This is a genomic window from Xanthomonas sp. WCS2018Noco2-27, assembly GCF_031843525.1.
Lineage (GTDB): Bacteria > Pseudomonadota > Gammaproteobacteria > Xanthomonadales > Xanthomonadaceae > Xanthomonas.
Genome location: NZ_JAVTIK010000002.1, coordinates 1 through 57671, shown reverse-complemented (window position 1 = coordinate 57671; position 57671 = coordinate 1). Strand labels below are relative to the sequence as shown.

The 57671-nt window shown below is 64.7% G+C and carries 44 protein-coding genes, 1 other RNA gene and 1 pseudogene (1 of these 46 running past the window's edge); 29 read left to right on the top strand and 17 right to left on the bottom strand.

Features of this window, described 5'->3' with window-relative positions; translation table 11 throughout:
• The 3 genes from RQH86_RS05290 to RQH86_RS05280 all read left to right on the top strand — a co-directional run.
• Positions 1-918 carry the 3' portion of a helix-turn-helix transcriptional regulator gene (locus RQH86_RS05290; RefSeq protein WP_193552548.1) on the top strand. The gene continues 438 nt to the left of window position 1, outside the view, so only the last 918 of its 1356 coding nucleotides appear in the window; its start codon lies off the left edge, out of view; the stop codon is at positions 916-918.
• A 223-nt stretch (positions 919-1141) separates the two neighbouring features.
• Complete coding sequence (locus RQH86_RS05285; protein ID WP_311239487.1) at positions 1142-3010, top strand: ATP-binding protein; 1869 nt, start codon at positions 1142-1144, stop codon at positions 3008-3010.
• Positions 3011-3034: 24 nt separating this feature from the next.
• Complete coding sequence (locus tag RQH86_RS05280; protein ID WP_311239488.1) at positions 3035-5359, top strand: bacterial transcriptional activator domain-containing protein; 2325 nt, start codon at positions 3035-3037, stop codon at positions 5357-5359.
• Between the two features lie 375 nt (positions 5360-5734).
• Here RQH86_RS05280 and RQH86_RS05275 read toward each other — a convergent pair.
• Positions 5735-6817 (bottom strand): annotated as a pseudogene (locus RQH86_RS05275) (NADH:flavin oxidoreductase/NADH oxidase); the annotation flags it as partial.
• A 634-nt stretch (positions 6818-7451) separates the two neighbouring features.
• On the opposite strand from RQH86_RS05275, the gene RQH86_RS05270 reads away from it, so the two are divergent.
• Genes RQH86_RS05270 through RQH86_RS05245 form a run of 6 tightly spaced genes read left to right on the top strand, consistent with a single transcriptional unit; the run spans position 7452 to position 12874 of the window.
• On the top strand, positions 7452-8294 hold the full coding sequence (locus RQH86_RS05270; protein WP_115512252.1) for an STAS domain-containing protein: 843 nt from the start codon (positions 7452-7454) through the stop codon (positions 8292-8294).
• A 1-nt stretch (position 8295) separates the two neighbouring features.
• Complete coding sequence (locus RQH86_RS05265) at positions 8296-8658, top strand: STAS domain-containing protein (RefSeq protein ID WP_115527335.1); 363 nt, start codon at positions 8296-8298, stop codon at positions 8656-8658.
• Positions 8658-9056 (top strand): ATP-binding protein, encoded by a 399-nt coding sequence (locus RQH86_RS05260; protein ID WP_115527336.1) that lies wholly within the window; start codon positions 8658-8660, stop codon positions 9054-9056. The genes RQH86_RS05265 and RQH86_RS05260 overlap by 1 nt, the downstream gene beginning before the upstream one ends.
• Entirely contained in the window at positions 9047-10057 is a 1011-nt protein-coding gene (locus RQH86_RS05255; RefSeq protein WP_311239489.1) for an ATP-binding protein, read from the top strand. Before RQH86_RS05260 ends, RQH86_RS05255 begins: the two co-directional genes overlap by 10 nt.
• The gene (locus tag RQH86_RS05250; RefSeq protein WP_115553280.1) at positions 10054-10929 is read left to right on the top strand and encodes an ATP-binding protein; all 876 of its coding nucleotides are present in this window, start codon (positions 10054-10056) and stop codon (positions 10927-10929) included. Before RQH86_RS05255 ends, RQH86_RS05250 begins: the two co-directional genes overlap by 4 nt.
• A complete protein-coding gene (locus RQH86_RS05245; protein WP_115553281.1) occupies positions 10919-12874 on the top strand; it encodes a response regulator in 1956 nt (651 codons plus the stop codon). The genes RQH86_RS05250 and RQH86_RS05245 overlap by 11 nt, the downstream gene beginning before the upstream one ends.
• A 225-nt stretch (positions 12875-13099) precedes the next feature.
• Here RQH86_RS05245 and RQH86_RS05240 read toward each other — a convergent pair whose 3' ends face one another.
• Positions 13100-14749 carry a glycoside hydrolase family 43 protein gene (locus RQH86_RS05240; protein WP_311239499.1) on the bottom strand — a complete coding sequence of 550 codons (1650 nt, stop codon included), beginning with the start codon at positions 14747-14749 and terminating at the stop codon, positions 13100-13102.
• A 288-nt stretch (positions 14750-15037) separates the two neighbouring features.
• Between RQH86_RS05240 and RQH86_RS05235 the strand changes: the two genes are divergently transcribed.
• Positions 15038-17398 carry a TonB-dependent receptor gene (locus RQH86_RS05235; protein ID WP_115512246.1) on the top strand — a complete coding sequence of 787 codons (2361 nt, stop codon included), beginning with the start codon at positions 15038-15040 and terminating at the stop codon, positions 17396-17398.
• Positions 17399-17490: 92 nt separating this feature from the next.
• Here the strand turns inward: RQH86_RS05235 and trxC are convergent, their stop codons facing one another.
• The 6 genes from trxC to RQH86_RS05205 all read right to left on the bottom strand — a co-directional run bounded on the left by trxC (position 17491) and on the right by RQH86_RS05205 (position 24580).
• Positions 17491-17937, bottom strand: a complete 447-nt coding sequence (gene trxC / locus RQH86_RS05230; RefSeq protein WP_311239490.1) for a thioredoxin TrxC — start codon at positions 17935-17937, stop codon at positions 17491-17493.
• A gap of 181 nt (positions 17938-18118) precedes the next feature.
• Complete coding sequence (locus RQH86_RS05225) at positions 18119-18484, bottom strand: DUF1428 domain-containing protein (RefSeq protein ID WP_055845481.1); 366 nt, start codon at positions 18482-18484, stop codon at positions 18119-18121.
• Positions 18485-18880: 396 nt separating this feature from the next.
• Positions 18881-20005, bottom strand: a complete 1125-nt coding sequence (locus tag RQH86_RS05220; protein ID WP_311239491.1) for a hybrid sensor histidine kinase/response regulator — start codon at positions 20003-20005, stop codon at positions 18881-18883.
• On the bottom strand, positions 20002-20586 hold the full coding sequence (locus RQH86_RS05215) for a chemotaxis protein CheB (protein WP_311239492.1): 585 nt from the start codon (positions 20584-20586) through the stop codon (positions 20002-20004). Before RQH86_RS05215 ends, RQH86_RS05220 begins: the two co-directional genes overlap by 4 nt.
• Positions 20583-21431, bottom strand: a complete 849-nt coding sequence (locus tag RQH86_RS05210; protein ID WP_193552536.1) for a CheR family methyltransferase — start codon at positions 21429-21431, stop codon at positions 20583-20585. Before RQH86_RS05210 ends, RQH86_RS05215 begins: the two co-directional genes overlap by 4 nt.
• The gene (locus tag RQH86_RS05205) at positions 21404-24580 is read right to left on the bottom strand and encodes a response regulator (protein WP_311239493.1); all 3177 of its coding nucleotides are present in this window, start codon (positions 24578-24580) and stop codon (positions 21404-21406) included. Before RQH86_RS05205 ends, RQH86_RS05210 begins: the two co-directional genes overlap by 28 nt.
• 158 nt (positions 24581-24738) lie before the next feature.
• Here RQH86_RS05205 and RQH86_RS05200 point away from each other — a divergent pair, with 158 nt between their 5' ends.
• Both RQH86_RS05200 and RQH86_RS05195 read left to right on the top strand, forming a co-directional pair.
• The gene (locus RQH86_RS05200; protein ID WP_311239494.1) at positions 24739-25902 is read left to right on the top strand and encodes a PAS domain S-box protein; all 1164 of its coding nucleotides are present in this window, start codon (positions 24739-24741) and stop codon (positions 25900-25902) included.
• Positions 25895-26263 carry a response regulator gene (locus tag RQH86_RS05195; RefSeq protein WP_055845468.1) on the top strand — a complete coding sequence of 123 codons (369 nt, stop codon included), beginning with the start codon at positions 25895-25897 and terminating at the stop codon, positions 26261-26263. Before RQH86_RS05200 ends, RQH86_RS05195 begins: the two co-directional genes overlap by 8 nt.
• A 32-nt stretch (positions 26264-26295) precedes the next feature.
• On the opposite strand, the gene RQH86_RS05190 is transcribed toward RQH86_RS05195, so the two are convergent.
• Together RQH86_RS05190 and RQH86_RS05185 are read right to left on the bottom strand one after the other, a co-directional pair.
• The gene (locus RQH86_RS05190; RefSeq protein WP_311239495.1) at positions 26296-27645 is read right to left on the bottom strand and encodes a glycoside hydrolase family 16 protein; all 1350 of its coding nucleotides are present in this window, start codon (positions 27643-27645) and stop codon (positions 26296-26298) included.
• Positions 27646-28015: 370 nt separating this feature from the next.
• Positions 28016-28291 (bottom strand): DUF2798 domain-containing protein, encoded by a 276-nt coding sequence (locus tag RQH86_RS05185; RefSeq protein ID WP_055845463.1) that lies wholly within the window; start codon positions 28289-28291, stop codon positions 28016-28018.
• Between the two features lie 134 nt (positions 28292-28425).
• On the opposite strand from RQH86_RS05185, the gene RQH86_RS05180 reads away from it, so the two are divergent.
• On the top strand, positions 28426-29391 hold the full coding sequence (locus RQH86_RS05180; protein ID WP_115553290.1) for a LysR family transcriptional regulator: 966 nt from the start codon (positions 28426-28428) through the stop codon (positions 29389-29391).
• Between the two features lie 168 nt (positions 29392-29559).
• On the opposite strand, the gene RQH86_RS05175 is transcribed toward RQH86_RS05180, so the two are convergent.
• Positions 29560-31143 (bottom strand): alpha-L-arabinofuranosidase C-terminal domain-containing protein, encoded by a 1584-nt coding sequence (locus tag RQH86_RS05175; RefSeq protein WP_311239496.1) that lies wholly within the window; start codon positions 31141-31143, stop codon positions 29560-29562.
• 242 nt (positions 31144-31385) lie between these two features.
• Here RQH86_RS05175 and RQH86_RS05170 point away from each other — a divergent pair, with 242 nt between their 5' ends.
• Positions 31386-32435 carry an aldose epimerase family protein gene (locus tag RQH86_RS05170; protein WP_311239497.1) on the top strand — a complete coding sequence of 350 codons (1050 nt, stop codon included), beginning with the start codon at positions 31386-31388 and terminating at the stop codon, positions 32433-32435.
• 351 nt (positions 32436-32786) lie between these two features.
• Here the strand turns inward: RQH86_RS05170 and ccsA are convergent, their stop codons facing one another.
• Positions 32787-33578, bottom strand: a complete 792-nt coding sequence (ccsA, locus tag RQH86_RS05165) for a cytochrome c biogenesis protein CcsA (protein ID WP_055845453.1) — start codon at positions 33576-33578, stop codon at positions 32787-32789.
• Between the two features lie 366 nt (positions 33579-33944).
• On the opposite strand from ccsA, the gene ffh reads away from it, so the two are divergent.
• From ffh to rplS, 8 genes are all read left to right on the top strand, one after another.
• Complete coding sequence (ffh, locus tag RQH86_RS05160) at positions 33945-35321, top strand: signal recognition particle protein (RefSeq protein WP_055845447.1); 1377 nt, start codon at positions 33945-33947, stop codon at positions 35319-35321.
• Between the two features lie 484 nt (positions 35322-35805).
• Positions 35806-36633 (top strand): DUF2314 domain-containing protein, encoded by an 828-nt coding sequence (locus tag RQH86_RS05155; protein WP_311240425.1) that lies wholly within the window; start codon positions 35806-35808, stop codon positions 36631-36633.
• Between the two features lie 7 nt (positions 36634-36640).
• Positions 36641-37726, top strand: a complete 1086-nt coding sequence (locus RQH86_RS05150) for a nitronate monooxygenase (RefSeq protein ID WP_311240424.1) — start codon at positions 36641-36643, stop codon at positions 37724-37726.
• Positions 37723-38520, top strand: coding sequence for an aminotransferase class IV family protein (locus tag RQH86_RS05145; protein ID WP_311240423.1), 798 nt, complete (start codon positions 37723-37725; stop codon positions 38518-38520). The genes RQH86_RS05150 and RQH86_RS05145 overlap by 4 nt, the downstream gene beginning before the upstream one ends.
• A 109-nt stretch (positions 38521-38629) precedes the next feature.
• On the top strand, positions 38630-38890 hold the full coding sequence (rpsP, locus tag RQH86_RS05140; protein ID WP_005989876.1) for a 30S ribosomal protein S16: 261 nt from the start codon (positions 38630-38632) through the stop codon (positions 38888-38890).
• A 43-nt stretch (positions 38891-38933) separates the two neighbouring features.
• Entirely contained in the window at positions 38934-39446 is a 513-nt protein-coding gene (gene rimM / locus RQH86_RS05135) for a ribosome maturation factor RimM (protein WP_115512231.1), read from the top strand.
• A gap of 65 nt (positions 39447-39511) precedes the next feature.
• Positions 39512-40285 (top strand): tRNA (guanosine(37)-N1)-methyltransferase TrmD, encoded by a 774-nt coding sequence (trmD, locus tag RQH86_RS05130; protein ID WP_311240422.1) that lies wholly within the window; start codon positions 39512-39514, stop codon positions 40283-40285.
• A 145-nt stretch (positions 40286-40430) separates the two neighbouring features.
• Entirely contained in the window at positions 40431-40841 is a 411-nt protein-coding gene (gene rplS, locus RQH86_RS05125) for a 50S ribosomal protein L19 (RefSeq protein ID WP_311240421.1), read from the top strand.
• A 617-nt stretch (positions 40842-41458) separates the two neighbouring features.
• Here the strand turns inward: rplS and RQH86_RS05120 are convergent.
• A complete protein-coding gene (locus RQH86_RS05120) occupies positions 41459-42934 on the bottom strand; it encodes an MATE family efflux transporter (RefSeq protein ID WP_311240420.1) in 1476 nt (491 codons plus the stop codon).
• A gap of 440 nt (positions 42935-43374) precedes the next feature.
• On the opposite strand from RQH86_RS05120, the gene RQH86_RS05115 reads away from it, so the two are divergent.
• Positions 43375-43782, top strand: a complete 408-nt coding sequence (locus RQH86_RS05115; RefSeq protein ID WP_055845428.1) for an RNA-binding S4 domain-containing protein — start codon at positions 43375-43377, stop codon at positions 43780-43782.
• 267 nt (positions 43783-44049) lie between these two features.
• On the opposite strand, the gene RQH86_RS05110 is transcribed toward RQH86_RS05115, so the two are convergent.
• The 4 genes from RQH86_RS05110 to mutS all read right to left on the bottom strand — a co-directional run bounded on the left by RQH86_RS05110 (position 44050) and on the right by mutS (position 50268).
• A non-coding RNA gene (locus RQH86_RS05110) (sX9 sRNA) lies at positions 44050-44122 on the bottom strand.
• A gap of 62 nt (positions 44123-44184) precedes the next feature.
• Positions 44185-46431: a catalase/peroxidase HPI gene (gene katG, locus RQH86_RS05105; protein WP_311240419.1), complete on the bottom strand. Its 2247-nt coding sequence runs from the start codon at positions 46429-46431 to the stop codon at positions 44185-44187.
• Between the two features lie 355 nt (positions 46432-46786).
• On the bottom strand, positions 46787-47401 hold the full coding sequence (locus tag RQH86_RS05100; protein WP_311240418.1) for a DUF937 domain-containing protein: 615 nt from the start codon (positions 47399-47401) through the stop codon (positions 46787-46789).
• Positions 47402-47646: 245 nt separating this feature from the next.
• The gene (mutS, locus tag RQH86_RS05095; RefSeq protein ID WP_311240417.1) at positions 47647-50268 is read right to left on the bottom strand and encodes a DNA mismatch repair protein MutS; all 2622 of its coding nucleotides are present in this window, start codon (positions 50266-50268) and stop codon (positions 47647-47649) included.
• A 944-nt stretch (positions 50269-51212) separates the two neighbouring features.
• Between mutS and RQH86_RS05090 the strand changes: the two genes are divergently transcribed.
• The 6 genes from RQH86_RS05090 to RQH86_RS05065 all read left to right on the top strand — a co-directional run bounded on the left by RQH86_RS05090 (position 51213) and on the right by RQH86_RS05065 (position 57661).
• The gene (locus RQH86_RS05090; RefSeq protein ID WP_055845418.1) at positions 51213-51743 is read left to right on the top strand and encodes a VOC family protein; all 531 of its coding nucleotides are present in this window, start codon (positions 51213-51215) and stop codon (positions 51741-51743) included.
• The gene (locus RQH86_RS05085; RefSeq protein WP_311260580.1) at positions 51736-52908 is read left to right on the top strand and encodes a tryptophan 2,3-dioxygenase family protein; all 1173 of its coding nucleotides are present in this window, start codon (positions 51736-51738) and stop codon (positions 52906-52908) included. Before RQH86_RS05090 ends, RQH86_RS05085 begins: the two co-directional genes overlap by 8 nt.
• Before the next feature lie 85 nt (positions 52909-52993).
• The gene (locus RQH86_RS05080) at positions 52994-54451 is read left to right on the top strand and encodes an FAD-dependent oxidoreductase (RefSeq protein ID WP_311240415.1); all 1458 of its coding nucleotides are present in this window, start codon (positions 52994-52996) and stop codon (positions 54449-54451) included.
• Between the two features lie 27 nt (positions 54452-54478).
• Positions 54479-55735: an aminotransferase class V-fold PLP-dependent enzyme gene (locus RQH86_RS05075; protein WP_311240414.1), complete on the top strand. Its 1257-nt coding sequence runs from the start codon at positions 54479-54481 to the stop codon at positions 55733-55735.
• Entirely contained in the window at positions 55732-56523 is a 792-nt protein-coding gene (locus RQH86_RS05070) for an SDR family oxidoreductase (RefSeq protein ID WP_311240413.1), read from the top strand. Before RQH86_RS05075 ends, RQH86_RS05070 begins: the two co-directional genes overlap by 4 nt.
• A gap of 13 nt (positions 56524-56536) precedes the next feature.
• Positions 56537-57661, top strand: coding sequence for a pyridoxal phosphate-dependent aminotransferase (locus tag RQH86_RS05065; protein ID WP_311240412.1), 1125 nt, complete (start codon positions 56537-56539; stop codon positions 57659-57661).
• Positions 57662-57671: the final 10 nt, after the last annotated feature.

Below are 57671 nucleotides of genomic sequence, written 5' to 3'. Positions count from 1 at the left end.
TGGTTGCGCATTGCCACCGCGCTGCGCCTGGACATGATTGCGCAGCTGCGCATTCGTCGCGCCGACCGCATGAGCGACCACGTGTTCTGGCAGGCCACGCTGCGCCAGGAAGACGCTGCGCATGCCTTCGAGCCCAGCGAACTGCGCGCCTGTATCGCCGATCTGGCCGAGAGCATGCCGGTGCTGGCGCAGCGGATGCGCCACGTGCGCAACCTGCTGCGGATCGCTGGCGGCGACACCTTTGGGTTCGACGCGCAGATCGATGCGCTGCCGGCTGCGGCAACCGGTTGCCCGCCCTGCGCGCGGCAGGATGCGCAGGTGGAGCTGGCATTGGCTGCACTGGCGGTAGGCCGCGCCGATCTGGCCGAGCGTGCCCTGGCCGGGGCCGGCCGGCATCACGCGCCGCGCTGGAATCTGGAGTTCGAGTACTGCCAGGCCAAGATCAGCCAGGCGCTGGGCCGTACCGAACAGGCCTTGCTGCTGTACAACCGCTACGCGCTGGGTGCGGTGCAATGCCTGCGCAGCGAAGTGCAGGCACCGCGTCTGCTGGAAAGCGGCACCCCGGCGCACGTCAGCGACGATATCTCCGCGCGTCTGCCGGCCAAGTACCGCCGTGCCTACGGCTACATGATCACCAATGCCCACCGCTCGGACCTGTCGATCAATGAAGTGGCCGCGCAGATCGGTGTGACCGGGCGTGCCTTGCAGCAGGCGTTCAAGTCGGCCACCGGGCTGTCGCCGACCCAGGTGCTGCGGCGTTATCGCATGCAGAGCATCCGCGACGAGCTGCTGGCCGAAGGCGGCTGCGGCAGCGTGTTGCAGGCGGCCAGCCGCTGGGGCGTTGGCAGTCGTTCAGCGCTGGCCAAAGGCTATCGCCAGCACTTCAATGAAGCGCCGATGGAAACCCTGCAACGTTAGCCGACAGCGCCACGGCCCGGCATGTACGCCGGGCCGTGGCGCGTCGTTTCCGACGACTGGATACGGGCTGGTCGCGGGACGTACGCAGCTGTACGCACGCTGGCACAGAAGCCGAAGTGAGACGTGCGTCCAGGATGGCTTGCGGCTATCCTTGCCGGCTCGCACTGCCACCCAGGAGGCGCGTCCGAGGACGGGCGTGGCCGCCAAGGAAACGACGACGATCATGCAAGATCATATCTCCGAGGCGACGGACGCCTCACAGATCCGCCGCGCCGGCGTTGATCTCAATGGACTGATGTCCGTTCTCAGCAAGCATCTGTATTCCACGCCGGTGGTCGCGCTGCGCGAGCTAGTGCAGAACGCGCACGACTCGATCCTGCGGCGCCGCCTGGAACAGCCCGATTGGCAAGGCGAAGCGCGCATCCATGTGCATGCCGATCCGGCGCAGGGCATCGTGCGCATTACCGATACCGGGGCCGGGCTCACCCAGCAGGAAATTCACGATTATCTGGCCACCGTAGGCGTGGGTTACACCCGCGGGCTGCGCCAGGGAGGCCACGAAGACAGCGGCCTGATCGGGATGTTCGGGCTGGGTTTCTTGTCGGCCTTTGTTTTGGCACGGCGCGTCACCGTGCGCACCACCTCGTACCAGAGCCCGACGCTGGGGCATTGCTATATCTCCAGCAATGCCGAGCAATACACGGTCAGCCCGATCCCGGCGCGCGCGCAGGTGGGCACCGAGGTGGTGCTGGAATTGCACGACCAGTATCTGTCGTTGGCGCAGGACGCGCGCCTGCACGAGATTCTGTCGCGCTACTGCGCCTTGTTGCGCGAGCCGATCTGGGTCGGTGCCGATGCGCAGCCGATCAATCCGGAGCCGCCGCCGTGGCGCATGGACGACGCAGTGCCGCTGCATCCGGTGCAGGCATGGCGCCGGCAACGCGAGTTTGCCGCGCGCTTCGAACGCAATTTCGAACCGCTGTGCTGCATGCCGGTGCGTGCCGCCGACGGCAGCGATGCGGTCGGCCTGTTATGGGTGCAGGACGGGGCCACCTACGGCACCAGCGACAACCGCAATCTGTCGGTGTTTTTGCGCGGCATGTTGCTGGACGACAATGCGCGCGAATTGCTGCCGCCGTGGGCCGGTTTCATCGGCGGAGTGATCGAATCCAACCGTTTGACGCCGACCGCGAGCCGCGAGGATCTGCAGCGCGATACGGTCTATAGCTCGGTGCAGCACGCCTTGTCCGAAGCCCTGGTGCAGGGCCTGGCGGAGGTGGCGCGGCAACAGCCCGAAGCCTGGCGTCGCATTCTGTTGCGGCATAACGAGGCCTTGTTGGGTGCGGCGCTGTGCGATGAGCGTCTGTTCGACTTGCTGCTGGAACATGTGCGCGTGCCGACCTCGCAAGGCGATCTGCCGGCCCAGCAGCTACCGGCGCGTGGCGCGGTGCATGTGATTCTGGACAGCGACAGCGGTTTCGAAGAAATGTTGTTCCGCGCGATGGGCGTGCCGGTGGCGTACGGAAACCGCTACGCGGTAGTGCCGTTTCTGCGTCGGTGGGCGCAGGCCAAGGGCGTGCGCTTGGTCGAGCTGGGCACCGAGCATGGCAACCGCCAGTTGTTCCATCTCGATACGTTGCCGGCCGACGAACTGGCGTGGCTGGAGCAGCATCTGGGCGATGGCGAAGCGATGGTGCCGGCGCGCTTCAGCCCTGAAGAGCTACCGTTGGTGGTGGTGCCCGACCGCGAGGCGGAACTCAAACGCCGGCTGGAGCAGGACGAAAACGACAAGCGGGTGTCCACTGCAGCGCTGCGGCTGGCGCGGCAGTTCACTGCGCGGATCGAAGCGCGCCAGACCCAGCGGTTGTATCTCAATCTCGACAATCCTGCGCTGCAGGCATTGCTGGCCGCACAACGTGCCGGCAACCCGCAGGCCGCGGTCGCCGCGCGCTTGCTGCGCTCGCTCAAGGTGATTGTCTCTGCGCAAGGGCGCGCGCAGCCGCAGGCGGGTGGCGCGGAGTCGGGCGGTTCGGATCTCAACAAGGCCTTCGGCGATCTTGCCGAGGCTGTGACCCAATTGCTGGCGCGCTGAGCGCCGCATTCAAGGAACAACGCAATGGAAATCTGGAACTGGGTGGAGAAGCTGCAGGACGACCTGGGCGAAGCCGGGCAGCCGCAGAATGCGCAGCTGCTGACACGCCTGACCGACCATATCTGCGATCTGCAGATCGAGCGTGCCGAAGCGTTGTTGCCCGAGGCGCGTGCGCTGGGCAAGACGCTGGCCAACCCCTGGCTGGAGGTGTTCGTCGGCCATTGGGAAATGCGTAACCGGGTCGGCAATCTATGCGAAGGCGAGCGCGCGCTGGGCGATGCGGTGGCACTGTTCGAGCGTGCGCATCGCGCCGATGCGGTGGAGTGCCCGCAATCGGTGTGTGTCACCCAGGATCTGGCGGCGTGCTACGCCAACATCGATGGCCCGGGCTGGGTGGAAGAGCGCATCGAGGTCTGCGATGAAACCCTGGGCCGCATCGACCCGAGTTGGTCGTGCTACCAGTGCCTGAGCTGCGAAAAAGCCGACGCCTTGCTCGACGACGGCCGTGGCGACGCGGCGCTGAGCTATCTGGAGCAGCAGTCGCAGACCATCGTGGCGCACGGCGGCCAGATCTACGACGGCGTGCCGGACATGCGGATCTCGATCCTGCTGTCGTTGGGGCGTGCAGCCGATGCCCTGGCGCTGATCGAACAGCGCGAAGTCGAGGCCGCGCGCGAGGGCGCGGAGTGGGCCAACTGCAGTCAGCCGCGTCGCCTGCAAAAGGCACGCGCGCTGGCGCTGTTGCAGCGCGATGACGAAGCGATGGAGGCGTTGCTGCCGTGGCGCGAAGTGGCGCCGCGCTATCGCCTGCATTGGCTGCGCGCGGTGGCGGTGCTGACGTCGCGCGCATCCGAGCGCAATACCTGGGATCTGGGCAGCCGCCTGCAGGTCATGCTGGATCATTACGCGCAGGTCGGTGCGCATCGCATCCTGATCGAGGCCGCCGAGCTCGCGATGGATCTGGCGCTGCAGCGCGGTGCGGTGTGGACCGCACGCCGGCACCTGGCACTGGCGCGCGCGCATGCGCCCAAGTTGCGACAGGACCGTGGCGCCACGCAGGCGCTGGATGGGTGGGCTGCGCGCATCGCATCCGCATCGGCGGGCGAGGACGCGCCTGTACCTGCGGCGCAGTTGCTGGAATGGTTGAACGCGCAGGGCGAAGAGGCGGTGCGCAATCCCGAGCGCGAAGCGCAATGGTTGCTGCAGGCGGTGGCCGAGCGTCCGGACGATGCCGAGCTGGTCGATACCGCGGCGTCGGCATTGAGTGCCTGCGCGGCAGACGAGCAGGCGATCACGCTGTTGTGGGATTTCGTGCAGCGGCATGCCGACCGCGAAACCAGCCCCACCTTCCGCCTGATGAATCTGTTGCTTGGCCGCGGCGATGACGCTGGCGTGCGCCGACTGGCGTTGCTGTATCGCCCGCAGGTGCCGGTGGCGGCGCTGTGGTGCGAGGCCCAGCTTGCGCAACGGTTGGGCGATTGGCCGGCGCTGGAACAGGCTTGTACCGCGCTACTGGAGCTCTCGCCGGGCTCGCACGGCGCGCGCGGGCTGCTGGCGCGCATGTATCTCAACACCGGCCGCTTTGCCGAAGCGGCCGACGTCTACCGCCAACTGATCGCGCTGATGGACGAGCCGCGTTCGGCGCATTGGGACCATATGACCGCCGCCAGTGCCGCGCAGGACTGGGATGCGGTGCGGGTGTCGGCAGCCGCGATCGGCATGGAGCTGAGCAGCACCAGCGGGGTTGTCGAAGAAGATTGGGGCTGGGTGATCGTGCGGTGTGTGGACGACGGCGAAGTGGGCGAGTACTACGCGCGTCGCACTGGTCCGGTCACCGCGCGCATCATCGAAAACGCACCGGCCCACCGCCGTCAGCATGTCGGCGACTGGGTGGTGTTCGATGCGGAGCTGCTGTATCCGGCGCCGGAGGACGAGGCCGAGCGTGCGCGGTTCGTACCGACCTATGCGCAGGTGCATGTGCTGCAGACAGGTGGCTATGGCAGCAGCTGGCTGGTAGACGGCGTCCACCCTGGCGACGAGGTGATTGAGGCGTTGCGTGCAGATATGGAGACGCGCGGCTGGAAGGCGTGGCTGCATAGTCGCGACGACTATCGCGTGGTCGACCCGGAGCACCCGGATGCATTCGACCCGGAGGATGCGACGTCCGGGCTGCCAGGCGTGTTGTTCACCGTGGCGCTTCCGGAAAACGTCGCGCCGCAGGAACTGCATCGCGTACTGCGGTGCACGACCTCGCGCTGGTCGCATCCGATGTGCTGGCTGCGGTTGGCCGAAGCCTGCGAGCAGGACACGCGACCGCATCTGGAGGCGGTGGAGCGCTACGGGCTTTAGAGCTGCTGACGCCGCAGGGATTAGGAATTAGGGATTGGCCTGCTGCGTTGCACGCCGTCTATGCGGGCTGCGGTGACGTGCGAAGGTGCGGCGGTTCTCGCGCGTGCAACGCTCAATGCGCGTGGTGCTTTGCCACTGGCACACTTCGGTTCTTAGCGCGCCGTCCAATGCGTCGTGCGACCGGTGTGTCGCGGGTCGCCGCAGGGATTGGGAATTCGGGATTGGCGTGCTGTTCTGCGCGCCGTCCGTGCAGTCTGCGCGGAGGTGCGAGGTAACGGTCCCTCCCGTGCTTGCAGCGATCGTGGCGGGGTAGGGCACGCCTTCGCTTGAGCAAGACGTTGCCGCGTTGGCGGCAACGTCGCAGTCCGTGTGCGATCAGCTGCGGTTGCCGTAGCGCTCCAGCCAATGCGCGTATGACGGCGGCAGCACCCAGGACGGACGCGCTTCGCCCAGTGCCAGTGCCGCCTGGTACGGCCAATGCGGATTGGCCAGGTGCGCGCGTCCGACCATCACCAACTCCATCTGCCCATCGGCGACGACGCGGTTGGCTTCGATGGGGTCGTCGATGTTCCAGGACGAGGCGACCGGCAATTGCGCCTCGCGGCTGACGCGTTCGGCGATCGGTGCCAGCAGCGCCGGGCCCCATGGAATCTGCGCATTCGGCGTGCTGAAGCCCATGCTGACGTTCAACAGATCCAGGCCGCTGCGCTTGAACTCGCGGGTCAAGTCGATCGCCTCGGCCAAGGTTTGTTCGTCGCGGCCGTCGAACTCGATGACACCGAAGCGTGCGGTGAGCGGCAGATGTTCCGGCCACACCGCGCGCACGGCCTGCAGCGTTTCCAGCAGAAAGCGCGCGCGGCCTTCGGCGCTGCCACCGTAGCGATCCTCACGGTGGTTGGCGTGCACCGAGAAGAAACTCTGCGCCAGATAGCCGTGGGCGAAGTGCAGTTCCAGCCACTTGAAGCCTGCATCGCGTGCACGTTGCGCGGCGGCGACAAAATCGCCACGCACGCGGGCGATGTCGTCCAGCGTCATCGCCCGTGGCAGTTTGGACAGGCCGCCACCGAAGGCGACTGCGGACGGAGACAACGTGTCCCAGCCGCGCGCATCGCCGTCGGCGATATGGTCGTCGCCTTCCCACGGTGCGTTGGCGCTGGCCTTGCGACCGGCATGACCGATCTGGATGCCTGGCACCGCACCTGCTGCGGTGATCGAGGCGGCAATGCGTGCCAGTCCTTCGGCCTGCGCGTCGTTCCACAAGCCGAGACAGCCTGGGGTAATGCGACCTTCTGGCGATACGCCGGTCGCCTCGACGATGACCAGCCCGGCGCCACCGCGCGCCATGCTGGCGTAGTGGACCTGATGCCAGTCGTTGGTAAAGCCGTCGACGGCGGTGTATTGGCACATCGGCGGGATCGCGATGCGATTGCGTAGCGCGACATCCTTGAGTTGGTAAGGCGAAAAAAGCGACTACATTGCGGGGAGGGAACCTTGGAAAAAGCGGTTGGCGATCAGACCACGCCGACGGCCGGATCAAAACACTGCCAGTAGCACACCGCGTTGCAGCGGCTTGGGGGGCACCCCGCCGAGGCCGGTAGCGGTTGCTTGAGTGCCATGGCGTGGTGGGTGCAAAAGCAAAGGGCAGATGCGTGGCGCAATGGCGCCACGCGCGCGCTCCCGGCGCGTGCGCGCACACGCAAGATCCGCGCGAAAACGCGTAGCAACCGTAGCAACCCGGGACATGCAGCTTGCAAGAGACCGGTCTCGCCGTTGCTCAGTCACGTGTCTCAGCAGCCAATCAAGCAAATGCAGTCCGCGCCTGCGCACTCCCGACCAACACCAAGCACCCTAATGCCGATTCCCGATTCCCGATTCCCGATTCCAACGACGTGTCCCGGTGCACGTTCGGGGCTTGCGCTGCAATGTCAAACTGCCGCCAGTAGCGTCCTCTGACTGCTACAGGTTTGGTTGCTGGTTGCCGAATCTGAATTGCTTTACTCTGCTGCGCATCGGCGTGGGGGCGCCGCGTCAGTCATGGCGCCGGCCAGCCCGCATGCCCAGTATCTCCTTCTTAACTTTGGCGGGTGATCTCATGGTGGCATTGCAGCAGCGCTCAATCGACGCGATCCGTGACCAGGAAGCGGCGTTGTTGGCCGCATGGCTGGACGCAGGCCTCGGCAACGATGCGCGCATCTCCCGGCAGGATCTGCAGGCCCAGGGCGCGGACTTTCTTCGGCTGTTGGTCGCTTCCTTGAAGGACGACGGTAGTAGTCTGGACAGTGCCGAGTGGAGCGAAGTGCGTCGCTTCCTGGAAAATCTATCGCGCGACCGCGCCACCCGCGGCTTCGATTCGCAGGAAACCGCCAACTTCATCTTTTCGCTCAAGCGCGTGCTGTTCGAGCTGGTGCAGCGCGAATATGCCAGCACGCCGGAAGACCTCGCCCAGCAGCTGTGGGCGCTGTCCGAACTGCTGGACCGCCTGGGCCTGTACACCGTCAAGGCATTCCAGAAAACCCGCGAAGACATCATCGTGCGGCAGCAGGAAGAAATGCTGGAGCTGTCCACGCCGGTGGTGAAGTTGTGGGACGGCGTGCTGGCATTGCCGATGATCGGCACCCTCGATTCGCAGCGCACCCAGGTGGTGATGGAATCGCTGCTGCAGCGCATCGTCGACACCGGCTCGGAGATCGCCATCATCGACATCACCGGCGTGCCTACCGTGGACACGCTGGTGGCGCAGCATTTGCTCAAGACCGTCACCGCGATCCGGCTGATGGGCGCCGATGCCATCATCAGCGGCGTGCGCCCGCAGATTGCGCAGACCATCGTGCATCTGGGCCTGGATCTGCAGGGCATCGTAACCAAAGCCAACCTGTCCGATGCGCTGGCGCTGGCGCTCAAGCGCACCGGTGTGATCGTGAGCAAGGCGAGCTGACATGGAGCGCATCCCGATCCTGCGGATGGGCGATCTGTTGCTGGTCACCATCCAGGTGGACATGCACGATCAGCTCGCGCTGCAGCTGCAGGAAGACTTGTCGGAAAAGATCAGCGTCACCTCCGCGCGCGGCGTGCTGATCGACATCTCCGCACTGGACATCGTCGACTCGTTCATCGGCCGCATGATCAGCACCATCTCCGGGCTGGCGACGCTGATGGGAGCTCGCACTGTGGTGGTAGGCATGCAACCGGCGGTGGCGATCACCCTGGTGGAACTGGGACTGACCTTGCCAGCGGTGCGTACTGCGCTCAACGTCGAACGCGGCATGCGTCTGTTGCAGCAACCCGATCACGAGTCGTGATGGCGACCACGGGCTCGCAAACGGTACGCACCGAACAGGATGTGGTGCTGGCCCGGCAGACCGTGCGCAAGTTGGCGGTGCAGTGCGGCCTGCGGCTGGTGGACCAGACCAAGCTGATCACCGCGGCCAGCGAATTGGCGCGCAACACCGTGATCTACGGTCGCGGCGGCGACATGGACTGGGCGCTGCTGGAAAGCGGCATCCGCAAGGGCGTGCAGCTGACCTTCCGCGACGAAGGCCCGGGCATCCCCAATCTGGATCTTGCGCTGACTGACGGCTGGACCTCCGGCAGCGGGCTTGGGCTCGGTCTGTCGGGCAGCCGTCGCCTTGTGGATGATTTTGTGTTGGACACTGCCGCTGGCAAGGGCACGCGCGTCACCATCACCAAATGGAAGTGACCCTCGCCGGTGAGCTGACCCGCGCGTTTCGCGTCGACGAAACCAGCCAGGTCGGACAAGCGCGTCGCGAAGCAGCGGCGCTGGCGCAGACGCTGGCCTTCGATGAAGCCGCATGCGGGCGCGTCGCCCTGGTGGCTACCGAACTTGCCACCAATATGGTCAAACATGGGCGTGGCGGCTGCCTGCAGTTGTCGCGCGTGGCCACGGGCGAAGGCATGGGCGTGGAAATCTGCGCCATCGACGATGGCCCCGGGTTTGCGCTCGAAGACGGTCTGCGCGATGGCTATTCCACTGTCGGCACACCCGGCACAGGTCTGGGTGCGATCCAGCGTCAGGCGCAGGTGCTGGACGCATATTCGGATTCAAAAGGCGCCATCGTGATGGCGCGGTTGTTTGCGCAACAACGCGCCGAACTGGATCTGCCGTATGGCGCGGTGCGTGTGCCGCTGCACAACGAAACGGTCTGCGGCGATGCCTGGCAGTTGGCGATCCGCGAACAGCGGACGACGGTCGTGCTGATCGACGGCCTGGGCCACGGGCCGGATGCCGCCGATGCTGCCGATGTCGGCACGCGCGTTGCGGCGGCGGCCAGTGGCGAGCCTGGCGAACTCATCGCGCAGCTGCATGCCGGCATGTCAGGAACGCGCGGCGGTGCGGCGGCAGTGATGCAGTTCGACAGCCGTACCGGCCAGGTGCGCTTTGCCGGTGTGGGCAATATCGTTGCATCGCTCTGTGATGGCGATGGAATGCGCGGCATGCCTTCGCATCCAGGCATCGTCGGGGTGCAGTTTCGCAAGGCGCAGCCGTTCGACTTTCCGAATGCGGCCGGCAAACTGCTGGTGATGCATAGCGATGGCCTGCAAACGCGCTGGAATTTGCGCGATCACCCGGCGCTATTGGCGCGCCACCCGCGTATTGTTGCTGCGGTGCTGTTGCGCGATTACGCGCGCGGCCGCGACGATGCATGCGTGTTCGTCATGCGGTTGGGAGGCATGCAATGACTTCATCCGATGATGCATCGGCGATCGACCCGATGGCCGAACTGCACGCGTTGCGGCAGCAGAACCAGGCCTTGCGCGAAGAGTTGGAAGAAACCAACCAGGGCGTGCTGGCGTTGTACGCCGAGCTCGACCAGCAAGCCGAACAGCTGCGCGGCGTGTCCGAGCTCAAGAGCCGGTTTTTGTCGTACATGAGCCACGAGTTCCGCACGCCGCTCAGTTCGATCCTGAGCATCACCCGGTTGCTGGAAGACGGTATGGATGGGCCGCTCAATGCCGAACAGGTCAAGCAGGTGCGTTTTGTCAGCACTTCGGCACGCGAGCTCACCGATATGGTCGACGACCTGCTGGACCTGGCCAAGATCGAAGCCGGCCGCATCACCATCTCGCCAGGCTGGTTCTGTCTGATGGATCTGTTTTCGACATTGCGCGGCATGTTCGGTCCGCTCACTGGCGCCAGCGGTACCGACCTGATCTTCGAAGATCCGCCGGTGTTGCCGATGCTCTACACCGACGACAAGAAGCTGGCGCAGATCCTGCGCAACTTCATTTCCAATGCGCTCAAATTCACCCCGCAAGGCCAGGTGCGGGTGCTGGCGCAGTTGGAAGGCGACAGCCACGTGCGCTTCAGCGTGCAGGACACCGGCATCGGGATCGCGCCCGAGCTTCACGATGCTTTGTTCGAAGATTTTGTACAGGTGGACTCGCCGCTGCAGAAGCGCCTGACCGGCACCGGGCTGGGGTTGGCGATCTGCAAGCGGTTTGCCGAATTGCTTGGCGGACGGGTGGGTATCAACAGCGTGGTCGGGCAAGGCTCGGAATTTTTCGTGGTCCTGCCGGTGACGCTGGCAGCGGAGAAGGCACTTGAGCAGTAAGCAGCACATTCTGGTCGTCGACGACAACACGGTGACGCGCTATTCGGTGCGGCGCGTGCTCGAGCATCACCGTTTTGTGGTCGACGAAGCCGGCACCGGCGCCGAAGGCCTGAGCAAGCTGGCGACGCAGACCTTTGCCGGTGTGGTGCTGGACGTCAATCTGCCGGACATGAGCGGCTTCGACATCGTGCGCAGCTTGCGCGCCGAGCCGCGCACCGCATTGTTGCCGGTGGTACACGTGTCTGCCGCATCGATCGCCACCGGCGACATGATCACCGGCCTGGATGCCGGCGCCGATGCGTACCTGATCCATCCGGTCGACCCCAATGTGCTGGTCGCCACCTTGCGTACCCTGTTGCGCGCGCGCAATGCCGAAGAAGCATTGCGGGTCAGCGAGGCCCGCTTCCGCGAGATCTTCGAGCACATCAGCGCGCCGATCGCGGTGGTCGATGCCGCCCTGCACACGCATGAACTCAACGCGGCGTTTCAGCGCCTGATCGGCGACGCCACGCCGGGCGATGCGATCCACGCCGCCGGGCTGGATCAAACGGCCACCGTGCAGGCGCTGACCAGCGCACTGGCGCAGCGCGAGCGCTGGAGCGGCACGCTGTCGATCCTGCGCGATGGCAAGCTGTGCGAAACCGAATGGCGGGTGTCGCCGTACCGCGAGCCGGATCTGGGCCTGCTGATGGTGGAAGACGTCACCGAGCGGCGCGAGCGCGAGCGCGAGCAGCGCCAGGAGCTGGATACCGCCACCACCGAACTGGCGCACCAGATCGCCGAGCGTCAGCGCACCGAAATCCAGCTGCTGCAGGCGCAAAAAATGGAAGCGCTGGGCAAGCTCACCGGCGGCATTGCGCACGACTTCAACAATCTGTTGACCAGCATCATTTCCGGCCTGGACATGATCCAGCTGGCGGTGGAATCAAACCGTATCGAACGTGTGCCGCGCCTGGCCGAGATTGCCACCGGCTCTGCGCATCGTGCTGCAGCGCTGACGCAGCGCATGCTCGCCTTTGCGCGCAAGCAATCGTTGGATGCGCAGCCGTTCGACGTCAATCTGCGCGTGCGTTCGCTGGAAGACATGCTGCAACGCTCGATCGGCGAGAACATCGCCTTGGAGCTGGAGCTTGCCGATACCTCGCTGGTGGCCATTGCCGATGCCAACCAACTCGAGAACGTGGTGCTCAACCTGGTGATCAACGCCCGCGACGCCTTGCGCGGGCAGGGCACGATCTGTGTGCAGACCGCTGCCTACACCGCGCACAACGACCCGGAGCTGGATGATGGCGAGTACGTGGCGGTCAACGTCATCGACAATGGCAGCGGCATCGAACCTGCCGTTCTCAATCAGGTGTTCGAGCCGTTTTTCACCACCAAACCCATCGGCGAAGGGACCGGTCTTGGGTTGTCGATGACCTACGGCTTTGCGCGCCAATCCGGCGGTACTGCGCGTATCACCAGTGCGATCGGCAAGGGCACCACGGTGGCGTTGTTGTTGCCGCGCGGTTTGTCTGCGGGCGCGTTGCCGCCAGCACCGGCGCCGACAACGCCACGGGCGCGCAACGCGCGCATCCTGCTGGTGGACGACACCGATGTGGTGCGCATGATGGTGAGCGAGGTGCTCAGCGACGCCGGCTATGAGGTGATCGAAGCCGAAGATGCCATCGGCGCGTTGGAGCAGTTACGTACCGATGTGCAGATCGATCTGCTGGTGTCCGATGTCGGCCTGCCGGGCATGAACGGGCGCGACATGGCCGACGTGGCGCGTACGTTGCGTCCGGGGTTGCCGATTTTGTTCATCACCGGCTACGCCGAAAACGCGATCACGCGGCAGGAGTTCCTGGCCGACGGCATGGCCTTGCTGCCCAAGCCCTTCAGCCTCAACGATCTGCTCAATACGGTGGGGCAGATGCTCGACAGCAGCGTGCTGGCGCGCGCATAAGGCGCAGTGATTTGCATGTTGGTGTGGGTGGATGCGACGTCGGATACGACGACGCTGCGGCACGACGCTGCTGTTGTGGCACTGGATGTGATAAGTCGCATCCGCAGTAGCGCGTTCGATCAGGCCTGCGCCAGGCGCAGACACCGCAAGCAACAGAGCGCGCCAGTTTTCGCGTGCACTGCATGGAGCTGATTGCGCGGCAGGGCGGTGTACGCGTGCCGGCAGTCAACGCGAATACGCGTACGGCCCGAACGTGGCGCCCAGAAAGCCGCCGGCCGTCTCGGTGCTGAGCAGCGTGGCGTCGCCCTGTTCGAGCAGCGTCTGCCACTGGCCGCTGCCCACCGCGTAATCCACATGCACACGCGCGCCGTCCAGCGCAAAGCGCAGCTGTACCGGTTGCGTTGCATCGGGCAGCGGCGTACGTGCCAGCACGGTGCCGATGCTTGGGTCCTGCAGGCCGGCGCGGCGATATAGCACCACCGACACGCCAGCCTCATCGCGCACCAGCATGGCTGCCAGAAAGTGGCTCTCCTTGGCCACCAGCGCAAGACCGGCCTGTTCGCCGGCGGCCAGCGCGCTGCCATCGACACTGGCCGCCAGCGTGGCGTGGTGATGCTGCAGGCGATGGCCCAGATACGCGGGTTGGCCGCGGCCGATGTCGCCCAGCGCGACCTGCGATGGGGTGATGCGCAACCCCTGCGGGCCGGGCATGTACCACGGTTGGGTGGGCGGGTGGATGGTCATCCATTGCATCGGCACGCGCGCTTCCTGGAAGCGCTCGCTCCATTGCATCGGGCCGCTGGTGGGCAGGGTCTGGGTGCCGCTCGGCAATGCGGGACGCGTGGCCACCGGCGGCACAGCGCTGCCGTGCGGCACTACCTGCGGCCAGCCGTCGCGCCATTGCACCGGCAACAAGAAGGTTTCGCGGCCAAGCGCGTAGTGGTTGCCCTGATACGGGCGGGTGCCCAGGAACACCGCCCACCAGGTACCGTCCTTGAGCTCGACGAACTGTGCGTGCCCGGTGGAGGTGATCGGTGCGCTGCGGCTCGGGTCCAGGTCGCGCTGGGTCAGCACCGGATTGCCGCTCCAGGGCTCGTAGGGGCCGGTGATCTGGCGGCTGCGGTAGATCATCTGCGCATGCTGCTCGCCGGTGCCGCCTTCGGCCGCGGTAAGGTAGTAATAGCCATCGCGGCGGAACAGATGCGGGCCCTCGATGTGCTCGGGATTGGTGGCCGGTTGAAAGCCCGAATCCACGATCGCCTGACGCGTGCCGACCAGCTTCATGCGGGTCAGATCCAGCTGCTGCAGCCAGATGGCGCGGTGTCCGTCGTAGCGCAACTTGCCGGCGGGCACATCGTTGTTGACCAGCCAGGCGCTGCCGTCGTCATCGAAAAACAGCGACGGGTCGATGCCCTTGGCGTCGAGCCAGATGGGGTTGGACCACGGCCCGGCCGGATCGGTGGCGGTGATCAGGAAGTTGCCGCCATCGCAGTAAAAACAGGTGTTGGCGATGTAGAAGGTGCCGTCGTGGTGGCTGATGCTGGCGGCGAACAGGCCACGGGTCAGTTCGTCGCGGCCGTAGTCGATCTGGTCGGCGCGATCGATCGCGTTGCCGATCTGGTTCCAGTGCACCAGGTCGCTGCTCTTGAAGACCGGCAGGCCGGGAAAATAGCCGAACGTGGAATTGACCAGATAAAAGTCGTCGCCGACCCGGATCGCGGACGGGTCCGGATAAAAACCGGCCACCACCGGATTGCGGTACTGCGCCTCGGTCGGCAACGGGCCGCCGTCATCGCCCTGGTAATCCACCTGGGTGATCAGTGCGCTGCCGGCGTAGGCCAGCTGACAACTCACCGCGGCCATCAGGCCCAGCATCCATCCGATTGGTTTCACGACAGGTCTCCCGATGCGCGCTACTGGCGTAGCGCCAGCCTCGCGGCAGCATGACAGCTCGCCGCCGGGCAGGGCATGCCGTTTTGCCATGCCGCACGCGTGTGGTGGCATGGCTGTGCGCAACGTGGCCGATGGGCGCGGATCGGCACGCCTGCCACTTCGCTGCAACATTGCTGACATATCGTGCGCGCGGCGCCATGCGGCGCCCCCTTCTGGCAGACCCATGCCGAACGGACTCATCTTCGCGTCTTTACCCAAGGATCAACCCGCATGTCGTTGTACTCGTCTGTTTCTCCGTCGCTGAGGTCCGTTGTTGCGCATCTGGATGCGCGTGCACCGCAACGTACGCCGCTGGCACGCGCCTGCGCCGGTCTGCTGCTCGCCTCGATGGCCGCTGCCGCATCGGCCCAGCAAGCGCCGGCCAGCCAGGGCGAGGGCAGCCCCACCGCGCTGGATGCGGTGACCGTCACCGCCGAGCACCGCGAGCAGAACCTGCAGGAGGTGCCGGTGTCGGTGGGCGTGGTGCAGGGCGCGGCGATGCGCGAGTACACCGCTGGCGGCGATGACACCTTGCTGGCGCTGTCTGGCCGCGTGCCGGGCTTCTACGCCGAGACCACCACCGGGCGCATCTTCCCGCGCTTCTATATCCGTGGCCTGGGCAATATCGACTTCTATCTGGGTGCCTCGCAGCCGGTGTCCATCATCCAGGACGACGTGGTGCTGGAGCACGTGGTGCTCAAGTCCAACCCGGTCTACGACGTGGACCAGGTCGAAGTGCTGCGCGGCCCGCAGGGCACCTTGTTCGGCCGCAATACCACCGCCGGCATCGTCAAGTTCGACACCGTCAAGCCCGGCGATACCTATACCGGCCGCGTCGACGCCAGCTACGGCAGCTACAACACGGTGTCGCTGGATGGTGGCTTCGGCGGGCCGATCAACGACGTGCTGTCGTTCCGCGTGTCGGCGTTGTACCAGCACCGCGACGATTGGGTGGACAACACCTTTGCCGGCAGCAGCGCCGATGGCACGCGCACCCCGCGTAAGGATGCGATGGGCGGCTACAACGACCGCAATGCGCGCCTGCAGGTGCTGTTGAAGCCCAACGATGCGTTCTCGCTGCTGGGCTCGGTGCACACGCGCGATTACGACGGCACCTCCACGCTGTTCTTGCGCAATGCGGTGACGCGCGGCAGCGACAAGGTCGACGTGCCGCGCGATCGCGTGGCCTACGACGAAGCCAACGACAACCCGCAGGCCTACAAGACCGATGGCGGCTCGATCAAGGCGATCTACGATTTCGGCGGCGTCTCGCTGACCTCGATCACCGCTTACGAAACCACCTCCGGCTACAGCCGTGGCGACACCGATGGCGGTGCGGCGGCCAACTACCCGGTCAATGGCGTGCCGAACGGGTTCGGCCAATCGATGGGGCAGATTCGCGATCTGGATCAGTACACCCAGGAGCTGCGTCTGGCCAGCGAGGGCGACGACGCGCTGCAATGGCAGGTGGGCGCGTTCTATTTCGATGGCCGCGACACCACCGATTTTTATCAGCGTGCGTATTTCCTGCGCACTGCTGCGCGCAATCCCAACAACTGGGTGCGGCTGCGCAACACCAATACCTCGTGGGCCGGCTTCGGTCAGCTCAGCTACAAGGCCACCGATGCGCTGACGCTGACCGCCGGCATCCGCCAGACCAAGGACACCAAGGAAACCCGTCTGCTCAAGACCGCCGACACCGCGGCCGGCGCGGTGACCTACCGTGGCCGTCGCGATGTGCGCATGTCCGACACCCAGCCCAGCTGGGACCTGAGCGCGATGTATGAACTCAACCCGGACCTGAGCGTGTATGCACGCGTGGCACGCGGCTTCCGCGGCCCCACCATCCAGGGCCGCAGCGCGGTGTTCAATTCGGATTTCACCACCGCTGATTCGGAAACCATTCTGTCGTGGGAAGCCGGCATCAAGAGCAGCCTGTTCCAGAACCGGCTACGCCTGAATGTCAGCGGCTTCACCTACACCGTCGATGACATCCAGCTCAACGGCAACGATTCGGACGGCAACGGCGTACTGTTCAATGCCGACAAGGCCAAGGCCTACGGTCTGGAAGCAGACCTGGATTGGCGCCCGATCTCCAACCTGTCGCTGACCGCGGGCCTGAGCCTGTTGCATAGCGAAATCAACGACAAACGCGTGTTTGCGCAGGCCTGCGCGCTCAATGGCGTGGTGGTGTGCACGGTCAACGACCCCACCATCCGCGTTGGTGCCAACACCTTCGCGCAGATCGACGGCAACCCGCTGCCCAACGCGCCCAAGTACAACCTCAACCTGGCCGCGCGCTACGACATTCCGATGGGCAACGACGGCGCGTTTTTCGTGTCCACCGACTGGAACAAGCAGGGCGAGACCAGCTTTGTGTTGTACGACTCCACCGAGTTCCGTGCCGATGGCAACTTCGAAGGTGGCCTCAAGCTGGGCTACACCGGCGGCTACGGTGCATGGGAAGTGGCGGCATTCGCGCGCAACATCACCAACGAAAAGAACGTCAAGGGCGTGATCGAAAACTACATGGCGGCGGTGTACAACGAGCCGCGCATCGTGGGCGTGTCGGTCAACGTCAACTGGCAGTGATCGCCAGCTGATCGGTGGGCTGCGGCGTACGCGTCGCAGCCGCGCCTGTATCGACGAAGGCCAGCTGCGTGCATGCGCAGCTGGCTTTTTTATCAGCGACCGTCCAGCACCGAACACACCCAGCTGACGATCTGCGCGCTGCTCACCGCGCCGGAATGACGGCCGATCTCATGCCCGCCGCGGATGACCAGCAGGGTGGGGATGCTGCGGATGCCAAAACGCGTGCCCAGTGCAGGATGCAGATCGGTATCCACCTTGGCCAGCCGCACCTGCGGCTCCAGCGTCGCGGCGGCGGCCGCAAATTGCGGTGCCATGCTCAGGCACGGCGCGCACCACGGCGCCCAGAAATCCACCACCAGCGGCAGTTCGCTGCGCACGGCGTGCTTGTCGAAATCCGCTGCCGACAAGGTTACCGGCGCCCTCAGAAACAGCGGCCGATGGCAACTGCCGCAGTTGGGCGCATCGTGCAGGCGTGCGCGCGCAACGCGGTTCATGGCGGCGCAGTTCGGGCAGGCGATCAGGAGCGGTGCGTCGGTCATGCGGTGGTCTCCGGTGGACAGGCAATGCAGTCGCGACGCCCGGACATCACTAACGGCACATGCGGCTGCATGTGGTCAGTGTAGCGACCACGGCAGAAGGCCCTGTGTCGGAAGGCCGGCCGCCGCGCATGATGCCTGCGGCGGCCAGGCGACAGCGCGCGGCAATCGCGCGCTGCTTCGCTCAGGCTGATTGCCCAAGCGCCACGATCGGGACAAAGCCGCCGTAGATCATGCGTTTGCCATCGAAGGGCATCGGGTTGACGGCCGGGTCCATGCGCGGGTCGTCCATCATCTTGCGCATGCCCGCATCGCGGGTGGCCTTGTCCGGCCATTCGATCCACGAAAACACCACGATCTCGTCGTCTGTGGCCGCTACCGCGCGCTGGAAGTCGGTCCATTGGCCCTGCTGGACATCGTCGCCCCAGCACTCCATTACGCGCAGTGCGCCGTACTCCATGATGATCGTATCGCCCATGCGGGCGTACTCCTGAAACGTGTCCTTGTTGGCCTTGGGCACTGCAAGGACAAACCCATCGACATACGACATAACCGCCTCCGCTGACATGACGCACGGCGTGCGCCTGATGATGACGAACAGATGTTGGTGCGATCGAAGAACGTGGAGAGCCGTGTTCAGGCGCGTGGCACCAGGGCATCGAGCGGAGCATACGGTGCATTTCGGCGACTGGCACTGCTCGCGCTCGCATGACCCCATCGGCTGCGGTTGAGTCCGGCGATGCGCTACAGGGCGCACCGATGATGTGCGATCCACGTTGGATGCGCGCGCCAGGTGCGGTTGCGATGCTGCAACGCCCAGATGGGCTGGTGTCGCGGGGGCGCCTGCGCCGGGCATTGCGCGGGCGTCGAACCTCACGGCGCAGCGTGGCCACATGCGTTGTCGCAGGCCGCCAGCGCGTTGCCTGGCCGCCTGCGCGCGCTGCGATCAGGCAGCCAGGTTGTGCCGCCGCAGTGTTGCTTCGAACACCACATCGCCGGCTTCGTTGCGCGCCTGCAGCGTGCCGCCGTGCGCCTTGACGAACTGATCGGCGATGAACAATCCCAGCCCCAGCCCCTGGCTGGCATGGAAGCTGGCCTTGAATGGTTCGAACAAGCGCGGCATCAAGCTGTCGGGAATGTGCCCGGTGTTGCGGACCGAAAGCCGCAGCACGTCGTGCTCGCGGCCGTCCAGATGCACCTGCACCGGATGACTGCCGCCATGCAGCACCGCATTGCCGACCAGGTTGGACACCACCTGCGCCAGCCGATCGCCGTCGCCGTCGCCGTCCAGGTCGCCTTCGGTGCGCAGGTCGATGGTGGTGAGCGGGTTGGCCTGCGCCACCTCGCCGACCACGCTATGCGCCACTTCGCCCAGATTGCAGGGGCCGAACTGCATCGATAGCCCGTCGGTGCGCAGCCGCGAGAAATCCAGCAATTGTTCGACCATGCGCGCCATGCGCCGCGCGCTGGTTTCCAGATGTCCGAGCGTGCGTGCGGCCGAGCCGTCGCCATCGACGTCCAGGCTCAGTTTGTCCGCACACAACAGGATCACCGAGAGCGGCGTGCGCAGATCGTGGGTGAGCACCGCCATCATGGTTTCGTTGAGCGTGAGCGCGCGTTCCAACGAGGCATTGCGCGCCTTGAGCAGCCGGCGCTGTTGGTACAACTCGATAAACACATTGACCTTGCTCAGGATCACGTGGGGCTCGATGGGCTTGTGCAAAAAATCCACTGCACCGCTTTCGTAGCCCTGAAACGCGCGCATGGGATCGTTCGGCGATGCGGTCAGAAAGATGATCGGTACATGCCGGGTGCGCTGCGAGCCGCGCATCAGTTCTGCGAGCGAAAATCCGTCCATTTCCGGCATCTGTACGTCGAGCAGGGCCAGCGCCACATCGTGTTCGAGCAGCAGCTCCAGCGCTTGCGCGCCGGAGGATGCGCACAGCACCTGGATACCATCGCGCTGCAGCAGCGCTTCCATCGCCACCAGATTCTGCGGCACATCGTCCACGATCAGGAGCTTGGCGGGTTCGTCGCCGTGCGCAGCAAGGCCGGTCGTGGTGAGATTCATGGGTGAAAGACTTCCAGTCGGTTGCAGATCGCCTGCAGGGTCAGCACCGCATCGGCACCGGCGTGGGCAAGGGCAGAGGCCGGCATCAGCGGAGACGCGGCATCATCGGGCAGCTGGATCCAGGCGGTGCCGCCTGCTGCGCGCACTGCGGCCACGCCGGCACTGCCATCGCTGCTGGCGCCGGTGAGCAGGATCGCCAACAGACGCTTGGCAAACACGTCCGCAGCCGATTCGAACAAGGGGTCGATCGCCGGGCGCGAGAACAGCACCGGCGCATCCATCGACAGGGCCAGGCTGTCGCGGGTTTCCACCAGCAGGTGATAGTCGGGTGGGGCGATGGTCACGGTGCCAGCGCGCAATGGCTGCTTGTCGTCCGCCTCGCGCACCGGTAGCGCGCAACGCGCATCCATCAGCTCGGCCAGATGGCTGGTGCGGTCGCGCGGCAGATGCAGCACCACCAGCACCGGCATCGGCAGATCGGCGGGTAGGTGGGACAACAGCGCCTGCAGCGCCATCACACCCCCGGCGGAGGCGCCGATCACGATGGCGTCGAAGTGTCGGTGCGCAGGCGTGCTGCTCATGCGGCCTTCCGATACAGGCGTTGTTCGCGTGCGCAGGTTTCAAAGGCCTGCGCATGTGCGCCGAATTGCAGCGATTCCTTGCTGCCCAGGCCCAGAAACCCGCGGTGCACCAGCGCGTCGAAGAACAGGCCCACGGCACGGTCCTGCAGGCCGCGGTTGAAATAGATCAACACATTGCGGCACGACACCAGATGCACTTCGGAGAACACCGTATCGGTGGCCAGGCTGTGATCGGCGAATACGATATTGCGCTTCAAGCGGCGGTCGAACACCGCACCGTCGTAGGCGGTGGTGTAGTAGTCCGACAACGACCCACGGCCGCCGGCATCCAGATAGTTGCGGCTGAACTGTGCGATGCGATCGATGCCGTACGCGCCGGCTTCGGCCATGTTCAACGCTTCGGGATTGATGTCGGTGGCGTAGATGACGGCCTTTTCCAGCAAGCCTTCTTCGTGCAGCAGGATCGCCAGCGACCAGACCTCTTCGCCGGTACTGCAGCCTGCCACCCACAACTTGATCGACGGATAGGTGCGCAACACCGGTACCGCATGCTCGCGCAGCACGCGAAAGTACGCCGGGTCGCGAAACATCTCCGACACCTGCACGGTGAAGAACTGCATCGCCTGCGCAAACGTTTCCGGTTCGTGCAGCAGCCGATGCTGCAGATCGGCCACGCGGGCGCACTCGAAACGCGCCATGGCATGGCGCATGCGCCGCCGTAACGACGACACCGCGTAATCGCGAAAATCGTAGTGATAGCGCTGGTACACCGCTTCCAGCAGCACCCGCAACTCCAGATCGAACAGTTCCACCGGCGTCATTGCCGCGAGCACCAGACCCGGCACAGCGACACCAGCTTGTCCACGTCGATGGGCTTGGCGATGTAGTCGTTGGCACCGGCTTCCAGGCAGCGTTCGCGGTCGTCGGCCATGGCCTTGGCGGTCAGCGCGATGATGGGCAGATCCTGCCACTGGCGATTGGCGCGGATCTCGCGCATCGCAGTGATGCCATCCATCTCCGGCATCATGATGTCCATCAGTACCAGGTCCACCTCGCGCTCGGCCAGGCGTTCCAGCGCTTCGCGGCCATTGCGTGCGATCTCCAGGGTCACGCCCAGCGGTTCGAGCACGCTGGACAGCGCAAAGATGTTGCGCACGTCGTCTTCGGCCAGCAGCACGGTGGCGCCGTCGAGCACCGCATCGCGGCGACGCGCTTCGCGCAGCAGGCGTTGCTGGTCGCTGGGCAGCGAGGCTTCCACGCTGTGCAGGAACAGCGTGACTTCGTCGAGCAGGCGTTCGGGCGAGCGCACGCCCTTGATGATGATGCTCTTGGAATACCGGCGTAGGCGCTGTTCTTCGTCGCGGGTGAGCGCACGGCCGGTGTAGACGATCACCGGCGGGAATGCCACCGCGTCGTTGCCGGCCATGCGTTCGAGCAGGTCGTAGCCGCTGCCGTCGGGCAAGGTGAGATCGGTGACCATGCAGTCGAAGGTGGAGCCGGCCAACTGCGCCATCGCCTCGGCGATGCTGCCCACCGCAACGATGTCCAATTGGTCGCGCGCCAACAGCAACTGCAGGTTTTCGCGCAAGGCGCTGTCGTCTTCGACGATGAGCAGGCGACGCACCGCACGCGCGTTGGTGTCTTCCAGTTGACGGATCGCACCGGCCAACAACTCGCGCGTTGCCGGCTTGATCAGATAGCCCACCGCGCCCAGTTCCAGTGCGATCTGGCTGCGTTCCAGTGCAGACACCACGTGCACCGGGATGTGACGGGTGGCAGGGTCGCGCTTGAGGCGTTCGAGCACGCTCAGACCGGAGGCATCGGGCAAGCCGATGTCGAGCAGGATGCCGCTGGGGCGCAACTCGGCGGCCAGTCGCAGCGCTTCTTCGGCGCTGGGGGCGACTACGCAATCGAAATCCAACTCGTGCGCCAGGTCCACCAGGGCCTGCGCAAAGCGGGTGTCGTCTTCCACCGCCAGGATCAGCCGGCCGGGACGGGTGCGCTGATCACGGTCGTCCTGCGCGCGTTGCTGTGGCGCCGCTTTGGGCGCAGGAATCGGCAGCGGCACTGCAGCAGAGACAGCGGCGGGGTGCTCGCCAGGCCGCGGTGTCATCGTCATGCCGGTGTGGTGACGCGATAGCGCGGGCGCGTTGATTGCACTCGACGTCGATGTCGGCGTCGATGTCGCGTCGGCGGCGCGCATCGCTTCTGCCGGTGCACCGTCGGTCGGCAATTCCAGGGTGAAGCAACTGCCGCGCCCGGGTTCGCTGTCCACGCTGATGCTGCCGCCCATGCGTTGTGCCAGGTCGCGCGAGATCGACAGGCCCAGGCCAGTACCGCCATAGCGACGCCGTGTGCTGCCATCGGCCTGACGGAATGCTTCGAAGATCACATCGGTCTGTTCGCGTGCGATGCCGATGCCGGTGTCGTCGACCTTGAACAGCACCCGTCCTGGTGCGCTCGCCTGGATCGACAGACTTACCGTGCCGTGTTCAGTGAACTTGATCGCGTTGGCCAGCAGGTTCTTGAGGATCTGCTGCAGACGCTGGTTGTCGACCACCAGCTGCGTCGGTGCGTCGGCCTCGGTGCCGATTTCCAGGGTCAGGCCCTTCTGTCGCGCCAGCGGTTCAAAGGTGTCGCGCAGTCGCTGTAGCACCGAGCTGGTGGCGACGGTGTCGTCGGTCAGTTCCACGTGGCCGGCTTCGATCTTGGACAGATCCAGGATGTCGTTGATCAGCGCCAGCAGATCGTTGTTGGACGACAGAATCGCCTGCGCGTACTTCACTTGGTCGGCGCTCAGCGTGCCGTCCTTGTTGTCGGCGAGCAGCTTGGCCAGGATCAGCGCGCTGTTGAGCGGGGTGCGCAGCTCGTGCGACATGTTGGCCAGAAATTCCGACTTGTAGCGCGAAGCGGTGGCCAGTTCGTTGCCATTGCGCACCAGCTGGCCTTGCGCGACCAGCAGCGCCTGCTTCTGCGCTTCCAGCGCCTGGGTACGTTCTTCCAGCTGGACGTTGGTTTGTTCCAGCTCGGCCTGCTGCTGCTCCAGATCGCTTTGCGATTGCTGCAGGCTGCGGCTTTGTTCTTCCAGTTCTTCGTTGGCCACGCGCAGTTCTTCCTGCTGCGTCTGCAGTTCCTCGCTCTGCCGCTGGGTTTCTTCCAGCAGGGCCATCAACTGCGCGCGCAGCAGCGCGGTGCGCAGCGCCAGGCCGATATTTTCACCGCAACGCGCCAGCAATTCTTGCTCGCGCGATCCGGATGTCTGCGCGTCGGTGACCCGGCCGAGTTCCAGCAGACCAATTACCCGGCCATCGGCAGTCACCGGGGCCAGCAGTAATTCCTGGCAGGCGCTCTGGCCCAGCCCGGAGGCAATCTGCAGATGCCCGGCATCCACGCCACGCACGCGGCGCACCGTGCCACGCTGCAACACCTCACCCCATTGGCCGGCATTGCTGGGCAGCGTCTTGGGCATGTCGACCGGCAGCGCCGCGCCGCCGGTGAGCCGCAGGCGCTCGCCTTCGATGCGGTACAGCGCACCGACCTGTGCGCCCAAGGTGTCGCACAGCGCGCGCAGCGCGGCATCGGCCAAGTCTTCCGGGCTTTGATCGCCCCGCAGGCTGGCTTCGACCGTGTTTTCGGCCTGCTGCAGCCACAACGCCAATTCGGCCTGACGACGTGCGCGGATCGCCTGCGTCACCACCAACGCCATCGCCAGAAACGAGACGCCGCCAATGCTGCGGTTGATCGATGAGAAGCTCGAATTGGTGCTGGGCGGCGCCAGATGAAAACCGATCGCCAGTAGCACGCACGACAGCACGCCCACTACCAGCGGCGCCTGCGGGCGGTTCTGAAAGACCGTCACGCCGACCGCCACGAAGTAGGTCAGCCACACCGCATACCCCAGCGGCGTGACCAACTCCACGCTCAACGTGCCAGCCATCAAGGCCCCCGCGATGACCCAGATCCAGCGGTCGCGTGTGGTCGAGATGTTCTGCATGAGGCGCGCGCACCAAACTGAGAGGGCGGTCATGGTAGCCGATAACTTTCACGCGCCAATCGCCGGGTTTTTGACGCTTTTCCAGCCGGGTTGGCTTGCACGCAACCTTCACGGCAACGTCACTATGGTCGCGCGCTTTTCCGGGGGAACATCGCGCGATGGAGACGGAAACGACCATCGACAACGCAGGGCCGCTGTCGCACGACAGCCGGCAGTGCCAGCTGTTGGTGCAAAGCGTCTCCGATTACGCGATCTATATGCTCGACACCGGCGGCTATGTGCGCAGCTGGAATCCCGGCGGTGAGCGCATCAAGGGCTATACCGCTGCTGACGTGCTTGGTTCGCATTTTTCGCGTTTTTATCTGCCCGAAGATGCGCAGCGCGACGAGCCCATGCAGAACCTGGACATTGCCAAGCGGCAGGGGCGTCTTGCTGCTGAAGGGTGGCGCGTACGCAAGGACGGCAGCCGCTTCTGGGCCAGCGTGGTAATCGAACCGGTACTGGAATTCGGCGTGCTGGTCGGGTTTGCCAAGATCACCCGCGATGTCACCGACCGCCATGACGCGCAACGTCTATTGCAGCAGGCGCAGCACGCGCTGTTGCATTCGCAGAAAGTCGAGGCGCTGGGTCGGTTGACGCTGGGCATGGCGCACGACTTCAACAACCTGCTGACGGTGATGGTGACCAGCCTGGATCTGATCGCGCTGCGTGCCGGCGACGATGCGCGCACGCGCATGCTGGTGGAAGCGGCGCAGACCGCGGTGGATCGCGGCACCTTGCTGACACGCCAGCTGCTCGCCTTCGCGCGTGGGCAGCGCCTGGTTCCGGAGCGGCATGCCGCCAACGCGGTGGTGACGCGTACGCTCGAACTATTGCGCCGCGCCTGCCCGACCGCGGTAACGCTCTCGCTGGACTTCGCCGATGCGTTGCCCGATGTATGCGTGGACCCCGGCCAACTGGAAGCGGCGCTGCTCAATCTGGTGTTCAATAGTTGCGATGCGATGTCGGCCGGTGGCGCCATCACCGTGATCACCGCCGCGCAGCAGCGCGTTGCACCATCGGCGCCGCAGGGCGCAACGCGTCGTTACGTCAGCATCGCAGTACGCGACAATGGCCCCGGCATGTCGGCACAGGTGGCGCAGTGCGCCAGCGAGCCGTTTTTCACCACCAAGGATGTCGGCAAAGGCTCCGGCCTGGGATTGAGCCAGGTGTATGGCTTTGCGTCCCAATCCGGTGGCTTCGTCGATCTGGAGACCGCACCTGGGTGCGGCACCACCGTCACCCTGTTTCTCCCGGCCATCGAGGAGGCCGAGCATGACTGAACCCCTGCGCCTGCTGATGGTGGAAGACCAAGAAGAGTTGCGCGAGTTGATCGGCGAGGCATTGCGCGATGCAGGCATCACCGTCGACACCGCCGATGATGCCCATGACGCCTTGCGCATGCTGCGCGACAGCGGCCCTTACGACGTGGTGTTCAGCGATATCCGCATGCCCAACGGCATGTCGGGGATCGAATTGAGCGAGCAGGTGGCGCAGCTGTTGCCGCAGGCGCGCGTCATCCTGGCCTCGGGGTTTGCGAAAGCGCAGCTGCCGCCGCTGCCGGCTGGGGTTGACTTCCTGCCCAAGCCCTATCGCCTGCGTCAGCTCATCGACATGTTGAAGGGCGTTGCGGCCAACGCCTGAGCGCCGGCCGCAGGTCTGCATCCGCTGCGGCATCAACGGCTCTGGTAGTAGACCTTGTCGATGGCGATCTCCACCGGCGCGCCCGGCGGATCGGCCACCAGCATGAAAGGCTGTTTGACCGCCTGCAGATCCAGGTCGTAGAAGGCACTGAACGGAATGCTCACTTCGTGCCAGGCGCCGTCGCGCACCAGGCCGTACTGATTGCCGCCGGCCGCAAAATCCACCCAGCTGTCGCCGAAGCTGGTGTTGATGCCGATCTTGAATGTCGATGCGGTGGTGGTCTTGACCTGCAGCTTCAGCGCGCCGCCTGCGTAGGCAGCCAGATTGCGGTAATCGCTCTGGATTCCCAGTCCATACCAGGTCCCCGCGTTGGCGCGATACGCCATGACATTGGCCCCTTCAAACGGCGCCTGCGCGATCGGGGTGAGGTTGTTCCAGAGATACAGCTCGGCATCCTGGCCGAAGGTCAATCGCGCGCTGGTATCGGCCTGGTCGGTGAACACACCAAAGCGTCCGGCCGGCATGGCGTGTTGGCTGCCCACATACAATTGCGAACCGGGATTTTGATACAGACGGATGTAATCGATCTCCAGCTTGCCCGGCAGCGGTGCGGTCACCGCGGCCGGTGAGGTCACCCCGGTGTAGGTGCCACCCACCGCCAGATTGAGCAGCAGATACTGCTGCTGATGGAACTCGTGCAACGAGGCACCTTCGATATTGGAAATCGCAAATTCGAAGTACTGCTGCCCGTCGATCGAGATGCGGATGAACTGCGGATCCCAGGTCATGCGGTACACATGGAAATCGGTGTGCAGATTCACCGGGCTGGTGTAGCTGGTGTCGTAGTCGGCCTGCGCGCCGTTGTAGTCCCAATGCACGGCCGCACCGATGCGGCGATTGGCAGTGCCGTTGGCGATCGCCGCAGCCATGCCGGCTTCCATCAGATCGATTTCGCCACGCCCGGGCCACACGCCGATGGTGCCCAGCATCCAGTACGCCGGCCACAGCCCATTGCCGACCACCGGCGTCTTGATGCGCGCTTCGAGCGTGCCGTAGGTGAAATGCATGCGGCCTTCGGTCTTGAGTCGTGCCGAGGTGAAGGGCATGCCGCCAAACGCTTCGCGGCGCGCTTCGATCACCAGCCGGCCGTTTTCGATGCGCGCGTTGTCGGGGCGACTGGTGTAGTACTGCATCTCGCCATTGCCCCAACCGCACAAGCTGATCTGACACCCGTTGCCGACGTCGTACGTCCACTTGGTGCCGTCGATCGATGGACCGTTGAAGTTGTCTTCCCACACCAGGGTCTGCGCTTGCGCGCAGGGGGCCAGTGCGATGCCCAGCAAAACAGCGAACTGCATGGTGACGCTGCGTACGACGCTCATGCGCCTCTCCGATGATGGACCCGGGTCCGTGGAGAAACGACGCTGCGCAGCGCCTGGTTCAGAGTCAAAGCAATTGTTCGGCGTGTTTCCGTTCCGTGGTGTTCATTCCGGAATAATCAATCATTGGTATGACGACGGTCGCAAACGTTGGCTGCCGCATGTTGCGCGGCAGCAGCCTGATGCGATCGTGCATGCTCGGGGTGTTTCACTGCCGCGCAGCGGCTGGCATGCGCGAGGCGGTCAGACCTCAAACGTGTCGAGGATGCATGGAAGCGCTTGCAGCATGGCGGTGTCATCTACGCCATACGCGCGCAGGCACTGCCATGCAGATGCGCCTGTCGATCACCAGCGTTGCACATGCCGGCGTTCGTCACTGCCCCGCATGCACGGTCCACGCAACCAGGCGGCTTACCAGCGGCCGCACCACCAGCACGCAGCAAAACGCCGTGGGCATCGCAATGCGGTAGGCATCCAGCACGCGCCATCCGAATCCCGGCGTCAGCCCGGTATTGGCGCCGGTGATCACGACGCACATCAGCAACGCCATGATCGCGGCCATGTAAAACGCAAACACGAATGGTGTGGCGCGTACTCCGAGCTTCCAACGTGAGCGTGCCAGTGCGGAGGAGGGTGGGGATGACGACATAGGGGGGCCTCGCTTGCCGCGAACCAGCGGCATGGCGCAACTTTAGGGCGAGCGTCGCAGCTCGGGTAGATCGCGTAACCTTGCGGCTTACGTAAGAGAATCTTACGAATCGCTCCGGAATACTTGCTCAATTAATGAATATTCTTCAGTCGATTCGCAGTTTCGTCAGCACCGTGGATGCCGGCAGCATTGCCGGTGGAGCCAAATTGCTGGGCGTCAGCGCCGCCGCGGTCAGCCAGAACATCGCGCGGCTCGAACAGCACCTGGGCGTGCGCTTGCTGCACCGGACCACCCGCAGCCTGGCGTTGACCGAACGCGGTGCGCTGTATTTCGAACAGGTGCGGCAACTGGAGCGCGACCTGGAGCGTGCGCGGCAACTGGTGGCCGGCCCGCAGCAGGCGCTGGCGGGACGATTGCGTGTGGCCAGCACCGCCGCGTTCGCACGCCATGTGCTCGCACCGATGCTGCCTGCGCTGCGTCAGCAATATCCGCAGTTGGAGATCGAACTGCTGTGCACCGACCGAGTGGTGCAGCACGCGCAGGAGAGCGTGGATGTCAGTTTGCGTATCGAAGCGCAGCTGGAAGACGGCCTGGTGGCACGGCCCATTGCGGATGTGCCGTTCGTGGTATGCGCCGCGCCCGAGTATCTGGCCCGCTGCGGCACCCCCAAGCACCCGGACGAGCTCAAATATCACGACTGTCTGTTGCTGCGCTACCCGGTGGACGGACGCTTTTTGCGTTGGAATTTCGTGCGCGACGGCGTGCGGTTTCAGCCGCAACTCGGCCAGGCGATGGTCAGCGACGATGTCGACGCGCTGGCCACCATGGCCGTCGCTGGCGGCGGCATTACCCGCCTGGCCGCCTTCGTGGTGCAGCCCTACCTGCAGCGCGGTCAACTGCAAGCGTTGTTTGTGCCCGATGGCAGTGACGCGACGCAGGCCGCCGTCGAGCCATTGCGTCTGTTTCTTTGCGTGGCCGACCGTCGTGACTTCACTCCGAAAGTGCGCGCTTTCATGGCGCACGTACTGGAACGCTTGCCCCTAGAGTGGCGCGTTGCTGAGCCGGATCCGCTACCGGCATCGGCGCCTACATCGGTCTAGATCGGCCAATCAAGCGCAGCGACCGGCCACGCGAGTGTGGGGGGGGGGGCGTACGCACCCTGACGTGCGCACGTGACATGCTGATTTCCAGCAACGGCCTGGCCTGCGTGATGGTCGCGCAATCGTTTTGTTGCGCGCTCTTGAAGCGACAACCCCACGATAGCTGGCTTACTGCAGCTCGAGCATCACCACCGAGTGCGCAGGCAGCGCCACCGTCAACACCTTCGCTTGCAAACGGGCGCCGTTGAATGGCTTCGGTTCGACGACGCGCGGCTGCACAAAGGTATTGTGGGCAGTGATCGCCGGCGCGGTCAGAATCTTTCCGTCGACGCGGCGTGCAGACAGCCCTTGCACGTCTACGCTGACGCTTGCTGCGGCAGTGGCATCCAGGTTGGTCAGCGCGACATACACATGCCCGTCCTTCGCCTTGACTGCCGAGCCGTGTACCGCCGGTACATGCGCGTCGCCGTGGCGGTACTCCGGTGTCTGCAGCTGCAGCGGCAGGTGCGTGGCATCTTGGTAAGGCTTGTACAGCGCAAACACGTGGTAGGTCGGCGTCAGTACCATCTTGTCGCCATCAGTGAGGATCATCGCCTGCAACACGTTGACCATCTGCGCGATGTTGGCCATGCGCACGCGCTCGGCATGCGTGCTGAAGATATCGATGTTCAGCGACGCAACCAGCGCATCGCGCAGGCTGTTTTGTTGATGCAGAAATCCCGGATTCGCATCGGGCAGGCCTGCGTACCAGGTGCCCCATTCGTCGACCACCAGTGCGACTTTCTTGCCCGGGTCGTACTTGTCCATGATCGCGCTGTGCTTGGTGATCAGCTCGTCCATCACCAGCGTGCGCGACAGCGTGTCGATCCAGGCGCGCTCGTCGAAGTCGGTCGATGAGGCACGCGGCGGCCAGCCGCCGGGCACGGTGTAGTAATGCAGGCTCAGGCCGTCCATCAGTGTGCCGGCCTCGCGCATCATCACCTCGGTCCAGTGGTAGTCGTCGTTATTGGGGCCGGGCGCGATCTTGAGCAGCGGCTGATTGGCCGGCGTCTTGACGAAGGTCTGGTAGCGCCGATAAACGTCGGCTGCGTATTCCACCCGCATATTGCCGCCGCATCCCCACAGCTCGTTGCCCACGCCGAAGTAGGGCACCTTCCATGGCGCATCGCGGCCGTTGGCGCGGCGCTCGTTGGCCAGGCTGGAGTGTGTGGGCGCGGTCATGTATTCGGTCCACTGCGCAATCTCGTCCGGCGCCGCATTGCCCACGTTGCCGGCGATATAGGCCTGGGTGCCGAGCAGTTCGGTGAAGTCCATGAACTCGTGGGTGCCGAACCGATTCGACTCCTCCACGCCACCCCAATGCGTATTGACGCGGATAGGGCGTTTGGCCGGGTTGCCCACGCCATCGCGCCAATGGTATTCGTCGGCAAAGCAGCCGCCCGGCCAGCGGATGTTCGGCACCGCAATGGCCTTCAACGCGGCGAGCACGTCGTTGCGATACCCGCGCGTATTGGCAATCGGCGAGTCTTCGCCCACCCACACGCCGCCGTAGATGCCGGTACCCAGATGCTCGGCAAACTGACCAAAGAGCTGCCGCGAGACCTGCGCGCCCGGTTGGTCCGCACGCAGCATCCCGGTCACCTTGACCTCAGCCGCCGACACGTTACAGACGCCGGTCGCCAGGGCGGCCGCAACGACGCTATGCGCCAGCCGTTTGCATGAAGTCCGCAATGTGAGGGAAATCCACTGCATTGGCTGGGCGCTCCTGTGTTGGTCGTCGGGTTGGTCACGCGCTGCCGTAGGAGCGGCGCTGGCTTAGCGTAGTGCGTGGCGCGGCCGGTTGTCGTGCTGCAGCGCGACCGCCGCAGGCGAGCACGGCCGCGGACACCGATCTGCGGCTGCGCGTGCCGCACGTGGAGATGTGCGCAAGGGCATGGTCGGCAGATGCGCGACACCGCTATGCTCGCCAGCTTCCATCAGTGGCGGGGCGATTCATGCAGCGAGTGTTCGGGCAGTTGCCAGACGGTGTCGAGGTCCACGCGCTTACCCTGCGCAGCGATGCCGGGCTGGAGGCCGAGGTGCTGACGTATGGCGGCATCCTGCACGCGCTGCGGCTGACCACCGCGCACGGCGTTGTGCCGCTGCTGCTGGCCTTGCCGGACCTGCCTGCCTACGCGGCCGATGGCGACAGCCTCAATATCCTGGTGGGCCGCTTCGGCAACCGCATCGCCGGTGCGCGCTACACCCTGGATGGGGTGACGCACCTGCTTGCGGCCAACGAAGGGCGCAACCAGCTGCATGGCGGCCTGCGCGGGTTCGGTCGGCGCGTGTGGAGCGTGCTGGAGCAGACCTCGGATCAGGTGCTGCTGGGTTACGACTCGCCCGATGGCGAAGAAGGCTACCCCGGCAATCTGCAGGTGCGTGCGCGTCTGGCGCTGCACGAGCGCAGCCTGCAGCTGGACTTCGAAGCGCATTGCGATGCCGCCACGCCGTTAAACCTGACCCATCACCCGTACTTCAATCTGTCGGGCGACCCGCAGACGCGTGCGGCTTCACAGGTGTTGCGGGTGCCTGCCGACCGCTATCTGCCGGTGGATGCCGAGTCGATCCCGACCGGCGAGATCGCCTCGGTCGCGGGTACGCCCTTCGATTTCCGCACGCCTGCCGCGCTGGCCGACCGCATCGACCCCGCGCATCCGCAGGTGATGCTCGGCAAGGGCTACGACCAGTGCCTGGTGCTGGCAGACGGCGCAGACCGCGTGGCCGAGCTGTACTCGCCGCACAGTGGCGTGGCGCTGCGCATCAGTAGCGACGCGCCGGCAGTGCAGCTCTACGAAGGGCAGCATCTGGACGCCCATCATCCCGGCCTGGGCCGCGGCGTCTGCCTGGAGCCGCAGGACTACCCGGACGCGCCCAACCACGCCAACTTCCCCTCCACGATCCTGCACCCTGGCGAGATCTACCGCCGCCGCATCGTCTATCGCTTCGCCAGCCCCGGCCCGGACCAGCCATGGGATGTGGTCAGTGCGGCGCTGGATGCGTGAGGGTAATGGGAGGCGATGGGGCTACGCGGCCGCTGCTGGAAACAGGCGTTGCTGCGTCTGGTCACCGCGCAAGCATGGAGTGCGCTCGTGAACTGGGCGCAAGCGACGCGGCGACATCGGCAGGCGCGCACTGCACGCCGATCCACATAGCAGTCAGGTCAGCCTGACTGTTGATAAACGCCGCAGTGGCAAACCAGTTCCAGGCCTGCGTTCTGAAGCGCATCGCTCGCGTATTCGCGCAGACGACTGATCATTGTTTCGTTGGCACCAATATGCAGTGACCCACGTCGTAACACCTCCGGCGTGCGTCCCGGCCTGATGACGTGCGAGACCGTTGCACGCCCACCGCCATCAACGCGGCCCCAGCACCAGCTCGATTACGAACTTGCTGCCGAAGAACGACAGCACCAGCAGCGCCATCGCAGTCAGCGTCCAATGCACCGCCTTGCTGCCGCGCCAGCCATTGCGCCAGCGGCCGATCAACAGCGCGCCGAACACGATCCACGACAGGATGCTGAGCACGGTCTTGTGCAACAGCCGCTGCGCCAGGAAGTCCTGCACGAACAGCAGCCCGGTCAGCAGGGTCAGGCTCAGCAACACGAAGCCGACCGTGATCGTGCGGAACAACAAGGTTTCCAGCTCGGTCAACGGCGGTAGCGCACGTAGCCAGGTGTGGAAGTCGCGCCGCCGTAGCGCACGCTCCTGCAGCCACAGCATGATCGCCAGCAGCGCGGCGATGCCCAGGGTGGCGTAGGCCAGCAAAGCCATCCAGGCGTGCAACTCCAGCCGCCAGCCCAGGTCCGCGCTCGGTTCGTGGCCGTAGGCGTGATAACTGGCCAGCAGGATCGCCGACAGCGGAAACACCACCACGCCCACCGCCGCCATCCGCCCGCGGCCGCCGAACACCGCCGTTAGCGCGGCCATGCCCAGGCCACACAGCGACAGCGCCGCAAAGAAATGCATGTCCGGCCCGCCTGCTGTGCGGAACGCCACCAGCACGTGATATCCGGCGTGCAGCGCAACGGCGGCAAGTGCCGGTGCCAGCCAGCGCGCAGGGGCCTGGTTGCCATCGCGCAGCACCGCCTGGGTGAGCAGCGCCGCGGCCAGCAGATACAAGGCGAACGCGATGAGAACGATTGTCATCGTGGAAGTTTCGCATATTGGCGGCGGGGAGTCGGGATTGGTGATTCGGGAATCGGGAATCGGGAATCGGGAATCGGGAATCGGGAATCGGGAATCGGGAATCGGGAAAGCAGGGTTGCGAGCTGCGGGGCTGGAGGTGGGCTGGCCAGGTGGGGCCGGCGCGCGAGCGGGTAAGGGAGACTTGCCCGTCGGCGCTGCAGCTGTCGTTCCTGGTGCGGCTGCGCTGTCGCGCGGGTTGGCTCTGCACATTGCCGAGTGTTGGGGCGGCTTCTTCCTGGTCTGGCTTCGCCGGGCGGGCGGCGGGACGGGCGGTTGGCCTGTGCCGCTATAATCGGTGCCCGTTTCCCCTTACGCGGTCCTTTGCGCATGTTCGAGTCCCTAACCCAACGTCTCTCCGGCACCATGGAGCGCCTGCGCGGACGCGGCCGCCTGACCGAGGAAAACATCCGCGAAGCCACCCGTGAAGTGCGCATCGCACTGCTCGAAGCCGACGTCGCATTGCCGGTGGTACAGGCGCTGATCGAGCGCATCAAGGTGCGTGCGGTCGGCCAGGAAGTTCTCAAGTCGCTGACCCCGGGCCAGGCGCTGATCAAGATCGTGCGTGACGAGCTCACCGCCGTGATGGGTGCCGCCGCTGCCGACCTCAACCTCAACGTGCCGGCGCCGGCCATCATCCTGATGGCGGGCCTGCAGGGTGCGGGCAAGACCACCACGGTCGGCAAGCTCGCCAAGCACTTGAAGGAAAAGCGCAAGAAAAAGGTCATGGTGGTCTCGGCCGACGTTTATCGCCCGGCCGCGATCGAGCAGCTCAAGACCCTGGCCGAACAGGTCGGCGTGCTGTTCTTCCCCTCCGATGCCTCGCAGAAGCCGGTCGACATCGTGCGCGCGGCCATCAGCGACGCGCGCAAGTCCTTCGCCGACGTGCTGCTGGTCGATACCGCCGGCCGTCTGGCGATCGATCAAGCGATGATGGACGAGATCAAGGCCTTGCACGCCGCGATCAACCCCACCGAAACCCTGTTCGTGGTCGATGCCATGACCGGCCAGGACGCGGCCAACACCGCCAAGGCGTTCGGTGAGGCGCTGCCGCTGACCGGCGTGGTGCTGACCAAGACCGACGGCGACGCCCGCGGCGGTGCCGCACTGAGCGTGCGCTACATCACCGGCAAGCCGATCAAGTTTGTCGGTACCGGCGAAAAGACCGACGGCCTGGACGTGTTCCATCCGGATCGTGTGGCCAGCCGCATCCTGGACATGGGCGACGTGCTGTCGCTGGTGGAGCAGGTCGAGCAGAGCGTCGATCAGGAAAAGGCCGCCAAGCTCGCCGCCAAGGTCGCAAAGGGCAAGAAGTTCGACCTCAACGACATGAAAGAACAGCTCGAGCAGATGCAGAACATGGGCGGTATCCATGGGCTGATGGACAAGCTGCCGGGCATGGGCCAGATCCCGGACAACGTCAAGCAGCAGGTCACCGGCAAGGAAGTGCCGCGCATGATCGCCATCATCAATTCGATGACCAAGAAAGAGCGCCGTAACCCGGCCCTGCTCAACGGCTCGCGCCGCGCCCGCATCGCGCGTGGCTCGGGCATGCTGCCGGCCGACGTCAACAAGCTGATGAAGCAGTACCAGCAGATGGAAAAGATGATGGGCAAGCTGGCCGGCGGCGGCATGAAGGGCTTGATGCGCAACATGAAGGGCATGATGGGCGCCATGGGCGGCCGCGGCGGCATGCCGTTCCGTTGATGTCAGTGATGCGCTGACGCGGCCAGTGCGGCGCCGCACTGGCCCTGCGCTGGCAATGTAGGGTGTCGCGCAGATGCAGGTGGGATTGCATGGATGCAGTCAGAGGTCCATATCAAACGCTGCGTGGGTCGAGGGCGCGGTGTCCTCACCGCTCGCGGGACACGCCGTAAACCCGTCCCTGGGGGCTCTGTGGCAGCATCCATGCCGCCACACGGTCCCGCAAGCGGCGAGGGCACCGCACCAGAAAGTTGGTCGGTTGCTTTGTTCAAAAGTATGCACACCGACTATCTCGACCAGTCCTTGCCCGCCCACCGTCGCGGGACCTTACGCGGCATGGATGCCGCGTAAGCGCTTGCAAGGACGTCCTTGCAGCGTGTCCCGCGAGGGTGGGCGGGCAAGGGCCCTGCAGCCAGGCAGTAGATCAGCCGGCCTGCAGTAGACTGGCGTGAAGTAGTTTTGTTGGCGGCTCTTAGTCGAGGTAACCGTGACCGAAAGCCGTATGTATCCCGCCCAGGACGACGCTGCGATGTTGGCGGCGTATGCCGATGCACGCGCGACGTTCAAGTTTTTCTGGCGTGAGCTGTCCTGGGAATATCGTCGGATCGTGCCGGCGTTGTCCCTCGCAGCGATCAAGTTACCGTTTGCCACCGACGCATCCGCAGTTGGTGCGCCGTCACACGAGCACATGTGGGTATCGGACGTGCAGTTCGATGGCGACCAGCTGTCCGGCAGCCTGCTCAACGACCCGGCATGGATCTCGGAGCTGGCCGCCGGCGACGCTGTCTCTGCGCCGATCGGCGAACTGGAAGACTGGATGTATGTCATCGATGGGTTGGCCTACGGCGGCCACACCATCGATGCGATGCGTCGCGCGATGCTGCAGGACGAACGTGCCGAACACGATGCCGCGTGGGGCCTGGATTTCGGTGGTCCGGGTGCCGTGCGCCTGGTGCCTGCGCGCGTGCAGGAGCGCAAAAGCGGGTTGTTCGGCAAGCTGTTCGGCAGCAAGCCGGCTCAGCCCACCGCAGCGCAGCAGGACCCATCGGAGTGCGAGCATCCGATGAGCGAGAACATGGGCGCCAAGTTCGATCAGGGCCTGCGCGATCAGCCCGACATGGTGCATTTCCGCGACGACGCTGGCTGGACGCTGTTGCACCGCGATGCCCTGGCCGGTAATTATCAGCCGGTCTCGCTGCTGCTCAAGCACGGCGCCGATGCGTCGCTACGCACGCCCTCGGGAAACACCGCGCTGGACCTGGCGCGACAGATGCAGTGGCCCAGGATCGTGCAACTGCTCGAAGGCTATCGCTGAGGGTGTCATGACACAGTCGCTCGCGTTGGATGGCCCGTACTCAAGCGTCGCCGCTTTCTGCGAGCGCTTTGGCTTGCGCGTCCCGATCCTGCTCAGCCCCATGGCCGGCGCTTGCCCGGTGCCGCTGTCGGTCGCTGTCGCCAATGCGGGTGGTATGGGCGCGATGGGGGCGGTGTTGTCGCAGCCGCAGGACATCGTTGCGTGGATGGCTGCATTTGGTGAAGCGAGTGCCGGGCCTGCGCAGGTCAATCTGTGGATTCCCGATCCGGCGCCTGTGCGCGATGCAGAGGCAGAAGTGCGGCTGCGCGGGTTTCTTGCGCAGTGGGGCCCGCCGGTGGCCGAGACCGCAGGCGATGCCACGCCAGCCGACTTCGATGCGCAGTTCGGGGCCTTGCTCGACGCGCGCCCGGCGGTGGCGTCTTCGATCATGGGGGTGTTCCGACCCGACCAGGTCGCGCGGCTGAAGGCGGCCGGCATCGCCTGGTTCGCCTGCGCCACCACCCTGGAGGAAGCACGTGCGGCGCAGGCTGCAGGTGCCGACGCGGTGGTTGCGCAAGGTGCTGAGGCCGGCGGCCATCGCGGCGCGTTCGATGCCAGTCAGGCAGCGCAGCAGATGACCGGGTTGTTTGCGTTGCTGCCGCGGCTTGTCGATAAGCTGGAGATTCCGGTCATCGCTGCTGGTGGTATCGCCGATGCGCGCGGCATTGCCGCGGCGCTGACGCTGGGCGCCAGCGCGGTGCAGATCGGCACCGGGCTGCTGCGCACGCCCGAAGCCGCACTGCCCAGCGCCTGGGCCGATGCGCTTGCGGCCGCCGAGCCGGAACACACCCAGCCAACCCGCGCGTTTTCCGGGCGTCTGGGGCGGGCCTTGCTCACGCCTTATGTGCGTGCGGCTGCGGCGGCGGATGCAGTGCCGCCGGCGCCGTATCCGGTGCAGCGCGGCTTGACCGCAGCGATGCGCCAGGCGGCAGCGCGCGACAACCGTCTGGCGTCGATGCAGGCCTGGGCGGGCCAATCGGCGTGGATGGCGCCAGTGCAGCCGGCCGGTGAGCTGGTCACGCAGTGGTGGGAGCAGTTGCAGGCACTGCTATGACGCTGATCTTCTGCAACGGCGCGCCGGCGAGCGCGCAACAGCTCGGTGCTGCGGCGCTGATCAACTACGGCCACTTCACCACGCTGCAGGTGCGCAACGGAGCAGCGCTGGGGTTGGATCTGCATCTGCAGCGCCTGCAAGAGGGCAGCCGCGCGCTGTTTGGGCAGGAGCTGGAAGCAGACCAGCTGCGTGCGCAGTTGCACGCTGCGCTGGTGGCATCGGCCATGGCCGATGCCAGTCTGCGCGTCACCGTGTTCGCGCCCGACTACGATTTCCGCAACCCGTTGCGCGAGGTCGCACTGGATGTACTGGTCGCCATCTCGCCGCCGGCGGACATGCCCGAGACCGGGCTGCGTGTGCAGGTCACCGATTACGTACGCGAGCGGCCGGAACTCAAGCATGTCGGCACGTTCCCGCTGTTGCATCTGCGCCGGCTGGCCATGCAGGCCGACCATGACGATGTCGTGCTGCAGGACCGTCAGGGCAGGGTGCTGGAGGGGGCGTTCTGGAATCTGGGGCTGTGGGAACGCGGCGGGTTGGTCTGGCCGCAAGGGGCGTCGCTGTTGGGCACCCGGCAGCAGTTGCTGCAGTCCGGCCTGAAAACGCTGGGCGTCACGCAGGTCAGTCGCCCGGTGGAGCTCAGCGAGCTGGACCGCTTCGATGGCGCATTCGCCTGCAACGCGCGTGGCCAGCAGGCCATCGTGGCGCTGGGGCCGGCGCGTTGGGGGCCGCATGCCGCACAGCTGCCGCTGCTGGAGCGGGCCCTGCAAACCCATGCCTGGCAAGCGATCTGAGCGATCTGGTGTGCCGGCGCCGGCTGACTTGGCTTCGCCGCCGGAGCCCGCTATAATCGCCGGCTTACCGCGCCACTCTGGCGACTGGGCAACTCAGGAAAACAACACCATGGTCAAGATTCGACTGACCCGCGGCGGCGCCAAGAAGCGTCCGTTCTACCACATCATCGTGACCGACGTGCGCAGCGCGCGCGACGGCCGCAACATCGAGCGTCTGGGTTACTACAACCCGGTTGCACAGGGCGCAGAACCGCGCATCGTGCTGGACGTTGCACGCGTCGACCATTGGGTCGGCCAGGGCGCGCAGCTGACCGATAAGGTGCGTAACCTGTATCGCGAAGCATCCAAGTCTCAGGCCGCTGCGGCCTGATCTTGAGGGCCGGGCGTCGCTGCCTGGCCCAGAGTTGACGCAGATGAAGCCGACCGAGCGCCGCATCCTGTTAGGCAGGGTTGTCGGCGCTTTTGGTGTCAAGGGCGAGCTAAAGCTCGAATCCTGGACCGAGCCGCGCAGTGCGATCTTTCGGTATCAGCCGTGGATCGTGCGCACGCCATCGGGACAGGAAACGGTTGTGAGCGGCGTACGCGGGCGCGATCAGGGCAAGAACCTGATTGCGGTGTTCCCGGACGTGACCGACCGCGATACGGTCGAGGCCATGCACGGGACCGAAATTTATGTCTCCCGCAGCGTCTTGCCGCCACCAAAGCCCGACGAGTACTACTGGGTGGATCTGGAAGAATTGCAGGTGGAAACCGTCGAGGGCGTCAAGCTCGGGACGGTGTCGCATCTGTTTTCCACCGGGTCCAACGACGTGGTCGTCGTGCGCGGCGATCGCGAGCGGCTGATCCCGTTCGTGCTGCCGGAGTTCGTCAAATCGGTGGACTTCGAGGCCAATTTGATCGTGGTCGACTGGGATCCGGATTTCTGATCGAAGCGGTGCCTCGGCTTCGCTCTTGCTCTACCCATTCCCCAATCCCGATTCCCGATTCTTAAGTGCGCATCGACGTCATCAGCCTGTTCCCGGAGTTCATCGCGCAATGCGCGGCGTTCGGTGTGGTCGGGCGGGCGCAGGAGCGTGGTCTGCTGGAGCTACAGGGCTGGAATCCGCGCGACCATGCGCAGGGCAATTACCGCCGGGTGGACGACCGCCCGTTCGGTGGCGGGCCCGGCATGGTGATGTTGATCGAGCCGTTGCGGGCCTGTCTGGATGCGGTGCAAGCCTCCGATGCACGGCCGGCACCGGTGATCTACCTCAGCCCGCAAGGGCGGCCGCTCACCCAGCCGCTCGCACGCGAGCTGGCGCAGTTGCCGCGCATGATCTTGTTGTGCGGGCGCTACGAGGGTGTGGACGAGCGCTTCCTGGCGCAGGCAGTGGATCTGGAAATCTCCATCGGCGACTACGTGTTGTCCGGTGGCGAGTTGGGCGCTGCAGTCCTTGTGGACGTGGTGACGCGGTTGCAGGACGGTGTGTTGAACGACGCCGAATCTGCCGCGCAGGACAGTTTCGAAGGCCCGCAAGGCCTGCTGGATTGCCCGCACTATAGCCATCCATCGACCCATGCCTGGGGCGATGTGCCGGACGTGTTGCGCTCCGGTAACCACGGCGCCATCGCGCGCTGGCGCCGGCAGCAGTCTCTGGGCCGGACCTGGCTGCGACGCCCGGACCTGTTGGACGAGGCTGGGTTGGACAAGAACGATCGCCGTCTGTTGGACGAGTTTCGCCGCGAACTCGCCCCAGGCGACGATAAACCCGGTAACGAGAAATAAGGGCTCACCCCTAGCTCTTGCAAGATTGATTGGGGTACAATATGCGGCTTGCTGGTCAGCCTTGCGTCTGGCCCTCTTTACGAACCTCGAGCAATCGCCGTGCGGCGACTGCCGGTCCAATATCACCAGACACGCGGTGCCCATCATGAGCAAACTCAACAAGACCATCCTGGCTGACTTCGAAGCCGCCCAGATTCAGCGCAAGCTGCCGGAATTCAACCAGGGCGACACCGTTGTGGTGAACGTCAAGGTGAAGGAAGGCAACCGCGAGCGCGTGCAGGCCTATGAGGGCGTCGTGATCGGTACCAAGAATGCCGGCCTGAACTCCGCCTTCACCGTGCGCAAGATCTCGCACGGCTTCGGCGTCGAGCGCGTGTTCCAGACCCACAGCGCCATCATCGACTCGGTCGAAGTGAAGCGCCGCGGTAAGGTCCGCGCCGGCAAGCTGTACTACCTGCGTGGTCTGGAAGGCAAGGCTGCCCGCATCAAGGAAGATCTGGCCGCCGCTGCACAGGCCAAGGTCGCTCGCCAGGCTGCTGCCAAGGCCGCCGAGTAAGCCACACTGGCAGGTCTTTAAGATCTGCCTTTGCCAAACGGCCGCCTTCGGGCGGCCGTTTGCGTTTGTGGAATGGAATTTGTGGAATGAGAAATGTCGACCACGCTCAGGGCGTGCGTTTTTTATGATGCGCTCAATGGGCGATGCGCTGATGCTGATGCCATCGCAGTGGCGGATTACGCGCCAAGCAGATCGCTAGCCGTCATCGACGCAGATGGATCGACGCAGATGGAAGGCACTCGCTGCATCCGGTCCCTGGAGTGGATGCACGTCAGTAAACACTCGCATGTCGATCCACTCCACGCGTCTGGGACATAGGGGCCGCGCGATGGATGCAGCAACCCCCGGACCTGCTCACTCACTGCGCTGTAAAACCGCTGCACTGTTTTAGGCACGGCCAAGTGCAGCGCAGATGCTGCTTGGTCGTCAGGATGTCAGGCGTTGCTGGATGCCGACGGATGACGACATCCGGCGGACAGCATGAAGCCGCTTGGATTTATCACGTGTCAGTCGTTGGGTCTGCGCGACACCTTGAAACCAATCAACGCATCTGCGCATCTGCATTGATCGCACGGCTTGGCTGCGCTTGGCCTGCACGTTCCGCTTGGCGTGCACGTTCAGTGCGATCGTGTCTGCGTCTGCTCGGCGGTGGGTGCGGTATCGGCGACCGGCGAAGCGGGGTGTGCGGGTACTTCAGCCGGGGCGGCCAGTGCTGACGGATGCGTCGGTGTGGTCAGCATGCGCGCCTTGCGCCAGCCGCCCCAGCGGTAATACGCCAGCGATAACAGCATCGAGCAGGTCGAGCTGATCGGAAAGCTCCACCACACCGCATCAGCCCCAAGATGCGGCAGCAACACGTTGGCTAACGGCACGCGTACGCCCCATAGCGAAAACGCCAGGATCAATAGCGGCGGGATCACTGCCCCGGTGGAGCGCACCACGCCCGACACCACAAAGCTGACACCGAACAACAGGAACGACCAGATCGCGATGTGGTTGAGATGCCGCGCAATCTCCAACGTGGCGCTGCCTGCGGGCAGAAACAGGGCAAGGGTCCAGCGATCGAATCCGATCAACAGCGCAATCAGCAGGCCGGTCATCAGGAAGTTGGCGGCGATGCCGGTGCGTGCGACGGCATCCACGCGCGACCACAGGCCGGCCCCCACATTCTGGGCGGCCATCGACGAACAGGCGGCGCCGACGGCCATTGCCGGCATTTGCACGTAATTCCATAGCTGCAGCCCGGCACCGAACGCGGCCGCGGTGTCGGTGCCGAAGCCATTGACCAGCGACAGCATTGCGATCATCGCCAGCGAGATCATCACCATCTGCAGGCCCATCGGCACGCCTTTGACGATGAGCGCGCGCAGGATGGCAGGGTCGATGCGGAACAGATGCAGGTCGCGCCGTCCCAGCCACAACACGTGGCGTTTCTTGCGCAGATAGAGCAGCAGGCCGGCCAGTGCGACGACCTGCGCGATCAGCGTGGCCCAGGCCGCACCGGCAATGCCCAGCGCAGGAAATGGGCCGATGCCAAACAGCAGCAACGGGTTGAACACGATATCCAGCAGCACCGACAACAATAGAAACCGGAATGGCGTGCGCGCATCGCCGGTACCGCGCAAGGCCGCCGACAGGAAGGCGAACAGATACAGCGTTGGCATCGCCAGGAAGATCACCCGCAAATAGTCTTCGGCCAGCGTCTGCGAGGCGGCCGGCGTGCCCATGGCGGTGAGCAGGTGCGGCGCCAGATACCAGCCGAGCACGGCAATCACCGCCGACAGCCCGCCGAAGAAACTCGCGCTGGTGCCCATCACCTTGCGTGCCTGCGCGATGTCGCGCGCGCCCATGGCCTGACCGATCAGGATGGTGGAGGCCATGCCGATGCCGAACACCGAACCGATCAGGAAGAACATGATGCTGTTGGCGTTGGCTGCTGCAGTCAGCGCTTCTTCGCCGAGATAGCGGCCGATCCAGATCGCATTGACCGAGCCGTTGAGCGACTGGGCGATGTTGCCGGCCATGATCGGCAGGGCGAACAACAGCAGGTTCTTGCCGATCGGGCCTTCGGTCAGGACAGCGGATTTGGGCATCGCAGGCGTATCGTCGCGCAGAAGCTGCGCACACTAGCATTGCGCGGGTGAGATCCGATGCAGTGCCATTTGGTTTGCGCTGCAGATGTCGGGTTGGGACACGCTCCATGTTCGATACCAGCGGTGACCGTCTTTGCAAGATGTTGCGCTTGCTGTTCGGGATGCGCTGCAGAGCAGGGGCGTGTCCCTCATCCGGCGCTGCGCGCCACCTTCTCCCGCAGGCGGGAGAAGGCCGGGGTTTGCGAGCGTTTGATGGATCGGTGTTGCACACGCACAACAGGTCCCTTCCCCCGCCTGCGGGGGAAGGTGCCCGCAGGGCGGATGGGGGAGCCGACCATCGACCTGGCAATCGATCACCATCGCAGGGCTGACGGTCCAGCTTGAGTTCCCGAATGGCTGCCCAAACATTGCTTACCTGATAGAACGAGACAGCAAGACGCATGAATCTGGAGCTGGAACAGGGCAAGACGGTCCGGCTGGATGTGTGGCTGTGGGCCGCGCGCTTTTTCAAGACGCGTAGCCTGGCCAAGACGGCGGTGGAGACCGGCAAGGTGGATGTTGCCGGTCAGCGACCCAAGCCGTCGCGCACGCTGCGCAGCGGCGAGCAATTGCGCATCGACCGTGGTGGCGAAATCTTCGAGGTCACGGTCGCTGCACTCAGCGACGTGCGCGGCCCCGCGCCGGTTGCGCAGGCGCTGTATGTGGAGGGCGATGCCTCACGCGAGGCGCGTTCGCAATGGCGGCTGCAGCGCGCTGCCGAGCGCACCGGTTACCGCGCGCCGGAAGGAAAACCAGACAAGCGTGCCCGCCGGTTGATCAACGCGTTGGGCGATATCGACGCGTTGTAAAAAATCAGTGGATGCGGGACGCATGCGGTGCACATATCCGACCATGACAGACCATTGCTGTGGCTATTAGGGCGTGCGATTCAGCTGAAAACCTGCGCTCCGGTCGAAGGAAACTCGCTGTTGTTCGGGATGATGGCGATGCTGAGCAGCAACGCATCTGATCAACAGCATCACGGCAGTCGAAACGCATGGCACTGCGGCTGCAGTGCCGCAAAACAAAACGCCCCGGATATCCGGGGCGTTTGCGTTACTGCTGCGGCTTGGAGCGGCTGACAAATCATAGCGAGCAGTCGTCAGGTCGCTGTGGACAGCGCACTCGGAACCATCATGGATTGTCCATGCCGGTTCCGAGCACCGACAGTGCTTGCCTCGCGGCGAACACAGTCGGTGTGTTGGCTGCGCTTAGGCCAGATCGAACCGATCCAACTGCATCACCTTGGTCCAGGCAGCGACGAAGTCGTGCACGAACTTCTCCTGTGCATCGGCGCTGGCGTAGACCTCGGCCACCGCACGCAGGATGGAGTTGGAGCCGAACACCAGATCCACGCGTGTGCCGGTCCATTTGTGTTCGCCGCTGCTGCGGTCGCGGCCTTCGTACAGCCCCTTCGCGTCCGAGGTCGCTTTCCATTCGGTGCGCATGTCGAGCAGGTTGGCGAAGAAGTCGTTGCTCAGTACGCCGGGGCGGGTGGTGAACACACCATTCTTCGCGTCGCCTGCGTTGGCGCCGAGCACGCGCAGGCCGCCGACCAGCACGGTCAACTCCGGTGCGCTCAGGGTCAACAGCTGTGCCTTGTCGATCAGCATCGCTTCGGCGGGCACCGCGTAGCGGCGCTTGGCGAAGTTGCGGAAGCCATCGGCCACCGGCTCGAGGACGGCGAACGATTCGACATCGGTCTGTTCCTGCGATGCATCGGTGCGGCCCGGCGCGAACGGCACGGTGACGCTGTGGCCTGCGGCGTGCGCTGCATGTTCCACCGCCGCGTTACCGGCAAGCACGATCAGGTCGGCCAGCGAAAGCTTCTTGCCACCCGATTGCGCGGCATTGAAGTCGGCCTGGATGCGCTCCAGCGTGCCGAGCACCTTGGCCAGCTGTTCGGGTTGATTGGCCTGCCAGTCCTTTTGCGGTGCCAGGCGGATGCGTGCACCGTTGGCGCCGCCGCGCTTGTCCGAGCCGCGGAAGGTGGACGCCGAGGCCCAGGCGGTGGTGACCAGCTGCGCCACGCTCAGGCCGGAAGCGTGGATGGTCTGCTTCAGCGCAGCGGCATCCTGCGCATCGACCAGGGCATGATCGACCGCCGGCACCGGGTCCTGCCACAGCAGTTCTTCGGCCGGTACGTCCGGGCCCAGGTAGCGGGCACGCGGACCCATGTCGCGGTGGGTGAGCTTGAACCAGGCGCGTGCAAACGCATCGGCGAACTGGTCCGGGTGTGCGTGGAAGCGGCGCGAGATCGCCTCATACGCCGGGTCAAAGCGCAGCGCAAGATCGGTGGTCAGCATGGTGGGGCGATGCTTTTTCGCCGCGTCGTGCGCATCGGGAATGATGGCGTCGGCGTTCTTGGCTACCCACTGGTGCGCACCGGCCGGGCTCTTGCTCAGTTCCCACTCGAACTTGAACAGATGATCGAAGAAGTCGTTGCTCCACTGCGCGGGCGTAGTGGTCCAGGTGACTTCCAGGCCGCTGGTGATGGTGTCGGCGCCCTTGCCGCTGCCGTAGCGGTTGTGCCAGCCCAGGCCCTGGCTTTCCAGCTCGCCGGCTTCCGGCTCGGCACCGACGTTATCGGCCGGGCCGGCACCGTGGGTCTTGCCGAAGGTGTGGCCGCCGGCGATCAGCGCCACGGTCTCTTCGTCGTTCATCGCCATGCGCGCGAAGGTGTCGCGGATGTCGTGTGCGGCGGCAACCGGGTCGGGCTTGCCGTCCGGGCCTTCCGGGTTGACGTAGATCAGGCCCATCTGCACGGCGGCCAGCGGATTTTCCAGATCGCGGGTGTGCTTGACTTGGCTGTCGTCGTCCTTGACCAGCACGCCGTGCGCTTCGTCCACGCCCGGCGAGCCGTGCGCATAGCGGTCGTCGCCACCCAGCCACTTGGTTTCGCGACCCCAGTACAGGTCCTGATCCGGCTCCCAGGTGTCTTCGCGGCCAGCGGCAAAGCCGAAGGTCTTGAAGCCCATCGATTCGAGCGCGACGTTGCCGGTGAGGATCATCAGGTCGGCCCAGGAAATGGCCTGGCCGTACTTCTGCTTGATCGGCCACAGCAGGCGGCGCGCCTTGTCCAGGCTCACGTTGTCCGGCCAGCTGTTGAGCGGTGCGAAGCGCTGCTGGCCGCGACCGCCGCCGCCGCGACCGTCGCCGATGCGGTAAGTGCCGGCGCTATGCCAGGCCATGCGCACGAACAGCGGGCCGTAATGGCCGAAGTCGGCCGGCCACCAGTCCTGCGAGTCGGTCATCAGCGCACGCAGTTCCTGCTTGAGCGCGGGCAGGTCGATGCGCTTGAACGCCTCGGCGTAACTAAAGGTCTGGCCCAGCGGGTTGGACTTGGTCGAATGCTGGCTGAGCAGATCCACGCGCAATTGCTGCGGCCACCAATCGCGATTGGTGGTTCCGGCGCCGACGACGGCGTGGTTGATCGGGCACTTTGCTTCGGTGGTCATGGCAATACCTATGTGCGTGAGCACTTGGGGAGCTGCGTGCCGATGCGCGACACGTGCTGGTGGAATCGAGGTGGAGCAGTGCGTGAGGCGTGGTTATCGATGACGAAAACAATGCGGCGACCGCTCCACGACGGCTGCCGGCCCTGCCGATGCTAGCGGCTGTCTGGCGTCGCACGTGCGATCTGGCTGACGGGAGAGAAAATAGACAGGCGGATGCTTCAGGCGGACTCATCATGGCGGTGTTGGCACACGATAAAGAGCATCGATCATTTGGTGAATTCGAATTATTCAACCATATCGATAGCGTCGCACTATGGATAGCACGGCGGTGCCCACTCGGTGCATCGCCCCGTGGTCAGCGTTTGCCGAACAGGCTGCCGCCCAACTTCATGACATCGCCCAGACCCAACTGGCCGTCGCCGTCCTGATCCAGCACGCTGGTCAGCAAACCGCCGGCACCGCCAGTGCTGCGGACCTGCTGATGTTCCTGCGCCAGGGCGGGGCCGAGCTGAGTGCTGGTTGCCGCACCGCCACCAAGAAACCGTTTGGCCAGGTACGCCATCACGATGGGGGCGAGCAGCTGCAGCAGTTGTCCGGCCTTGCTGGGTTCAAGCCCGGTGGCCTGGCCCAGGCCGGCCGCCGCCTGCGGTGCCTTGTCGCCGAACAGATGGCTCACGATGCCGGCACCGTTGGCTTGCTGCCCGCTAGCCGAGCCGCCCAGCAACGCACCGAACAGGCTGCCGATGTCCGGGCTGGCGGCGTGATCGCGCTGCAAGGCGCCCAGCAAGGCATCGGTGCCGCCGGCTTGCTGGCTGTTGCGTCCCAGCGCGCCCATCAACAGCGGTAGCGCGGTCTGCACCGCCGATTGGGCCTGCTCGGGCGCAATGCCCAGGCGGCTGGCGAGTTGTTGTAACTGCGGGCCTTGCAATTGCGCGGCCAGCTGATCGGTCAGCGAGGCAGAGGTGGTCATGCGTCGGATTCCCTGTTGGACAAAGCGTTGCGGCAGGGTGCGCCTGTCGCAGCGTCAGAGCAATCCACCTGCGGACCGGCGCACGCGAAGCGTGATCCAAGGCGGCTGCCGGCGATCAGTGCCAAGTGGCGAAGCGAACGCATCTGGTCATGAGAGCAATGGGGTGTTTGCACACCGTGCGTTGAAAAAAAACCACCCAACTGCGCTCTACCCAATCCCTAATCCCGACTCCCCAATCCCCGCCCTCACAGCAATGCCTTCAACCGATACAGCGCTTCCAGCGCCTGCTTGGGGGTGAGCTCGTCCGGGTCCAGCGCCTGCAGTGCGTCCTGCGCCGCGGAGGAGGGTGCTGTGAATAGCCCGAACTGTTGCGGGGCATCCAGGGCGGCGGGCGCCATGTGTGCGCTATGACTTTCGCCGCCGCGTTGCTCCAGCTCGGCCAGGCGCCGCCGCGCCTGCATCACTGCCGCCTTGGGCAAACCGGCCAGTGCGGCCACCTGCAGACCGAAGCTGCGATTGGCCGGGCCGTCCTTGACCGCATGCATGAACACCAGACGCTCGCCGTGTTCCACCGCATCCAGATGCACGTTCGCAATGCCGCTGGCGCCGCCTGCATGCGATTCGTCGGCCAGCGCGGTGAGCTCGAAGTAATGCGTGGCAAACAGCGTGTAGCAACGATTGGTGTGCGCCAGATGGCGCGCCACCGCATCGGCCAAGGCAAGACCGTCGTAGGTGGACGTGCCCCGGCCGATCTCGTCCATCAACACCAGCGAGTGCGGCGTGGCGTGATGCAGGATGTAGCTGGTTTCGGCCATTTCCACCATGAAGGTGGATTGCCCGCGCGCCAGGTCGTCGCCAGCGCCGATACGGGTGAGGATGCGATCGATCGGCCCGATCACCGCGCGGCTGGCCGGCACGAAGCTGCCGATATGCGCCAACAACACGATCAACGCGTTCTGTCGCATATAGGTCGATTTACCGCCCATGTTCGGGCCGGTGATGACCAGCATGCGGCGGTCGGTGTGCAGGTCCAGATCGTTGGGTTCGAACGGTTGGTCGCGCACCGCTTCCACCACCGGGTGGCGGCCGCGTTCGATGCGCAGGCACGGCGCGCTGTCCAGTTCGGGCTGCGCCCAGTCCAGCGCCTGCGCGCGCTCGGCGAAGGCGGCCAGCACATCCAGCTCGCTCAGTGCGTTGGCGCAGCGCTTGAGGCCTTCCAGCTCGCTACCCAGCGCATCGAGCAACCCCTCGTACAACAGCTTTTCGCGCGACAGCGAGCGTTCGCGTGCCGACAGAACCTTGTCTTCGAAGCTCTTGAGTTCTTCGGTGATGTAGCGCTCGGCATTGGTCAGGGTCTGACGGCGGCTGTAATGCAGCGGCGCCTTGTCGGCCTGTCCCTTGCCGATCTCGATGTAATACCCGTGCACGCGGTTGTAGCCGACCTTGAGCGTGGCGATGCCGCTGCTGGCGCGTTCACGTTGTTCCAGGTCGATCAAAAATTGATCGGCATTGGTGGACAGCCGTCGCAACTCATCCAGATCGGCGTCGTAGCCGGTGGCGATGACGCCGCCATCGCTGAGCTTGAGCGGCGGTTGTTCGGCTACCGCGCCGATCAGCAAATGTGCGGTGGCGTCGTGCTCGCCCAGTTCGGCGAACAAGGTCTGCAGGCGCGGCGAATCCAGCGGCGCCAGGATGGTGCGTACCTTCGGCAACAACGCCAGGCCGTCGCGCAGGGTGGAAAAATCGCGTGGGCGTGCCGAGCGCAATGCCACGCGCGTAAGAATGCGTTCCAGATCGCCAAGCGCGCGGAAGGCCTCGCGCACGTCGGCATCGGCGCCGGAATCGATCAGGCTGCCGACCGCGTGGTGACGTTGCATCAGCACATCGCGCAAGCGCAACGGACGATGCAGCCAGCGTCGCAGCAACCGGCCGCCCATCGGCGTGACCGTGCTATCGAGTACACCGAGCAAGGTATTGCGGGTATCGCCATCGACGCGCGTGTCCAGCTCCAGATGCCGGCGCGTGGCAGCGTTCATCGAGATCGCTTCGCTGGCCACTTCCATGGCGATGGAAGTCAGATGCGGCAGGCGCTGCTTCTGGGTTTCTTCCACATAGCCGAGCAGCGCGCCGGCGGCAGCGGTGGCGCACGGCTTGTCGTCGATGCCGAAGCCGGACAGGTCGTGCAGCTTGAAGAACGCCAGCAGTTGCCGGCGCCCGCTGTCTGCATCGAACAACCACGGCGGCCGGCGACGTACGCCGATGCGCCCGCGCAAAAATTCCGGCCAGTTGTCTTCGTCGGGCACCAGCAGTTCGGCCGGCTCCAGGCGCGCGATCTCCGCTTCCAGCGCATCGACGCTGTCTACTTCATTGACCAAAAAACGCCCGCCGGCCAGATCGGCCCAGGCCAGGCCATAGCCTTGCTTGCTGCGCGAGATCGCCATCAACAAGGTGTCGCGTCGCTCGTCCAGCAGCGCCTCGTCGGTGACCGTGCCCGGCGTGACGATGCGCACCACCTTGCGCTCGACCAGACCCTTGGCCAGCGCCGGGTCGCCGATCTGCTCGCAGATCGCCACCGACTCGCCCAAGGCCACCAGCCGCGCCAGATAGCCTTCGTAGGCATGCACCGGCACGCCGGCCATCGGAATCGGCGCGCCACCGGAGCTGCCGCGCTGGGTCAGCGTGATATCGAGCAGTCGCGCCGCCTTGCGCGCATCGTCATAGAACAGCTCGTAGAAGTCGCCCATGCGGAAAAACAGCAGCAGATCGGGGTAGTCCGACTTGGCGGCGAAGAATTGCTTCATCAGCGGGGTGTGCTCGGGAGTCCCGCTGCTGGGCTTGGATTTGTCTTTGGTGTCAGTGCTTTGCAAGAAACGTCTTCCGAAATCTGGGCGCGGTGAGGGGCGGGCAGGCGATGGCGTGCAGGGCGTGCAGCAGTGGCCTGCGGTGCGCCGCGTGCGGCGGCTGCGGTGGTCGGGTCGACCGGGGGAAGACAAGTTTAAGCCGAGCGGGCCGGAACCGCGATCCAGGGTGCAGCGCTGGACGCATGGGCAGACGCACAAGCGGAGCGCTGCCGATGGGGTCAGAACGGCGGGTTGGGTGCCCAGGCTCCGTGTTGGACATCCGCTGCAAATCGGGCCAGCGCCGCTTGCGATGATCGTGCGGGGTGTCGGGGCCAGGCGTAGTCGATTCTTGTGCGGAGGTCGTCTGGTGAAGTAGCCATGCATCCGCTTCCAGGGTGTCATCTCAGTGACAGCCCACGCCTCTTTATAGCTGCTGCGAAATCTGGGACAGATAATGGTTCCGCTTAAGTAACCATGTGGTGATTATGCTGGAATGAGATCTGTCTCGAGAAATTGATGTAAATCTCGAAGTTTCTGCAGGTACCTCCGATGATCTTCGGAAGATCTGCAGAGGACCACTTTGTGATGCATGTCTCGATGGATCTGCGTGCTCACCTGCAACTCTCGTGAAAAGTTGAATTTTTCCATCGGTAGCGATCTACGGCGCCCTCGGAAAAACTCGCGATCGATTGCAAATGCCTTCGAAAAATCGTTGAGGTATTACTAAAAATCTCCCGCTATAAGTGTTAAGTTCCATCTCGTTGTGGATGAGAACGCTTGCAGTCAGTCGGCTCTTCGCCAGCATCGCTGGTGGATGGGCTGCAAGGGGTAACTGCGTCCGACAGCTGCAGTCGCTATATAAAGCTGTGCGCAAGCGTGGCTGCGTGTTGTCGCTGGCTAGAAAATATGTATTGAAGACCTTTCATTTAATTGAAAGTCGAATTTCTATGGGCGGAATATGGGAGTGCGGTATGTTGAGTAAACTTCATCATGTAGGTTATCGCTGCCGGGATGCGGCAGAAACAGTGGGTTTCTATGCCGATACCCTGGGTTTGAAGTTTGCGGCGGCATTGATTGACCACGTTCCTTCCAGTGGTCTGAAGGCCACCAACAATAATGTCTTCTTTGAAATGGAAGACGGCAGCTATATCTGTTTCTTCGAGGTGCTTGGCAGTGCGCTGCCGCTGGTGCCGGTCGAGGAGGACTGGGCGCAGCATCTTGCCCTTGAAGTACGCGACAGCGAGCGGGCCGACGCACTCTGCGCCCGCTTGCGCGACAGCGGCGTCGAGGTGGAGGGGCCGGTGATCCACGACGTGGCCGGAGATGGACGGCATGCCGAATTGGCCACGTCGTGGTACTTCCGCGACCCGAATGGGCATCGCCTGGAGCTGATCGTCAAGCCGGAGGTGGCGCAAACGGCCATCTGGGACGATCTGGAGAAGATGGCTTACGCCAATCTCGCCGCGTGGACGCAACTGAAAAGGGAGCATTTGCTTGGATGATGCTGGCCGGTTGAGTGTAGAGCCCGACCTGGCATCGCAGCAGCAAAAAGGCGCGCGGACGGTCACGGCGAACTACTGGGACTACATCAAGGTCGAGCAGCTGCTGGCCCTGCAGGGAGGACTTGACGACGATGAGTCGGCGGTCAGCAACGACGAGGCCTTGTTCATCAGCGTGCACCAAGTCCACGAGCTGTGGTTCAAGCTGGTGCTGCGCGAGTTGACCTTGACCCGTGACCTGCTCAATGCACCGGACGTGGCCGGGCATCAGGTGGTTGCCGGGGTGCGTTCGCTCCGTCGTGCAATCACGGTATTCGAGCAGGCGAATCAGCATTTTCGACTGATGGAGACGATGACAGCGCGCGACTTTCTGGAGTTTCGCGAGCGGTTGACGCCAGCGAGCGGGTTTCAATCGGCGCAACTGCGCGAGATCGAGATCCTGTTGGGTCTTGAAGATGCACAACGTATTTCCATCGGCGCGGGCTCCTATCGCGATGCGCTCAAACTGCCGGATGGCAGTCCCTCGACTGCTGCGCAACGTGTCGAAGCACGCGCCAAGGCCGGCCCATCCCTCAAGCAGTCTTTGTATGCATGGCTGGCTCGGCTACCGATCGATGGCGCCACGACGCCGACAGCGAAGGAGCGCTTCGCACGTCGCTACATCCAGGCGATGCGCGCCGACAGCGAGCGTCGCTGGCGTCTGGCCGCCGAGCGTGGCAGCAGCATAGAAGAGCTGCAGCGGCTGCGTGCGCGGCATGCGGCGGAAGACGAGAGCGCCCAGGCATTCCTGCTGGCAGACGAGCACGCGCAGCTCGACGCGCCCGCCCACGACGCACACCGTGCGGTACGTGCGGCCTTGGTGTTTGTCGAAAGTCATCGTGAGTTGCCGCAGCTTGCGTGGCCGCGCGAACTGCTGGAAAGCGTGGTCGAGCTGGAACAGGCGATGTTGATCTGGCGGCAGCGGCATGCGCGCATGGTGGAGCGCTTCATCGGCCGTCGCGTTGGTACGGGCGGTTCCGCCGGTGTGGACTACCTGGATCAAACCGCGCTGCGCTACCGAATTTTTGCCGAACTGTGGACGGCGCGCTCGTTGTTGCTGCGCACTTCCAGCGTGCCTGTGCTCGAGAACCCGGACGGGTATGGATTCGCGATGGAGGGCGGCCGATGATGCCGGGGTTTGTTGTCGCCACCCGTTTGCCGTTTGCGTACGACCTGTCGCCATGCCTGATCAATGCGGACGCAGGGTGTGCGCCATGACCGATACGTCGCAGGTGCTGGTGGTCGGCGGCAGCATCGCCGGCTTGATGAGCGCACTGGCGTTTGCCAGACACGGCTACCAGGTGACCGTGCTTGAACGCGACGGGGTCGTGGGTGGGTCATCGCTGGCGGGCGATGCCCATCTGCCCACGCCGCGCTGGTGGCGCAAAGGCGTGCCGCACGCGCGTCATACGCATGCGCTGGCCGCGCTGGGGCGACAGGTGCTGCGCGAACGCGCGCCGGATATCTGGCAGGCGTTGCTGGATGCCGGTGCGGTCGAGATGCCGTTCGGCGCAACGCTTGCGCCAGGTGTCGCTGTGCCTCGCAACGACGATCCGGAGTTGTTCGGTCTGTCGACGCGCCGCTCGTTGATCGAGGACGTCGTTCGTGCGGTGGTGCTGGCAGAGCCGAACATCACGCTGCACGCCGCGACCAGCGTTCATGGCTTGCTGGTTCGCACCGACGACAGTCCACTGGTGGAAGGGGTGTGCAGCTCGCGCGGTGAGCTACGCGCGGCGCTGACCATCGATGCGCTGGGTCGTGGCTCTGCGTTCGGCAAATGGTTGCGACAGGCCGGTGTGCAGACGCCCGATACCTTGGTGGACAACTGCGGGCTCGCATATTTCACGCGGTGGTATCGCTGCCGACAGCGGCCGAATGTGCAACTCACTGCGGGTTTTTCGGTGGGTGGCTATGCCGCGTCCAGCGGCTGCATCGTGTGTCCCGCCGATAACGGTTATGTCTCCATCACGCTGATGGCACCGCATGGCGATAACGCGTGGAACGGCATGGTTGAGCCAGCGGTGTTCACTGCAGCCGCATGCGCACACGCCGGTATCGCGCCCTGGCTCGACGCTGCCGTCTGCGAGCCGGTATCGGATGTGCTGCGCTGGCCAGTGTGCGAAAACCGCTATCGGTCCGCGGTGGCGAGCGGCATGCCGACCGTGGCTGGCACCATCGCGGTCGGCGATGCGTTGTGCACCACCAATCCAACCTATACGCGCGGCATGTCGCTGGCGATGCGCCACGCATATGCCGTCGCCGATCTTGCCCATCGCGAAGGACTGGATGACCCGCTGCGGTTTGCCATCGATGCCGACGCGCTTGCACAGCGTCTTGTGCGGCCCTGGTACGTCGATAGCGTGGCGCAAGACCACACACGCAGCGCGCTGTGGGCCGGCGAACCGCCCGCATTTCAGCACCCGGATGCGATCGGTTTGCCGCACATCGCTGCCGCTGCGCGCAATGATGCAGTGGTCTGGCATGCATTGGCGCGGCGCACGGGAATGCTTGAAGACCCGTCTGCAATTTTTAATCGGCACGACGTCGTAACGCGGGTGCGCAGTCTTGCCGCGACACCTCCAGTGCCACCGCCGGCCGCACCTTCGCGAGAGGCACTGCTGCAGCTGATCGCTCAGCACCGCGTCGCGGCCGAGCCCACCCTTGTTTCCTGATCTGCTGTTGCCGAGAGGACGTGTCTGATGCAATCACCGTGGGAATCCGACGCACCGGCTGTGCGGATGAAGCAGCGTTTTTCGCTCGATCCAGGCGTCGCCTGTCTCAATCACGGGATGCTGGGAGCATGCCCCAACGCTGTACTGGAACGCCAGACGGCGTTTCGTGCGCAGATCGAGCGGCTGCCGTCTGTGTTTATCCTGCGCGATCTACCGCGCTTATTAGATGCCTCGCGTGAGGCGCTGGCTGGGGTCATCGGCGCCGATCCAGTCGACCTGGTGTTGCTGCCCAACGTGACCACCGCATTGAGCGCGGTGCTGCGCTCGCGTTCTTTTACGCGCGACGACGAGATTCTGACTACCAACCATGCGTATTTGTCTGCACGCAATCTGCTCGACTTTGTCTCCGGCATCACCGGGGCCCGCGTGGTGGTTGCGCAGGTTGGCGTGCCGGTGTCGGACCCGCAGCGTGTCGTGCAGGCCGTGCTGGAACGAGTCACCCCGCGCACGCGGCTTGCCGTGTTGGATCACGTCACCAGCCCGACCGGGATCGTATTTCCCATCGAAGCCCTGGTCGCGGCGCTGGCCGAACGTGGCATCGATACATTGGTCGATGGTGCGCATGCACCAGGCATGTTGCCGTTGGATGTGCAGGCGATCGGAGCGGCGTATTACGCGGGCGATTGCCATAAATGGCTGTGCAGCCCGCGCGGCGCGGGATTTTTGCATGTGCGTCGCGATCGTCAGGCGGGCGTGCATCCGCCGGTGATCAGTCGCGGTTATGGCGACAACAGCAGCGCTCGCCCGCGGCTGCATCTGGAATTCGATTGGCTGGGTACCTCCGACCCGACGCCGCTGCTGTGCATTCCCGAAGCGATCGTTTTCCTGCAGAACGTGCTGCCTGGCGGCATGCCTGCATTATTCGCACATCACCATGCGTTGGCGCTGCGCTGTGCGCACTACTTGACTGCGCGATTGCCGCTGAAACGCCTGGCCACCGACGAACACCTGGGGAGTATGGTGGCGTTCGCGCTGCCGCCCCGCATCTGCGCGGCGTATCCAGATGCGGCTGCGCTGCAGGACTGGCTGTACGACACCCATGCCATCGATGTGGCAGTGAACGCCTGGCCAGACAACGCGAGCTACGTGCTGCGTGTTTCCATGCAGGTCTATGCCGCGATGGAGGATGTGGTTCGACTGAGCGATGCGTTGCAAGGCGCCTTTGCTGCGCTGGACGAACGAGATGCGCTGATGCAGGCCGTCACTGCGGGAGTTGCGCGATGAATGCAATCGAGATCGATCGTCAACATGTGCTGATTACCGGTGGTGCAGGAGGTATCGGCGTCGAGCTGGTGCACGTTTTTGCGCAGGCCGGTTACAGGGTGAGCTTTACCTACCGCCCGGGGGAGGAGAGCCGGCAACGGGCGCAGGCGCTGCTCGATGAGGTCGGCGATCAGTACGTGCACGCATTGGAGCTGGATGTGGGCGACCAGCAGAGCCACGCGCAACTGATGCAGGCACTGTCTCTGCCGCTGGACATCGTGATCCATAACGCTGGCGTCGGCACCAAGACCGTTGAACGTGCCGCGGCCAGCTACAAGGAACAGGACGAGGTATTTTTCCGGGTCAATACGCTGGGGCCGCTGTGGCTCAGCGAGGATGTGATCCCGAGCATGCTGGCGCGCGGACACGGCAAGATCGTGTTCATGAGTTCGGTGGACGGCGGAATCACGCACTTTCCGCGCTTTCGCGCTGCCGATGGCATGAGCAAGGCGGCAGTGGCGTTTCTAGGGCGGCAACTTGCGGCCACGTACGCCTGCACAGGCATCGATGTCTTCACTGTCTGTCCTGGCGCCACCGACACGCCGATGTTTCAAGCCAGTACCTTGAATGCCTTGTCGGCCGAACAACGCCAGGCGCTTGAAGCATCGCTGCCCGGCGGGCGGTTGATCGCGCCGCGAGAGATTGCCGACCTGTGCTTTTACCTGTGCCGCGATGAGGCACGCATTCTGCGCGGCGCAGTGATCGATGCTTCGCTTGGGCTGGGCGTGTGCCCGGCCGTCATGGGATAAGGGAGTCTTACGCATGCCTGTGCCGTCTAACAGTTTTTGGGAGCAATGGCTCACTGCGCATCGTGCCAAGCCCGATGCCTGCGTCACCTATTCGTTGTCGCCTTCGCCGCCATTGCAGCGCTATCTGTCGCAGCTGGATCCTGCGCAGTCGCTGGATTGGACCGGCGAGGACTATCAAGGCTTGCCACTGCTGCGCGAACGGGTGCTGGCGCAGTATGGGTATGCCAGCACATGCGGGTTGCAGGATGTGCTGATCACCGCCGGCGCGCAGGAGGCGAACTACTTGGTGTTGACGCAGTTGCTCGCTGCCGGCGATGAGTTCGTCATCGATGCACCGGGGTGGCAGCAACCGCTGGTGCTGGCACAGCAAATCGGTGCGGTGCCCAAGTTGGTGACGCGTTCGGAGGCCTCCAACTGGGCATTGGATATCGACCAGCTCGAAGCGTTGGTCACGCCCAAGACCAAGCTCATCTTCCTGTGCAATCCCAACAATCCGACTGGACGCGTGGAGAACCTGGCGACGCTGCAGCGCATTGTGGCTGCGGCAGAACGCGTGGGGGCCTACATCCTTTCCGACGAGGTCTATCGCGGCCTGGAGTGGGATAGGCAAGAGACGCCACGCATCGCAACCCTTTACGACCGCGGAGTGAGTACCGGCAGCGTGTCGAAGCTGCTCGGCCTGCAGGGCTTGCGTACCGGCTGGATGGTGACGCGCGACCAAGCCTTGCTCAATGCGGCGATGGTGTTGCGCGAAAACACCAGCGAGATCATGAACGTGCTGGGGGAGCGCATTGCCGAGGTCGCGTTGCGACCGGAGCATTTCGATGCGACGGTCGAGCACTCGCGTGCAATGGGGCGCGCGCGGATCGATCTACTGGATCGCTTTGTCGCCGAGCAGCCGGCACTGACATGGCAGCGGCCGCAGGCAGGCCTGCTCGGTCTTGCGCACCTCGACTTGCCGATCGACGCCGATGCCTTCAGTCGCCGGTTGCTTGCGCCGCCGTTCAAGACGTTTGTGATGTCCGGTGGTGCGTATGCATGCCCGCAGCACCTGCGGTTGGGGGCGGGCGGGGTGTCGCCTGCGGAACTGGAGCTGGGTCTGGCGCGGATGGCGCAGTTGCTGGCCGAGTGGAGCTGATCGCTGTCTC

Coding starts and splice junctions, on each gene's coding strand:
- RQH86_RS05285 (WP_311239487.1), top strand. CDS start 1,142: ATGCAAGATCATATCTCCGAGGCGACGGACGCCTCACAGATCCGCCGC.
- RQH86_RS05280 (WP_311239488.1), top strand. CDS start 3,035: ATGGAAATCTGGAACTGGGTGGAGAAGCTGCAGGACGACCTGGGCGAA.
- RQH86_RS05270 (WP_115512252.1), top strand. CDS start 7,452: ATGGTGGCATTGCAGCAGCGCTCAATCGACGCGATCCGTGACCAGGAA.
- RQH86_RS05265 (WP_115527335.1), top strand. CDS start 8,296: ATGGAGCGCATCCCGATCCTGCGGATGGGCGATCTGTTGCTGGTCACC.
- RQH86_RS05260 (WP_115527336.1), top strand. CDS start 8,658: ATGGCGACCACGGGCTCGCAAACGGTACGCACCGAACAGGATGTGGTG.
- RQH86_RS05255 (WP_311239489.1), top strand. CDS start 9,047: ATGGAAGTGACCCTCGCCGGTGAGCTGACCCGCGCGTTTCGCGTCGAC.
- RQH86_RS05250 (WP_115553280.1), top strand. CDS start 10,054: ATGACTTCATCCGATGATGCATCGGCGATCGACCCGATGGCCGAACTG.
- RQH86_RS05240 (WP_311239499.1), bottom strand. CDS start 14,749: ATGCTGGGCCTGATGGCCGCGGTGAGTTGTCAGCTGGCCTACGCCGGC.
- RQH86_RS05235 (WP_115512246.1), top strand. CDS start 15,038: ATGTCGTTGTACTCGTCTGTTTCTCCGTCGCTGAGGTCCGTTGTTGCG.
- trxC (WP_311239490.1), bottom strand. CDS start 17,937: ATGACCGACGCACCGCTCCTGATCGCCTGCCCGAACTGCGCCGCCATG.
- RQH86_RS05225 (WP_055845481.1), bottom strand. CDS start 18,484: ATGTCGTATGTCGATGGGTTTGTCCTTGCAGTGCCCAAGGCCAACAAG.
- RQH86_RS05220 (WP_311239491.1), bottom strand. CDS start 20,005: ATGAATCTCACCACGACCGGCCTTGCTGCGCACGGCGACGAACCCGCC.
- RQH86_RS05215 (WP_311239492.1), bottom strand. CDS start 20,586: ATGAGCAGCACGCCTGCGCACCGACACTTCGACGCCATCGTGATCGGC.
- RQH86_RS05205 (WP_311239493.1), bottom strand. CDS start 24,580: ATGCAGAACATCTCGACCACACGCGACCGCTGGATCTGGGTCATCGCG.
- RQH86_RS05200 (WP_311239494.1), top strand. CDS start 24,739: ATGGAGACGGAAACGACCATCGACAACGCAGGGCCGCTGTCGCACGAC.
- RQH86_RS05195 (WP_055845468.1), top strand. CDS start 25,895: ATGACTGAACCCCTGCGCCTGCTGATGGTGGAAGACCAAGAAGAGTTG.
- RQH86_RS05190 (WP_311239495.1), bottom strand. CDS start 27,645: ATGAGCGTCGTACGCAGCGTCACCATGCAGTTCGCTGTTTTGCTGGGC.
- RQH86_RS05185 (WP_055845463.1), bottom strand. CDS start 28,291: ATGTCGTCATCCCCACCCTCCTCCGCACTGGCACGCTCACGTTGGAAG.
- RQH86_RS05180 (WP_115553290.1), top strand. CDS start 28,426: ATGAATATTCTTCAGTCGATTCGCAGTTTCGTCAGCACCGTGGATGCC.
- RQH86_RS05175 (WP_311239496.1), bottom strand. CDS start 31,143: ATGCAGTGGATTTCCCTCACATTGCGGACTTCATGCAAACGGCTGGCG.
- RQH86_RS05170 (WP_311239497.1), top strand. CDS start 31,386: ATGCAGCGAGTGTTCGGGCAGTTGCCAGACGGTGTCGAGGTCCACGCG.
- ccsA (WP_055845453.1), bottom strand. CDS start 33,578: ATGACAATCGTTCTCATCGCGTTCGCCTTGTATCTGCTGGCCGCGGCG.
- ffh (WP_055845447.1), top strand. CDS start 33,945: ATGTTCGAGTCCCTAACCCAACGTCTCTCCGGCACCATGGAGCGCCTG.
- RQH86_RS05150 (WP_311240424.1), top strand. CDS start 36,641: ATGACACAGTCGCTCGCGTTGGATGGCCCGTACTCAAGCGTCGCCGCT.
- RQH86_RS05145 (WP_311240423.1), top strand. CDS start 37,723: ATGACGCTGATCTTCTGCAACGGCGCGCCGGCGAGCGCGCAACAGCTC.
- rpsP (WP_005989876.1), top strand. CDS start 38,630: ATGGTCAAGATTCGACTGACCCGCGGCGGCGCCAAGAAGCGTCCGTTC.
- rimM (WP_115512231.1), top strand. CDS start 38,934: ATGAAGCCGACCGAGCGCCGCATCCTGTTAGGCAGGGTTGTCGGCGCT.
- rplS (WP_311240421.1), top strand. CDS start 40,431: ATGAGCAAACTCAACAAGACCATCCTGGCTGACTTCGAAGCCGCCCAG.
- RQH86_RS05120 (WP_311240420.1), bottom strand. CDS start 42,934: ATGCCCAAATCCGCTGTCCTGACCGAAGGCCCGATCGGCAAGAACCTG.
- RQH86_RS05115 (WP_055845428.1), top strand. CDS start 43,375: ATGAATCTGGAGCTGGAACAGGGCAAGACGGTCCGGCTGGATGTGTGG.
- katG (WP_311240419.1), bottom strand. CDS start 46,431: ATGACCACCGAAGCAAAGTGCCCGATCAACCACGCCGTCGTCGGCGCC.
- RQH86_RS05100 (WP_311240418.1), bottom strand. CDS start 47,401: ATGACCACCTCTGCCTCGCTGACCGATCAGCTGGCCGCGCAATTGCAA.
- RQH86_RS05090 (WP_055845418.1), top strand. CDS start 51,213: ATGTTGAGTAAACTTCATCATGTAGGTTATCGCTGCCGGGATGCGGCA.
- RQH86_RS05080 (WP_311240415.1), top strand. CDS start 52,994: ATGACCGATACGTCGCAGGTGCTGGTGGTCGGCGGCAGCATCGCCGGC.
- RQH86_RS05075 (WP_311240414.1), top strand. CDS start 54,479: ATGCAATCACCGTGGGAATCCGACGCACCGGCTGTGCGGATGAAGCAG.
- RQH86_RS05070 (WP_311240413.1), top strand. CDS start 55,732: ATGAATGCAATCGAGATCGATCGTCAACATGTGCTGATTACCGGTGGT.
- RQH86_RS05065 (WP_311240412.1), top strand. CDS start 56,537: ATGCCTGTGCCGTCTAACAGTTTTTGGGAGCAATGGCTCACTGCGCAT.